This window comes from Pedobacter sp. GQ55 (assembly GCF_059758925.1).
Genome location: NZ_JCAXEI010000002.1, coordinates 172,352 through 230,022, shown reverse-complemented (window position 1 = coordinate 230,022; position 57,671 = coordinate 172,352). Strand labels below are relative to the sequence as shown.

The following is a 57,671-nucleotide window of genomic DNA, read 5'->3' as shown; positions in this document are numbered from 1 at the left end:
CTTGAATTACCAACCAGAATTCTGTCGGTATAATCTCTGGCAAAGATGGTTAATGTACCTGGTGCCTGTTCGAAAACCGCAAAAAATGAAAAGGTTAAGAATGCAAAAAAGGTAACTGCGTATAATTTTTCCTTAGTTACCTTTGAATATTTTGTCAGTCTGTAAAATAATAGGAACAGAAACAAGCCGAGTGCTAATAATATAGTGAAATTGGTTCCTTCCATTCCAGCTATTTTGAAGTTTAGCAGGTTGCTTGCTCCGTGGGATATCTTGGAAATAGGATCGTTAATAACCCAGATTAAGCCTAAAGCGGAACAAAGAACAACGATGATAACCTGCCATAATGTAAATGGAACTCTGTTGTCAACATCACCTTCTTCAATTACGATATCTCTTGTTTTAAGTGGTTTTAAGCCGATGTTTCCAAAGATATTCTGAGTGAAATAGAACTGCAATAAGCCGAAAAGCATGAAAACACCTGCTAATCCGAAACCAATGCTCCAGCCGACCTTTTCGCCTAGGTAACCACATAATAATATTCCAAAAAATGCACCTGCATTTACCCCCATATAGAAAATGGTATATGCACCGTCTTTCTTTTCAGGATGATCTTTGTACATTAAAGATACTATTGAGGTCATGTTTGGTTTGAAAAAACCAGTTCCAAAAACCAATAGACCAAGACCAAGGTAAATGAAAAATGGCGTTTCTACCGCCATGCAACCGTGACCTAAAGTCATCAATAAAGCTCCAACAATTACAGCCCATCTAAATCCAATTAATTTATCTGCAAAGTAACCGCCAAGCATAGTGGATAGATATACCAGGGCGGTATATGATCCGAAAAGCGACATTGCATGTTCCCGTGGCCAGCCCCAGCCCGGATGATCTCCTAAAACGGATGCTGTAAAGAACATGACCAATAGGGCCCGCATACCATAGTAGGAAAATCTTTCCCACATTTCTGTGAAGAATACAACAAACAGTCCAGCGGGATGCCCCAGCACTTTACTTTCAAAAAAGTTATTTGGCGTATCCAAATTTTTTGTCTCCATTTTAGTTTTCTTGTGTGTTATTTATAGTAAGTTTAGTTAGTTCAAGTATTTTAATCTAAAGCCATTTCAGTCTGATATGCGTTTTATATCAGAATTCTGTATTTCGTGTCGGAGTTTTTAATGTTGCTTGATCGTGCTTTTCCCTCTTTTTGTAAAAATAAGCATCGCGCAAGATAGGCACATGAAGGCAAACTCCCAAATTTATAATTTCCATCAAAGGTGTATTAAATACACTTAAAGCTTCTTTATGGCCTTAATTTTCTTGTCTTTCGGATCTGAAAAAAGGTCGTCCATCTCGTTCGGCTCATTCTTTAATTCTATATTTTCCACTAGTTTCAATCGTCCGTTTAATAGCTTATACGCATCAAAACTTAAATCGGATGCATAATATTCAAAATTTCCCGCCATTTCTTCTGAAATGGGGGCCAGGTGGTCAAACACAATCATATTGACGTTCTTGTCGAGCGCTACCGTCATTGTATTTTGTTTGTTGTATTCAAAAACGATCCTGTTCTTCGTCGCCTTACTTTTGGCCTCTTCAAATACAGGCTTGCCAAAAACAGGTTGTTGTTCCTTATTAAAAGAAAGCACATCAATCACCTTTTTAGAAGTTTTTGAACTATTGCCTTTCCAGCCTATTAATACGTAGTAAGGTTGTTGCCCATTCATAATAACAGGTATAATTTCATAATACCGGGCGCCGTACCAGTTTTTATTGCCATTGATACCATTGGTATCTTTGATGTTAGCAGTATCATCAATAAGCGGAAACATTTTTAATTTTCCATCTTTTGTGGCCATTTGAATGGTGCCAAAAAAACGATAAGAACCATCATCAAGGGGTAAATACCATGAGAATATCCTGAACGAATTATCGGGCGACTTAAGAATGGTAATTTTCTTTAATGAATCGAAAGGATAAAGAAATGATCCTTGAGTTTTTAGTGAATTGACCAATATTTTTATAAAAGCTGCATTTTTAGTATACCGCTCAGAATTGCTGGCCGCGTTAAATGTCTCATCACTAAGCCTGCTCAATGAATCCTGGAATTTATGCATTGCAGGACCATTGTTAAAGGCAAAACTATGCTGTGCCTTAAGCCTTGCTGAGGCACAGCATAGTATCATTATGAGTATTAAAGGTATTAACCTCTTTCGCATCTAATTAATATTTTCTATAACTATAGCACTGGCACCACCGCCACCATTACATATTCCGGCTACGCCGATTTTTCCATTGTTTTGTGCCAGAACGGAAAGTAGTGTGACTACAATTCGTGCACCCGAGGCTCCCAGAGGGTGACCTAAGGAAACGGCTCCGCCATTTATGTTCACTTTTTCTTCATTAAGTCCAAGTTCCTTATTGTTTGCAAGTGAAACTACAGAAAATGCCTCGTTAATTTCGAAATAGTCTACATCTGCAATGCTTTTGCCGGCTCTTTTTAGTGCTAAGGGAATAGCCTTTGATGGTGCAGTAGTAAACCATTCAGGTGCCTGCTGTGCATCAGCATAGGCGAGGATTTTAGCTAAAGGCTTTAACCCAAGTTCTTTTGCCTTATCTGCACTCATTAACACAAGGGCTGCAGCGCCATCATTAAGCGTTGAAGCATTGGCTGCAGTAACGGTTCCATCTTTTTTAAATACCGGTTTTAAGCCGGGGATTTTATCGAATTTAACAGCAAAGGGTTCCTCATCTTTAGAAACAAGTGTGATCTCGCCTTTGCGGTCTTTTATTTCTACAGGAATTATTTCTGAATCGAATTTACCTTCAGTTTGTGCCGATTGTGCTCTTTTATAAGAGGTGATTGCGAAAGCATCCTGATCTTCTCTGCTGATTCCACATTCTGAAGCACATAATTCGGCAGCAGAACCCATGTGGTAATCGTTATAAACATCCCACAGGCCATCTTTAAGGAGGCCATCTGTAATCTGACCATGACCTAAACGGTAACCAGTGCGTGCTTTATCCAAATAGTAAGGAACATTGCTCATGCTTTCCATTCCTCCGGCAACAATGATATCAATTTCTCCCAGTGCAATACTTTGAGCAGCAAGCATGATTGCTTTTGTGCCAGATGCACACACTTTATTGATTGTGGTTGCAGGAAGATCGGGCAGACCAGCGAATTTAGCTGCCTGTGTTGCAGGCGCCTGACCAATATTGGCCGATAAAACGTTGCCCATGTAAACTTCCTGAATATCTGAGGGCTTTAGTCCTGCTTTTTCCACTGCCGCTTTGATGGCCAAAGCGCCTAATTGGGTAGCAGAAAAGCTTGATAATGCACCACCAAAGCTGCCAATTGGAGTTCTGATAGCAGACACAATTACTACTTCTCTCATTTACTGTGTTTTAAGTTAGTTGAAAGCAAAGTTATATAATTACTGTCATTCAGTGGTTATAACTGACCACTTTTAACATTATTGATCTGTATCATTTTTGTTTAACCGTTTTCTCCTGTTGGATTTTACGGCCTGATTGAGCAAAAATTCTATCTGTCCATTGGTGCTCCTAAACTCATCTCCGGCCCATTTCTCAATCTCTTTAAGTAGTTCAGGGTTTATTCTGAGAACAAAAGCTTTTTTATCTTTTTCAGACATATCTAATTGTTAATTATATAATGTCCCGGTATTTACAACGGGTTGAACATTACGATCGCCGCATAGCACTACCAGAAGATTACTAACCATGGCTGCTTTGCGTTCCTCATCCAATTCTACGATATTTTTTTCAGAAAGTCTATCCAGGGCCATTTCTACCATTCCAACTGCGCCCTCCACAATAAGTTTCCTTGCAGCAATTACGGCTGTAGCTTGTTGACGCTGTAACATTGCGCTTGCAATTTCCTGGGCATAGGCAAGGTGAGAAATTCTGGCTTCAACAACTTCTATTCCCGCGCGCGACAATCTTTCGCTTAATTCAGCTTCAAGTAATGAACTTACTTTTTCTGCGCCGTCTTTTAAGGTAATTGTGGCCTCTTCATCTTCAAAATTATCATATGGGAAAATGTTGGCCAGATGCCTAACGGCAGCCTCACTTTGTATTGTTACATATTGCAGGTAGTCTTCAACTGCAAATGTTGCCTTTGCTGTTTCCTTTATTTGCCAAACTACAACAGCTGCAATTTCAATTGGATTTCCAAGCTTATCATTTACCTTAATCTGATGCCCGTTTAGGTTTCTCGCTTTTAATGATACCTTTCTTTTAGTGGTTAAAGGGTTAACCCAAAAAAAACCATCGGTTTTAACTGTACCTACATACTCGCCAAAAAGGGTGAGTACTTTAGCCTCATTTGGGTTGTTAATGATAAAGCCGGGCAGTATTAAAATACCACAAACAGCTAAAATAACTTCTACAACTACAAAACTTTGAGCTGCCATTGCCAGTAGTCCGCATAATAATATGAGCACGACAAATACAGCAATCATTCGAATGCCCGCAGGCGGAGTAATAATTTTTTCCTGATACATAATGATATTAATTTGATATCATAAAGTAAGTAATAATTTTTCGTTAAAACAATAGCTAATTGGCAGGTATCCAGGTTGTTTTTTGTATATGAATAGTTGGAGGGTAAAATTCATTATTGCTTTAATGGCAATAAAACAGGCATTCAAATGAAAAATTAATGTTATTTTTGAGTCAAATTCAACATAAATCGCTTTGGCAAAAATCAACAAGAATTCTCACAGGGTACTTTACCGTAAGTATACATCAAACATCAAGTATATCATGATGGTGCTTTCTGTATTGATAATAACTGCTTTTTTACCAAAACAGCCACGTTTCCGGTACGAATTTGAAAGGGGTGAAATATGGAAAAATAAAGACCTTATATCTCCATTTAATTTTGCAATATTAAAGACAAACCCACAGGTAGATACAGATAAAAAGGATGCATTAAATAATGTATTGCCTATTTATACTATAAATAAGTATCTGATTAATGATGTTGAGGAGGCTTATTTAAATGAGTTTGATGTAAAGTGGAGAAGTAATACCCTTCCTGAAAATGAAAAGGAGCCGTATAGGCAGGCCTCATTTAAACTTTTAAAATCGATTTACGATAAGGGGATTATTGCAATTAATGCCAAACATCAAAAAGGAAGTAAGAATTATGATTTCTCTTTGTTGGATAATAATATAAGTAAAGCGGTTAGTAGTCAGGATGTGTTTACAGTGCAAACTGCTCTTGATTACTTTAAAGATAATTTCCAGTCGGTAAATCTGAAAGTTAAAGAAGTGATTGTTAATCTTGTTGAGGATCATTTGCAGCCTAATATTATTTTTAATGAGAAGCTGACGGCTATTGTACAAGAGAATGCAATAAATAGTCTTTCTACAACCAGAGGAATGGTTCAGAAAGGTGAGCTAATCATTGCTAAGAATAATGTGATTGACGACGAGATTTACCAAAAACTGCAGTCATTTAAGGAAATATATGAAGCCCAGTCGAAAACAATTGGTGATAGCAGTTTGGTTTACTTTGGCCAGATTCTGCTGGTAGGCTTTAATGTTTGTTTGTTAATGGTGTTTTTGCACCTGTTTCGAAAGGATATATTTGCTGACAACCGTCAGCTTTCTTTGATATTGCTTGTGACAACGAGTATGCTTTTGGCTTTATCGTGGGCTATAAAGCTTAATCTCCCTAGTTTATATTACATTCCATTTTGTATAGTTCCCATTATTATAAGGATATTATTTGATACCAGGCTGGCACTTTATCTGCATTTATTGGTGATCCTGATCGCGGGTTTCTTTGTGCCAAATAGTTTTGAGTTTGTGTTTTATCAAACAACTGCGGGTATGGTAGCCATCTATAGTATTCGGAATTTGGTTAAAAGAGAACAATTGCTATTGTCGGCTTTATTTATTTTGTCGGCATATTTTATCTCTTTTATCGGGATTGCCTTATTAAGAGAAGGAGCTATTGGGCAGATAGAGTGGATGAATTTTGTTCCATTTATTGTTAGCGTATTACTTTCTTTGCTTGCTTATCCTTTGATTTATGCTTTTGAAAGGCTGTTTGGAATCACATCTGATGTTGCACTCATTGAGCTTACTAACACTAATAATAAACTGCTAAGAGAGCTTGCTTTTAAAGCGCCTGGTACGTTTCAGCACTCTCTACAGGTGGCAAATCTGGCGGAGGCTGCAATATTTAAAATAGGAGGGAACTCATTGCTTGTTCGGGCAGGAGCATTGTACCATGATATTGGCAAAATAGAGAATCCTCAATATTTTATCGAGAACCAAAATACCGGAGTAAGTCCGCATGATAAGCTGCCATATGAGCAAAGCGCTCAGATCATCATTAAACATGTGCATAAAGGCATAGAGATTACGCGGAAGCATCAACTACCTGAAAGTGTAATAGACTTTATCAGAACTCACCATGGTAATACTCGTGTAGATTATTTTTATCAGTCGTTTTTGAAGAATTCTCCTGAAAAGTTTGTTGATGAGAATATCTTCCGTTATCCCGGACCTATACCTTTTTCAAAGGAAACTGGTGTTTTAATGTTGGCAGATTCGGTGGAAGCGGCCTCAAGAAGTCTGAAAAATCCGGACGCCCAGAGCATAAATGACCTGGTTGAGCGCATAATTGACTATAAACTTGAGCAAAATCAACTAGATAATTGCGATATTACATTAAAAGATCTTGAAACTATAAAGCTGATATTCAAGACAATGCTTATGAGTATCTATCATGTTCGAATAGATTATCAACAAACTCTATAAAATTTCTTTTGCAAATATTAATGAATTGCTATATTTGCAACCTCGAAAGGGAGATTTCGAGATACGGAGGGATGCCTGAGTGGCCGAAAGGAACAGTTTGCTAAACTGTCGTACTGGCAACGGTACCGAGGGTTCGAATCCCTCTTCCTCCGCATAGACTGATGTCAAAATTAACTAAAAGCCTGCAAATCAACCGATTGCAGGCTTTTGTGTTTTCCGGATGGAGGCAAAATATACAACTTTTCTCATCATTCTGGTGAGCAATTAGGTGTTGCGCTGTGAAAGCTCGTGAGGTGGGGATTGCAAATGAAACGCCTCTTCATAACCCGTCGGGAATACAGGAGAGCCTCCCGCTTCCATACGAAAAGTGGAAATAAGGATGACCGGAACAGAACCATCCTAGCCTACAGGGTATATATTGCCACCCTGACAGGCACATAAGAAAAGGCAATGTCGAATGGTATCCTGACCGAGGGAAACCGAAGGAATGGAAATGAGCGAAGGCAGTCTTAGCATCTTCATAGTACTGATAGAAAGGTGGGGAATCAGCGCCATGAAAGCCACCGAGTAAGGAAGGGAGATGCCTATATTACGGAGCTGCATTTTAGAAACAATGAGTGTACCAGAGACATGAAACAATTGTTAACAGTAGAAATGCGGATAGCGGAAAGGGCAAGGAAATATCCTGGCGAAGCCTTAACTAACCTGCATGAAATGGTAGATGTAGGGCTATTGGAAGCCTGTTTTGCTTCCTTGAATAAAAAGGGAGCAAGTGGCATAGATGGTCAGACATGGAAGGAATATCATACACAAAAAGAAAAACGAATACCTGAGTTGCTGGCAGCCTTCAAAAGTGGCAAATACAGGGCACCCCATATTCGTAGGGTATATATACCTAAAGGAGACTGGAAATTACGCCCGTTGGGTTTGACTACAGTAGAAGACAAGCTTTTACAAACAGCAATAACCAAGATTCTGACTCCAGTGTATGAACAACTATTCCTCCCCCGCTCTTATGGGTTCAGACCACGAAAATCGCAACATCAAGCCTTGGAATCCTTATTTAAAGAAGTAAGCTTTAAGGGAATGCGCTATGTGATAGATGCAGACCTACAAAATTACTTTGGCAGTATAGATCATCAAAGCCTTAGGAGCTTCCTTGACCGCAGGATAAAAGATGGTGTGATCAGAAAACTGATTGCATATTTCGGAGATAGTAGCGACTTCATTCCGGGCCAAACTGTGCACCCGAACTTCTGCCTTTCATTTCGGGAGGTATGCTAGTCTTTAGTCCAAATATATTCAAATCCAGAAAATCCAACCTTACCCATTTCTTGGACAAGTTTTTTTGTTTTTAGCATTTTGACTGACAACGATTAGCTCCTAAGGCTGTTTTTGTGATCTGAAAGGAGATTATAGCATCGATTTTTCATATATCTGCTTGTCTAAAGAAGTCTTCAAGGATGTGCTTCAGGATTTTGCAATGAAACGCAATTAAAGACGCGCTAATTAGTTTTGATGATCAAAACGGACTATCAGTTCATAGGGCTTTCTCTGAGGCTAAAAGCCGCTTAAAATGAGCCGAGTGGCCATTTCACAGCGAAATCGACTGATCATTTTGGTCCGTAATATGAGGCCACTTTATAATGCAGACAAAATAATTGTTTTAGAGAATGGTCAGGTAACTGAAATCGGAACACACGATCAATTAATTGATCAGCAAGAATCCACCTACTTCAATCTGTGGAAACAACGGGTGTCTTTTTAATTTTTTTTTAAGTTATATTTTCAGAACAAAGTATTTTATTATTAATTAGTTTCACTTTTATTACATCAGTATATCTTTATTCGATATGGCAAATAAAAATGTAAAATTTTACATCTTCTTTCTTAAATGTTTAGGAACATTGATTCTGATCTCCGCTTTGTTTTCTGTTCTTGCCTATTATTTTTCAATAGATATGGGAGGAGGAGCGCTTTATAAAAAGAAAAGTATGATCGGTTTATTTTTTTTAATAGTTATCCTAATTCCACCAATAGAGACTTATTTCCTTCAGGTATTGCCTTATAAGTTGCTAAGGTGGATCAAAGTTAGAAGATTATACCTTAGGCTAATTATCCCCTCTGGTTTGTTTGCAATTCTTCATACTTATAGCCCGCTATACGCAGTGGCTACATTTTTTGGAGCATTGATTATTAATTATCTGTATTTATATTGTATCGCTCATCGAAGGAATGCTTTTCTGACGACTACGCTGTTACATTCGCTTTATAACTTTTTTATATTTTTAATGGTTCTTTTGCTAAAAGACTTTTAAATAAAACGTAAAATTGGAGATGAATTTACCTGAAAACTAATCTAGTAAGCCTAGCTCTTTGGGTTGAAGAGCTCCCTCTACAAATAGCAAAGCATTTACGTAGGATTCTAGTGCGTTGCACCCTGTTGGATATTCCGCCGCATAGTACGCCACGATGGTGGTAACTCAATGAGAATTTCTCCAGCTGAACGAGTACAGTTTATTAGAATACTTCCTCTTTAATTGCCCGTTCCAATGTCAATTCTCAGAGTCAGATAGCTCATCGCTTGCTAAGTCAGTTTTTGTTGAAAAGCATTGCCTAAGCCCCGAGGACATTTGATCCAGCTTCCAGAAAACTCAAAATAATTGTAAGGAGTTAAGCAGTGCTTCGACTAAGATGTTAACAGTACAACCAGATTGCGTTATTTACAACAATTAAAATGGAAAAACGAATTATCAATCCCTGGGGTTACCAGGACATTTCCGACTTCATATCAGCGGTTGAAATGAAAAATCAACAAGAAATAATATCTGGCTCGCAGCAGGTAGAAGTTCAACTCAGTTCAGGAGGTACCCCAGGCCACCTTGCGCAGGTACCCGAAAACCCGAAAAAAGTCATTACTCAATCGGTGTATCGTTGCCAGGAAATTTCTGGATGGTAGTTTCTACATCAGTACCGGGACGGCGCCGGATACAAATGGTTGCCCATAAATTACTCGACTGTTAATACTCAATAGGTTCTAACTGCAAGGTAAAAAACTGACCAGGGTTGCCATCCTTCATGATAGGTGCCAAATAGCGCTGGCTCGAAGTAACTGGTGCATAGATGTTTTTTTAGAAAGCACGATAACATAGATAGAAATGGTAACGAAGAAAATATGTTTTGGAGGAGGGTGCCATTGGTGCACCGAAGCTGTATTTCAATCATTGCTTGGTGTAAGTCATGTCGAGCAAGGCTGGATCGCTTCCAGCCCTCCAAATGACACGTTTTCGGAAGGTGTTATTGTCCACTATAAGGAGGATATAACTCTTGACATATTGATTGAAGTACATCTGCTTACTCACAGTAGTACAAGTTTCCACAGTATGCGTAAAAAATACAGATCAGCTGTTTATTATTTTGAAATAGTTGACAAAGCTGCTGTTGAAGAGATTATTGAGAATTTAACATTGAAGAATAATGCATTTTATGTTACGCAAGTATTGCCGTTCGTCGCTTTCCGGGAAAATACGGAAAGTCAACTCAATTACTATACGAAAAATAAGCGGGGACCATTTTGCCAAAGATACATAGATCCAAAATTGACAGCTATACGCGAAAGATTCGAAGGTCAGGTCAGAAATGATTTTGAAGAGGAAGAATTGCCATAACATCCGTTGAAAGCGGCAAGAGAAAGGAGGTAATCGGAAATAAAATTTGTAATCAAAAAATGTCAGCTTTAACATTAGTGCAACAACCAGATTCTTGAAATCGTTAGCTATGAACCGGAATCAAGTTAACAGAATAATAAACCATTGCAACTTTGAATACCTCATAGGATTGCAAAACCCGGTTAGCAAGGGAAGGAATTTTCGATCTACATATTTACCATAAAACAGAAAATGATGACAGTCAAAAAAAACAATGGATATCAACACCTGGAAGCACTTTTAACGGCTTTCAACCAAGGAACCGATGCGGTTCTGAATTTGTATAATGAGGATGCAATAGTACAGTACCCCTATGCAGCTTCACTTGGGCTGCCTTCCAGCTTTACAATGGATGAATATAAAAAGCATTTAGACCATATGTTGGGCGGTATGTCCGGTATCTCTTGGACCGGATTAAAGGTTTATGAATTAAAGGAAAAGGAAAGCTATTGGGCCGAGGTTCACGGCGAGACCAGGATTTCCAACACGAACGCGCTGTACCAGCAGGATTATGTAATTTATTTTACCCTGGAAAATGGAAAATTCAGTGAATATAAAGAGTACTGGAACATATTGCCGGTTTTGAAATCTCTGCTCGGCAGCGAAGAAGCACAGAAAATAATCAACAATAATTAACAGGAAGAACTTATGAAAATTGCAATTTCAGGTGCCACAGGGAACATTGGCAGCCGTGTAGCCGCGAAGCTCTCCGCTACTGGCGCTATAGCTGTCCTGATCGGACAAAATGAAGATCGTTTAAAGAAGCTGAATATACCAGATTCAATTATAGCAGTCGCCGATCTAGGGAATACAAATGAAATAATCGCTGCTACAAAAGGCGTTGATACATTATTCTGGCTAGTACCTCCGCTGATAACGGTACCAAATTTAAAGGGCTGGTATAACCAGGTAACAGCAGCAGGCATAGCCGCCGTAAGTCAAAATCAAATAAAAAAAGTGGTGCTAGTCTCAAGCTTTTAGATAAAATTTACTACTCTGGTTAGCTAGTGAATTAGTCCGGTAATAGAAATGAATATTATCGGACTATTTTATTAGTGAATCTGCCGAAGGGCAGAAATATAATATAGTTTATTTTTTTCTAGCTTGCCAGAGGCTTATGAAACAGCCTTTGTTTTTTTATGGTAAAAAAATGTAGGAGCTTCAACTTAAAAATATAATCAAAAATGAGACAAATTCGTAAATTAAGAATACACATTTTCCTATTGACTGTGAACACACTTTTAGCCACTATGGACTTAAAAGCACAGACAAGCGAATATTGCCTTCCTCCTCAAACAACGTATCATTACCAATGCGTCACTGGAATAAAAATGTTCTACAGAGAAGCCGGAGACAAAAATAAACCAACTATTGTTTTACTGCACGGCTATCCTTCATCGTCCCATACATATAGAAATCTCATTCCAATACTTGCTACGTATTACCACGTTATTGCACCCGACAATTTGGGGTCAGGATACAGTGGCAAACTAAATCCTGATAAAGTGAAATACACATTTGACACATTAGCAGAATATACAAATGGCTTGTTGGACAGCATTGGAGTAAAAGACTATGTAATGTATATGCAAGACTTTGGAGCACCTGTTGGTTATAGAATCTATTCCAAGAATCCAAAGAGAGTGACACATTTAATAGTTCAAAATGCAAATGCTTATATGGATGGGTTGACAGTCGACAGGCAGCTATTTTTTAAATCAGCACACGAAGACACCTCTCAGAAGAAAATTGATTTCTTGTATAGCTTAACAACAGAGAAAAACATAATAAACAACCAATATCTTTTCGACATTGATTCTACAAAGCAATATATACAATCTCCAGACGCCTGGACTCACGATTTACATTTCCTGCAATCAGACACTGATAGGAAAATTCAAGTGCAGTTATTCCAAGACTACTACAATAACTTATTGAGTTATCCCAACTGGCAAAAACTGCTGAAAGAAAATCAACCCAAGACATTAATCGTTTGGGGCAGGAAAGACTTAAAATTTACGGCTAACGGAGCAAGAGCATATTTAAGAGACCTACCTAATGCCGAACTGCATTTGCTCGATGCAGGACATTTTGTCGTAGAAGAAAAAACAAATGAGATTGCTCTATTCATACTTAAATTTTTAACAGTTGATAACTGAAATTCAAGAAATAGGAATTATAAAAAAATTATCATCCCTCCCTGTGAGAAAGAGGGATTCGAACCTTGTCCGTTTAACCCGCTTAAACACCAAATTTGCGTTTTCCAAAATCATAATTGCCACTATACTGCCATTATGATTTGCTTTTAACAGAAAATGCCACCAAACTGGCAGCATTTCCGTATTGGCGGGGAAGGAGGGAGTCCATTAGAACACCTTAATGGTATTTTCTTGATTTTGAAGTGTATTTACCGAAAATAATAATATTCTAAGTCTTGTAGTGCTACTTCAATAAGTATTCATGGGCGGGAATTACATGAATGATCTTTCCATTCTTTTCGAATTGATCTTTTTGTGAAGTAGTGACTAAAGTCCCTTCCTTAATATTAAATAATTCCAGGGCTTCAATCATACCATTGATTTCTCTATCCAAGTTATCGGGGTTTAATTCATAACATACTTGAATGGCTTGATGAAAAGCCCCATTTTTAAATGTAATAAAATCACATTCTCCTTTTTCCGAAAAATAATAGATTTCTTTATAAGTCCGGCGAAGATGTAAAAAGATGAGATTCTCGAATTTGCGCCCACTATCTTCGGTAAAAGATCCTGAATTGACGTTGATAAGACCTGTATCAATTGCATATACCTTTCTTGGGTTTGCAATTTGTTTTTTTAGAGAATAACTAAACTTAGGGACAAAATGCAATAAATAGGAATATTCCATATGCGATAAATATTCCAATACAGTACTGGTAGCCCCCACTTCAAAAATATTTTTAAGCTTATTGCCTGATACTGGCTTTCCAACGTTTGAAATTAAATACTGAGCTAAACGCTGTAATGTTCTTACGTCTCTGATGTTGTATCGAACTGCAATGTCACGAATCAATATATCTTCGAAAAGATGGTTTAGAATATCGTCAGTTCTTTCTTTTATGTACTCCGGAAAGCCACCGATTTCCAGATAGCTAATTAATGATTCGGAAGAAGGTTTTAATTTATGGTAAGAAATGAACTCATGATAAGAAAATGGAAATAACTCTTTAGTAATGTGTCGCCCTGTAAGTTTTGTTCCTAATTCCCTGCTTAGTAGGGAAGCGTTTGAGCCAGTAACTACGATCTTATAGCCTTCATCTAATTTTTGTCGTACATATCTTTCCCATTCTGGTATAATTTGGATTTCATCAAACATTAGCACTGAAAGGTTCTGCTCTCGAATCAAATTATCTAACCTTAAAAAATCGTTGTTTTCAAATTCATATAATCTGGGATCTTCAAAATTGAGGTATAGTGCACCAGGGTATTTACTGTTTAATAATTGAAATAGCAAAGTGCTTTTTCCACATCTCCTTATGCCTGATACAATTAGGGCATGTGCTGCTAAATTTGGCAACAATGGAAGTGCGTCTCGTTTTAGTCCTATGTCCTTGTTAGCTATGTTCAGGCTTTGCGCCTGGATGATCTGGCTGAGGATGCTTTGAAGTATCATAAAAAAAGAGTTTGATATAAAAATACAATAGTTTTGTTTACTAAACAAAACTATTGTATTTTTATATCAAAACATATCTTTAATGTCATCGGTTTCAAATCAAATTCGAAATAAGAGGAGCCCTGTCCCGTCCTGAAATTACTTTGAGCAGGCCATAAGGAAGTATGACCACGCCACTAATCACTCTGGCAATTGTCGCATAATACATGGCATCGGTTGAAAAAAAAAGCTGTAGTGTAGATTCCATTTAATCGTTATTAGGTTTAAATTCTGTGGGGTTTAAGCCGGAACAATGCTTGAAAAATCTGCCAAAGTGGGAACTGGTGTCAAAACCCAGGTGGTAAGCGATTTGTTTAATGCTAAAGGCTGATGAGGTTAACAGAAACTGAGCCTCTAAATAAATTCGGTTGTGGATAATTTGTAACGGACTATGTCCGGTTTCATCTCGGACTGCTTTGGATAATTGTTTAGATGAAATGTTAAGCTTATCGGAAAATTCTTTTACAGTTCTTACGCTAAGGAAATCTTCATCCACAAGTTTTCGGTATGCAGATACCAGCTGATATTGTCTGCTGAGGTGCCTGGAGGAATGGTTCAGGCATTCTTCACAAGTCCTGTTCATTTCATATAGCATCTGGACAGTCAGTAATTTAAGAAATTGAAAACAGAATGGCTTACCCTGATCGTATTCTAAAGTCATGGCATGCAACAATTTGATAAATACATCATATCGCTCTTCCGACAAGGTAAAGTAGGGAACGATGTCGGGGCTCAATTCAACCAGTTGAGCAAAAATGTCTTCCCGGATATAGCTTTCGGCGATGAAGCTGTTCTTAAAAAGCACCATGCTCCAATCTAGGTCCGATGAAAGCCCAGTATAGGCATGTATCATTCCTGGCGTAACAAAATGAAGTGTTCTCGGCTCGATTAGGAATTCCGATCTGCCGGAAGTTTTAAGACTTGTACCACTGTGTGTGACGATGATTGCATAATGGTCGGTTTTAACCGGAGCAGCACAGGAAAGATCAATTACATTAGGTAACAAAGCAAAACTCTGGTTTGGGAATACACGCTTTTTTGTTGAATCCCGCTCGCCCAGTGTTACCTTTGTAACGATATCATTTATGCTCAAGATAATATTGTTTTTATCTTCCCGGATTACAGTTTCTTTGCTCAAACTCATAGTGTAAATATAGTGCGTTGATCGCAAAATAAAATATTCTGTTCCTAAAATTCTGGTATTGTGCGGGTTAGGTTGTTCATGTTCGTGTTTTTAATCTTTGTATTGATGGTTTGGCTTAATCTTTTTAAAAAAGGAATTCCTGCCATTTAGTGCTACTAAATATGGCAGGAATTTTCAGATTTTGCTGATCGCAAATCAGCAAAACTGTTGGCTGATCTGCTTTGATGTTTGATTTATTCCTGAGAGAATTTCCCTGGAAGCAAATTCAGCGATCATCAGCACAGGTGCCTGTGTATTGGAACTAGTCACTTCCGGCATGATGGAAGCATCGGCTATTCGCAGTCCCTGAAGGCCGTGAACAAGCAGACGGTCAGACACTACACTGTTCTCATCACTTCCCATTCTGCATGTGCCTGCCGGATGAATGTAGCTGGTAAGAGACTCGCGAATAAAATCCAATATTTCAGTCCTGGTTGTCAGTCGTGTTCTGGGCGCAACCCAGCTTTTTATAAATTTTTTGAACTCAGGCTGATCTGCAATGTCCATACAGAGTTCTATTGCGCTAACCATTGCATCAACATCTTGCTGTTCAGAAAGTAGGTTGCCATGGATTTCAGGGGGTGTGTCCGGGTTTGAGTCACGCAGTTTCACATAACCACGGCTTCTGACATTGACCAGCGCAGGTAAGAAACAAAACAAATTTTCGCCCAATGGCCCGTATTTTTCAACAATCTCTGGCATTGGTACAGGGACCTGACAAGCAAATATCATCAGATCGGATGCCTCAAGCTTGGCATTGCTTTTCCACTGAAGGGTGCTTCCTGTGTAGTTACCAGTGAAGGGTGCCAGACTTTCATGAGCTTCAAATATCATAGACTCCAGAATCGGATGATCCTGAAGATTTTTACCAACACCAGGGAGATGATGTTCAGGTTTGATCCCAACTTCTTCCAATTCTTTTGAATCACCTATTCCTGAAAGCATCAGTAGTTTGGGTGTGCCTATCGCACCAGCACAAAGAATAATCTCACTGGAAGCTTCTGCACTGCAAGTTTTTCCGTCATGTTCAAAAATAACACTGGTAGCATTTTTATTTTTAAGGTTCAGTTTCAAAACCTTTGCGTTGGTAATCAGGGTTAGATTGCTAGCGTGCAGCACAGGTTCGAGGTATCCTGTCGCAGGCCCATGTCTGCGTCCCGCCGTTGCGTTCATTACCCCAACTCCAACACCTTCGGGGTTGGGTCCGTTCGTGTCATCAATAAATGGGATGCCATAGCTCACCGACGCCTCTATCATAACTTTGGCCAGTGCATGATCCGGAGCCCGTTCTACGCGGATCGGACCCCCTTTACCATGATAATCAGATTCCCCATCTTCCCAGTCCTCTATTTTTTTGAACAAGGGTAAGACCGATTCATAATCCCAGCCTCTGTTACCCGCAGCAGCCCATTTGTCATAATCATATCGGTTACCCCTTGCCCAAACCATAACATTTATACTTCCGCTGCCGCCGACAACCTTTCCGGCAGGCAACGGAATAATTTTATTATTCGCAAACTGAGTGGGCTCATACTTGTAAGCATAGTCCAACTCAGAGTTTTTATTGAGCGGCCACCGCAATGTGTCAATGGTATTCATTACACCCTGATCACTACCACCAGCTTCCAGGAGCAAGACCGTACTTTCTGTACCATCTATTATTCTCCTGGTAACTACGCAACCTGAAGATCCGGCACCAACAACGATAAAGTCAAAAGTTCCGAAATTGACAAGTTCTCTCTGGCCATTTTCATCGTTTGTCACAAATTGTTTCTCTGTATTTTTCATAATTCATCTTTTAGATTGGTTAATGGTTCAAAGTTATGGCCGGTTAAATCAGCTATAGTACCAATTTATCCCATAATGGAACCAAATTGTCGCTAGTAAGTTATTGATGGTCATGAGCCGTTTTACTAGGCGGTAGTTGCTCGTATCTGTGAAAGTATTATAATAAGCATTCTGACCCTCTCAAACGTGCTGCCTTCCCTGGTTCTGCCATCAACATTGAGGACAGCAATACGAAAAGTCCATGGAAGCTATAAATAAAGAAAGGGAGCTCCACTACGGCGGCAACCGAAATGACCAAAACTGGTGTAGCGCTGGTTAGCAGAGCTCTCGTATGTATGCTCACGCTTATTTGATAAGCCCGTTCATCTTTGCAAAAGGATCACGATGCGGATCATCATTCCACAGGTACTCTGCGCCATTAGCTATTCTAACTGCGGTCTCTTTGCCGAACATGTTTGCAATAAGCCCCAGCGCCATGTCAATACCTGCTGATATTCCCGATGAGGTGAAGAACTTGCCGTCTTCCACCCATCTGGCTTCCGGTACCCAGGTGACTTTATCGCTCTGGCTCGTCGCCCAGGCATATGCCCGTTTGTTTGTTGTTGCTTTATGCCCGTCTAAAAGTCCGGTTTTTGCCAGAACTGCTGAACCGGTACAAATTGTGGCTACTTTAGGCACTGCTTCTGCAAGTGTCTTAAACGCTTTCAAAAATGCCTCATTCTTCACCTCCCGTCGAGTACCGCGGCCGCCGGGAATCATCAAAACATCTATCTTAGGCACATTTGAAAAGGTATAGTCTAATTTCAACACAGGCCCTGCGCTGCTTTTGACGGATTCTCCTTTTTCTCCGATAATAATGATTGACACTTTATCACGTAATGAGCCGAATACATCCAGCGGTCCAAAGACATCCAGCAATTGGAATCCGTCGAACACTACCATACCCAGGATCAATTTGCCCTCCTCCTGCAGTTCCGTATTTAGACCGGCTGAAGTTTTTGCTAACGAAAGCATCGGATATAAAGCGGCGGCTCCAAGTAGTGTTGCTGCCTTTAAAAATGTTCTTCTGTGGTTTGGCGAATTGTATGTTATTTCTTTAGTTTTCATTGTATTTGAACTTTCAAATGTTAATTGATAAATACCCGGTTTAATAACCAGATATTGTTTATTTGTCAACGTTTTAAATTACCGTGCAAGCACAAACGGTACTGTTAGGCGAACTTTCTCCCACTCAAACAGGATTGACCCCTCATTTTTATTTACTTCCGCTACAGTGTAGGTAAGTCTGGGCACTTCGATGATTGGCTGAGGGGTGACCCTAACTCTCAGGATATCCAGTTTTTCATTGTAATTATCAGCCATGTGCTGATTGAAATCATTGTTTAGAATGACTATCCAGTTTTCTCTTCCGGGTATGATAAAGAGCGCATATTCACCTTTGGGAACATGGGCATTGTTTATCGTAACGGCAGAACTGAAACTGATCTTAGTCGGTTGATGTGCTCCTGCCGCCCATACCGCGTCGTAGGCCACTAAACCACCCCATATTGTTCTGCCTTTTACACCTGGAGATTGATAACTGATATGAATGTGTGTCCAGCTTATTAGTGCCATGGCGTCCCGTGGAGGACTTCCTTTCATCGTGTCCGTTTTGATTTGCCCGCTATTTACTTTTTCGGCATAGCGGTTGATCGTATGTTTTGCCATTGAATTATGCTCGTGTACTGCAACGGATGCTAAACCAGTCTGATTTTGAGTGGATGAACAGTAGATTATTATAGCCAGCAATCCGAAAATGAGCGATATATGTTGGTTTTTCATTCTTATAAATTGGGTTGTTAATTAAAATTGTTCAGAAAGGTCTTTACGGTTAATGAATTTCTCGTCATCAAGGGTTTTGAGAAAAGCAGTTAAAGCGGCTCTTTCCGGTTGGTTCATTGGAATGCCCAATTGTCCGTTCTTCATTAAGACCGGATCTAAGTTGCTGGCATTGACTACTCCGGATGTATAATGATTTAGTACCTCATCCAGCTTCTCAAACCGCCCGTCGTGCATGTAAGGAGCGGTGTAACTTAAATTTCTCAGCGAGGGAACCCGAAACCGGAATTTATCATTCGGATCAAGTGTAATGGTCATTCGCCCGCTATCGGTGTTGAATTTATTGTCCAATCCGTTGTACCTGAATGATCCGTCAGTGAATAGAGGCTCAGTGTGACAACTGCTACAGTTTTTTACAAATAAATCATAACCCTTTTTTTCCTGTGGACTAAAGACCGGTCCCTGCTTTCTCATCACACTGTCGTACTTAGATTCGGAACTCACACACATCAGCATAAATTGAGAAAGCGCCTTAAAAACCCGTTCGCCATTGATTTCCTCTGAGCCGTAGGCGGTGTTGAAAAGCGTTTTGTATTTATTCATCAAACTTAACTTATTCAATACATTAGGCATCTTTTCATCCATTTCTACCGGATTGGTAATGGGGACTATGGACTGAAGATCTAGGTGAAAGACGCCGCCATCCCAGAAGAAACTTTTGTTCCAGGCCAGGTTCATTATGGGCGGAGAATTCCTGGTTCCAAGCCTATCCTCAACCCCGTGGCTGAGATCATGCCCATGCTGAGTAAAGGCCGAGGACTGGATATGACAGGATCCACAGGAAATGCTGTTGTCAACCGAAAGTGCGGTTTCATAAAACAGCGACCTTCCCAATTCGAATTTAGCTTTGGTCAGTTGGTTTCTACTGAAGTCATATACTGGTTCAGGGAAATGTTCAGGTTTAGGAAACAATAAAACATCCCAGGAACTAAATGATGAGAAAACAAACACTAAGAGTATAATTCCGATTGTCCATTTACCATTATTCATCCTGATTGACTGATATTAGGCTGAACATTTCTTGATAATTTTCGGCAACCGTTGAACTGAAATTACCGAACATGACGCTTGGATTTTTTGCCAGGTCTATCTGTGTCTTGCCGTCGATTACTTTGAGGATATCTGCTTTAATATTGATGTGGCTGTTACGCTTCAATGTAGTTTTTAACCTGCTAAAATCCAGCGAGACAGTTTTAATGTTGTTCAGGGACGGCTTATTGTATCCGCCGAAACCTCCAATATGAAACCTGAATTTCGGGTGTCCTGTTTTATCAAGTGCTACAGCCGGGGATTCCCCCTCCATTTTGAAAAAAATATACCCGCTGTTCCAGCTCCAGTACATCCCTCCGTTCATCCCTCCGGCCGGGTCCAGCGCACCTTTTCGGTTCGCCAGATCCATAGTGCTGCGTAAACTGTCGACGCCCAGGGTGAACCGGAATGATTTATATTTCCCCTCGGGCACTTTTAATGTAATTGTCCTTGATACCGTATCGCTTTGTTTAATGAGGAAATAACTGGAATCCTGCGGTACAGAAAACTCTTTTCCGTTTGTCATGGTCAAAACAATATTGCTGATAAAATAATTGAACCTGGAGATTTTGAATTTTTGACCAAGGCTATTTTGATATAATGTGGTATCGAGCGCCAATTTCTGCTGACCAACATAATTGTCGACGTTAATGATAAGTGTGGTAAGTTTTGTGCTGTCTGATATGCTGGAGTACGCCTGGTCTGGGATCATGCCAAACAGGACATAAAGCAACATTATCCTGTAAAAAGATTGTAATGCTTTCATATGAATTGAATTTTATACGCAGCCCGACTTTGGTACCGTTGATACGGAGTTTTAGGACGGAATCGCTTGATTTGTTGAAAAATTGAATATAGGGTCCTGGTCCCTTAGCCATAAGCTAAGAATTGAAAAATCAGGGACTCAGGAAACTAAATGGAAACAATTGGGGGATGGAAAATATCTTTGAGGTAGGAAGAAACAAATTTAAAGTCATCGAGGGGAAAATCCTGCCCTCGATAAGTATTATAAAAGAGACCTGTTGAGACCGAATGAACAAGTATAGCCTCATGCTGGGGAGCTTTATACATTTCCTTCGCTTCTTTTTCCTGGGCCGCTTTAAGTTTTTTCGCTAAGACACATTTACCCTGGCATTTCATCCAGGGGCGATTGCGGTTTTCGCACAGCTTTTCGGTAATATATTTCTTGTTCAACTCAAATCCGGTATGCACCAGAATTGCTGAAAAGCTGGAACACATCACTGAGAAAATAAGAATAAAGCTTGTTAACCTTCTTAACATGAACAGGGAATACCAATTTTAATGCAAAAGTATGCTACTTATCCATTGGTTTTACCGTCCAGTTATTAAATTTATACAGGTACCAGTTTATTGCTATTATCTTAACTTGTTGACGGAGGTTCTTAAGATATCCACGGCGTTTTCCAATTGCTGTTCAGTGAGTGATGCAAATCCGAACCTGAACGCATTATATTTCGCATTGGCTCCCTGGTTATATACACTTCCAATAATCTTCAATCCCCTTGTGGCGGCTTCTTCAATAACCTTTGTAAGAGGCAAATCTTCGCGGAATCTCAGCCACAATGCCATACCTCCGCTGGGTCTGCTGAATTCTATTGCTTCACCCAGTTCTGAGCTCAGCAGATCTGCTAAAAAGTTGCAGCGCCCGCGATAAAGTTTGTTTGCCTTTTGAATCAATCTGGTCAGATCCCCGTTCTCGATGATTCCTGAGACGACTTGTTCAGTGAAAACATCACCCCTTAAATCGATAAGCATTCTTTTTTTAGCAGCGGCCTTTATGAACTTTTCCGCGGCGACAAGATAGCCAAGTCGGAAAGGCGTGCCCAGCACTTTTGTCAATGATCCTATGTAAATGATGTTTCCTTCATGATCGCCACTGGCCAGGGGTAGGTAAGGATCATATTGAAACTGAAAATCATAATCATAATCATCTTCTATGACAGCTATTTTATGATCCCTGATGATTTGCAGTAAATCGTTTCTCCTGTCCTTGCTCAGAGTGACTGTGGTAGGATGATGGTGATGCGGAATGACATACAATAATTTTACGTGGTGCTTTTTGATCAATTCTGCAATCAGATCAGTGCGCATGCCATTTTCATCCATGGGAACACGGATCAGTTCCGCTCCCAGACGCTCAAAGATCATATTTGCAAAAAAATAGCTTGGCTCACTTACCATCACTTTATCCCCCGGCTGTATGATCAGACCAGCTGCGACATAGATTGCCATTTGTGCGCCCCTGGTGGTGAGTAGGTTCTCTATACGGATATCAAGTCCCCTTGTTTGGTTCAGAAAGCCGCAGAGTGCATTTCTGAAATCCGGTGACCCTTCAAAATCCCAACCTGAGCTCATTTTTTTTAAGGAGGTGTATTCAAGTGCCCTTTTGTATTGACTGTGCATCGAAGCTCCCGGTAACAGGGTAATATCAGGAAAACCATCATCTATTACCAGCTCAGAGGTGACCGAAAAGGACGAAGGATAAAAGATTTCAGAAAGTTTATCATACGCAAATCCAGGATCGGTCTCATAAGCGGCCAGCCGGTTGCTATTGTATGACCTTGGTTTTACAATAGGCAGATGAGGGGATACCAGATAACTTTTGCGCGGGACGCTGATGATCCAGTCCTCTGAGGCCAAAAGTTCATAGGCAGCGATTGCGGTTTTCCTGTGTAATTCCAGATCAAAAGCCAGTGTGCGCGTGCTGGGCAGTTCGGTTCCCGGGGAAAGCTTTCCTTCCTGGATGAGCCGGATGATCTGAATCGCTATTTGCCTGAAAACAGCGACATGGCTGCTTTTGTCTATAAAAAGAAGATTTTTATACGGAAGCATCGCAAAATTATAGGGAATTAACTTCAACAAATATACAAAAATAGCTGGACTACTATATTGGTTTTATCTGGTGCATATTTGGTTCTTTAGTAGGATATCTTGTTTGTCAACAATTAGCATCAGGATTAAAGAGCTGAAGATAAAATTCCTTTTAGAGCAAGGTCATCTGACGAGCCTGGCCCGCTGTAAAAACCATCTGGACTACCCACTTTGTTGTAGTCTGGTCCGTCATATTAGTTTTTGCGTTGAATATCTTTACATTGTTTGATATCAAAGCAAATGAAGACCTCATTGCAGATATACGGCATTTTGTCCGGATAAGCTTCACTCATTTAATATTGAACCACGTTAAGAGAAGAATAAATTGCAATTAACAAGTATAAAAAAACACAATTATGAAATGGTTTTTCAAGACATTTAGAAGTTCCATTGGGAAAAAATTGACAATGGCATTAACGGGGCTTTTCTTAATCAGTTTTTTAATTGTTCACGCTGGAATCAACGCACTCATTTTTTACAATGATGGAGGGGAGACATTCAATAACGCGGCGCATTTTATGGGAACTAACCCTATAATCAGAACAATTGAGATTGGCTTGGTGATAGGAATACTTTTACACATCATCCAGTCTCTTCTACTTTGGCGTTCCAATAGGGCAGCACGTCCGGTACGCTATGCTATGGTAAAGTCTTCACCGCATGTTTCTTGGTACAGCAAAAGCATGACTTTATTGGGGACATTGATATTAATGTTCCTGATACTACATACCTCAAACTTCTGGATACCGAACCGTACACACCAGTTTCTACATGGTGAGGAGCTGCCATTGTATGTAATGATGTTGGAAAAATTTAGTAATCCAATACAGGTTGTTATTTATCTACTCGGAATATCCTCCTTGTTCTATCACCTGCTGCATGGCTTCTCCAGCGCTTTCCAGAGTCTGGGTTTAAATCACAAAAAGTACAATTCGCTTATAAGGTATTCAGGATGGTTATTTTCTGTTATCATCTGCCTGACATTTGCCATGATGCCACTATCAATCCTTTTGAATTGGATAAAATAGTAAATAAACAAGTTTTTTCATATGGAAATTTTAGAAGAACAGCCTAAAAAAAAGCATATTGTAGTGGTAGGTGGTGGATTTGCCGGACTAAACTTCGCTCAGAAGCTTTCCAATAACAACCATTATGATGTTACAGTATTGGACAGAAACAACTATAATTATTTCACACCGCTGCTTTATCAGGTAGCTACCGGCTTTTTAGATCCGACGGCAATCAGCTATCCATTCCGGATGCTGTTTCGTAATACTGGAATCAAATTTAGAATGGCGGAGCTAATATACGTGGATACAGATCGACAACGCTTAAAGCTGAATACCGGGGAGCTGGCCTATGATTACCTGGTTTTTGCAGCTGATACGAAAACTAATTTCTTTGGAAATTCCAATATGATGGATAAGGTGATACCCCTTAAGGAGATAGATGATGCTATTGATATGCGAAACGTATTAATTAGAACAATGGAAAATGCAACTTTGGAACAGGATCCAGTAGAGAGAAAAAAATTATTAACCATTGTAATCGTAGGAGGCGGTGCCACTGGAGTTGAGGTTGCAGGTGTACTTGCCGAAATGAAAAAGCATATTTTATTGAAAGATTATCCAGAGCTTGAGAATACAGCCGGAGTAATCTATATTGTTGACGGACAGGACAGCTTACTACCGCCAATGAGTGAGAAGTCGCATAAGGCAGCCTATAAAATCCTGACCCGGCTGGGAGTGGAAATTAAATTAAATACAGTGGTTTCAAGTTATGAGAATGATAAGGTTACTTTTTCTGATGGACAATCAGTTGATGCTAGGACGGTAATATGGTGCGCTGGGGTCACGGCAAATTTATTTGACGGCATCCCCAAAAGCAGTCTGGGTTCGGGGAACCGCATGAAGACTGATGCGTTCAATCAAGTCGTAGGGTTAGAGAAAGTATATGCTATTGGAGATATCTGCCTTCAAGAAACCGATTTGGTTTATCCGAAAGGGCATCCTCAGTTAGCCCAGCCTGCCATTCAACATGGAAAGCATCTTGCCAGCAATTTATTAGCACTGGCAACAGGAAAAGCGCTAAAGCCCTTTAAATATTTTGATAAGGGCGATATGGCTATTATAGGGAGGAATTATGCAGTTGCAGATCTTTTCAAACATAAATTCCATCTGAGAGGATTTATAGGTTTATTGAGCTGGTTATTCATCCACGTAGTATCACTTGTTAACTATAACAATAAGATTAAAACGATATACGGTTGGATTGTAGCATATTTAACCAATGATCAGCACCTGAGAATGATTTTCAAAGAGTCTGTCAAACAAACGAAATATGATGAATTATGAACCTGAAAGCTTGATGCAGCTTATATTAAACACTAACTATAATTTTACTTTCACCCTGATCAGAGTTGTTTCAGGGATAATTATTTTTCCATACGGAATGCAAAAACTTTTTGGATGGTGGGATGATTTGGGGGGTGGAGTTGGTATTAAAGAATCACTCGCTTCGTTTGCGACGAAAAAAATCCCGGTATCGATAGCTTGGATGGTCATAATTGGACAATCAATTGGAAGTATTATGTTGATAATCGGTTTATTTGGGAGAATTGCGGCATTATTTAACTTCATAATCTTTGTAGGAGCAATGTTCAAACATTCTTCAGACGGATGGGCGATGAACTGGATGGGAACTAAAAAAGGAGAAGGTATAGAGTATTTCATCATGCTACTGGCCATTTTACTCTTTGTCATCATCAATGGTAGTGGTGCTTTGTCTATTGATTATCTACTTACCCCGGGATTAGATAGGAATTAAATTTAGCTGGACTACTAATATATTTTTATCTGGTACGTTATTTAGCCTTTTTCGTAGGATACCTTTGTATAATCAAAACGACATAGATATGAGAAATCCATTTTTTATTGCCCAATTACTATTGCGGTTTTCCCTAGGGATTGGTTTTTTGTTACCCGTGCTGGACCGCACGGGATATTTCGGCGGACCCGGATCTCCGAACGTAAACTGGGGCGATTGGACCAGCTTTGTCGGTTATACACACCTGCTTATGCCTTACCTGAGTCTCAGCGTAGCTGCTTATTTTGGTTTTGCTGCGACCGTTTTTGAAGTTCTGTTTGCCGTGATGCTTATCACCGGTTATAAGACAAGGTATGCTGCTCTTGGATGTTTCGCGCTGACGCTGATCTTTGCCGGGAGCATGATGCTTTTCCTGCACGTTCGGGCACCCTTCAATTCTTCAGTATTTACCGTGAGTTTTTCAGGTTTACTACTGGCTTCATTCTCCAAATTTCCCTGGAGTGTCGATGCATATTTGAATGGCCCGTCAAAGTTAAACTGAGCATTGCTGTACCGCTTTAGTGTTGCCGAAAATCATTACAGAGGCAATAAATCAAAGATTAGTGATGCGGCAGTATCGACAAGAACGAAGAGATTAAAACTTATTATCAAATTTTAAAATATACTTATGTCATCAAGATTAAATATTAAAGAATTAATTCCCGAGTCTTATCAAATAATCATGCAGTTGTCGCAGTTTTTGGCAAATGCCGGAATAGATAAACTACAGCATGAACTGATCAAGATCCGGGGTTCCCAGATTAACGGTTGTGCATTTTGCATGGATATTCACATTAAGGAAGCCATAAAACATGGCGAAGACCCTAGAAGATTATATGTCTTAAGTGCCTGGCGGGAAGCGAAGGACTGGTTCAGTGCTGAAGACCAGGTTGTCTTGAAGCTTACCGAGGAAATCACCTTGATTGCTGATAATGGGCTGAGCGATGAAACTTATGGTGAGTCGGTGGCGCTTTTCGGAAAGGAAATGACGGCTAAATTAATTATTGCGGTGATCAGTATAAATGTGTTGAACCGTATGGGTGTATCCCAGAAATTGCATCCCTTATCCTAACTTTTAAACAAAATTTCATACTATGAGTAAAGTATTAATTATAAATGCAAGTGCCCGTAAAGAACGTTCAATCAGTAGGTATATGACCAATGTATTTGTCGAGCTATGGGAGCAAAGACATCCCGGTGATACCATCATTTATCGGGGATTGGGACAGGATAATATTCCCCATGTCACTGAGAAGTGGATTGCAGGGGCTTTCAAGCCCTCAGAGCTGCGCAATGCAGAAGATCTGGAGGCTCTGAAAATAAGCGATGAGTTAGTCGCCGAGCTTAAGGATGCTGATGTCATTGTTATTGGCACCCCCATGTACAATTGGTCAGTGCCCAGTGTATTGAAGGCCTATATCGATCAGGTGCTGCGTGTAAATGAAACGGTTCTGGTTAGTAAAGACGACATCAAAAATCCTTACACAGGACTGCTGAAAGACAAAAGTGCGTTCCTGCTGATGGTTCGTGGAAATATGGGGTATGACCCCGGAGACTTTTATGAACACATGGATTTTCAGACGAAATACCTCAAAACAGTATTTGGTATCTTGGGAATTGATGATGTCCGACACGTTGCGCTGAACGGCTCGGCTCTTGGAGAGGATTCCCTGGTCTTGGCAAGAGAGAAGGTTGAACAACTTTTAAACAATTAATAGATCATGAAATTTATATCTGCTGAAACAAGAGCACAGGTAGCGTTTTGCAAAGAGGTACTTTTTGCATTCCGGACCAATCTGAACGAGTCAACTTATATTGATCTGGTCATGAAAATGATCGAAGACGAAAGATTTAAACTGATTTATATTCCTGCAGATGACAATACCAAAGCCGCAGCATTCATCGGTTACCGGGTTATGCATACCCTGAGGACAAGCTGGATGATTTATATTGACGACTTATATACTGACCCGGAATACAGAGGCAGGGGATACGCTGGCGCCTTGCTTGACTATGTCGACCAGGAAGCAGTAGTAGAGGATATACCTTCAGTTCATCTTGATAGCGGATACATGCTGCACGATGCGCACCGGCTTTATTTAAACAAAGGATATGTCCTGGCCTGTAACCATTTTGGAAAAAATACAGGGCTGTCAGGGCAATAAAACCTGCGGCGCACAAAATACCTAGCATAAAAGAATAAGAATTATGAATGCAGAAATGGTTGCAACCTCAGCGAGCGGACTGGCCTGGACTGTGGTATATATTGCACTGACCTACCGCGGGATAAAGGATAAATCTTACGGGATGCCGCTGGTACCGCTGGCACTGAATTTTGCTTGGGAAGTTGTCTTTGCCCTGGTCTATCCTCCGGCGGCAACCGGGGTTGCAGGCGCCATAATAAATGGAATTTGGATGCTCTGTGATATTGGAATTATTGCGACTTATTTTATGTACAGTTATTCCTATTTTTTTCGTCGCTATGGGATTTCAAAGCCGACCTGGCTGATTTTTTCTATAATGGCATTTTTAGTGGCATTTGGGATTATGCTGACAGGCGGCCCTTTCTTCGGACAGTTCAGCAACTATTTCAAGACAGACATTTTTCAGGGTGCCATTTTTATCGCTTATCTGCAAAATCTGATCATTTCCGTTTGTTTTCTTTTGATGATCTGGGAGCGGAAAAGTATCGAAGGACAATCACTCACGATTGGTGTTTTTAAATGTATAGGCACAGGACTTACTGTGGGTATCTATTACTTGTTCATACTTCATAAAGGGGAGGCTCATTTGATGAATATTATTGTCGGGTTTACTTTTGTTCTGGATCTGATTTACATCGGCACCATTTTTCGGCTCTTGAAACAAGAGGGGAAAAATCCCTGGGCCCGCTTATAGCTAGTTTTAAGTGTGACCCTTTTTAACCTCTCAAAAATTGACCAAATTTTATCACACATATGAACACTAACACATGGATGATTATTACGTTAAATTCCCTGAAAAGAGCTAAAAGAATTGTTTCAGGGTTATGTTTGCTACTTGTTATGGGTGCTTGTAAAAGCATGTATTCTAGCAAATCCGGCTCATCATCTAATAATCCTGAAGCCAGGTTAGGCTGGGAACTGGGCTCTCAGGCTTATACCTTTAGGTTGTTTACCTTCGCACAGGCCGTAAAAAAAAATGACAGCTGTAAGCTGAGGTATGTTGAGGCATTTCCAGGGCAACAAATTGGTGGCGGCATAACGGGAACAATGGGTCCTGATATGGATGAGGCAAAAGAAAAGCGGTTTTAGAACTGCTCAAAGCTAATAACGTGAAAGTTGTCGCTTTTGGAGTTACCGGGGCAGACAGCGAGGCTGACTGGACTAAACTGTTTGAGTTTTGCAAAGCGATGGGCATACATACCATCACCTTAGAGCCAAATGAAAGAGACATTCCGCTGCTGTCAAAACCGGCGGATAAGTATGAGATCAATGTGGCCATCCATAACCACCCGAATCCTTTCCCACTATTGGAAACCGGAGGTAGTATTGAATGCGATTAAGGGCAAGAGTCAGCGTATCGGGGCTTGTGCGGAATTGGTCACTGGGTACGCTCGGGATTAGACCCTGTTGAATGCCTCAAAAAACTTGAAGGCCATGTCCTCCACGCACACATGAAAGACCTTCTTGAAAAAAGTAAAGATGGTCATGATGTGCATTAGGGGGACGGGATTTCAAATATTCCGGGTATAATCGCTGAATTGAAAAGACATAATTTTAAAGGTGCAATTTCTGCTGAATACGAGCACAACTGGAAAAGTAACAGTTATGTAATTCTCTGTAAAGGAAGGTCTTATGTCCATTAATGTACCGGATAACCTGGATATGGGCTATAGCCATTTTTATGCCGAAGTGCTGCGTGTAAAAAAAGTAGCCGCAGATAAAAATCTGTTCGTCATATTTGATGATTTGTTTAAAGGCACCAATGTAAAGGATGCATATGATGCCACACTGGCTATCACAGAGGCTTTTTCAGAAAACAGGAATTGTTTTTTTATGATTTCCACGCATATTATTGAGGTTGGTGAAGATTTAAGGAAGAAGTGTGACAATTTTAAATTTGCTTATTTGCCGACGGTGATGCAAGATCAGATACCCAAATATACCTTCGGGATGATCATTATAGAAAATGAAGGTATTCTTGATATGCTGAACAAAGCTTTTTAGGCTGCGATTCAATGGGCTCAGCGGGGTGGCAATGATATAAGGTTACCATTTATAGGTATTGACAATTTAAGGAAAATTTACAAGGCAATATTTTTGCAGAAGAAAGGACTCCTGCTTTAAGATGCCAAGAAGAGCAGAAACCTTAGTTTTTCTGCTCTTCTTCAGCCTGAAATGTTGAGAAGACTTTTACAGTGGCCTCGTTTTTAATGGTCTTCTTTTCAAGCTTAACATAGCCATGACAAATATATTTTTCTTAATATAGATATTTGCGACACTAGTTAGCGCAATTAAAGTCTCCCAGTGAAATCTCTTATGAATGGTTAATGAGAGAGGCTGACAAAGGCGTAATTGTAAAGTTTAATTTTTAAGACAATGGGTAATATTAAAGTAAAGCACGCAAAAGAAAATATTGTGGTCGTGGGCGGAGGTTTCGCTGGGTTAAGGTTTGTGCAGCAAATGTTCAATAACAGGTATTACAATGTGACACTTATTGACAAAAACAATTACAACTTCTTTACACCCTTGCTTTACCAGGTTGCTACCGGGTTCCTTGATGCTTCCAGCATTAGCTATCCTTTTCGAAAACTGTTTAGAGATAAAGGGATCCATTTCAGGCTGGCAGAGGTGATCAGTATAGACACGGAAGATCAGGTTGTTTATTTAGATGAGGGTGAAATAAAATACGATCACTTGGTTTTCGCCGCGGGTGCAAAAGCAAATTTTTTCGGGAACGAGAGCGTTATGGCTAATGCCATTTCACTCAAAGGAATGGAAGATGCGCTGTTTATGAGGAATGAATTGATCAAAACCGTAGAGAAAGCTGCTATTGAAAGTGATCCTGCCGAAAGGAAAAAGCTTTTGACAGTTGTCGTTGCGGGAGGAGGACCAACAGGGGTAGAAGTGGCTGGTATGCTGGCAGAGATGAAAAATCACATCATTGAAAAAGAATATCCTGAGCTAAAAGGGGCGGATGGTCAGTTATTAGTAGTGGACGGTAATCCAGTGCTGCTTGCACCAATGAGTGAAAAATCGCATAAGGAAACCTACGATGCGTTAATTAAGTTGGGTGTAAAAATTAAACTAAATAGCCGTGTGACGAGTTTTACGAATGATCAGGTCAGTTTTTCTGATGGAGAAGTTATCGAGACAAAAACCTTGATCTGGTGTGCAGGAATAATTGCACACACCTTTGCGGGAATCCCTGATAGTAGTCTTGGCATTGGAAATAGAATGAAAACTGACAATTTTAATAGGGTATACGGGCTGGCTAATGTGTATGCTATAGGGGATATTAGTGTCCAGCAGACTGATGATCTTTATCCAAAGGGCCACCCACAATTGGCACAGCCGGCTATTCAGCAAGGCCGTACCTTAGCGAGGAATCTCATTACCATTGCAAAAGGTAAGGTGCCAACACCATTTAAATATTTTGACAGGGGTGATATGGCAATAGTAGGCCGGCATCATGCGGTTGCAGATTTATTTAAGCATAAAGTGCATCTGAGTGGGTTTTTAGCGTTGCTGGGCTGGTTGTTTATTCACTTGATTTCCCTGGTCAATTACGACAATAAAATTAAGACGCTATATGAATGGATTGTTGCTTATTTAACTAAGGATCAGGCTTTGCGAATGATTTTTAAGCATAAGCAAGTGAGTAAGCCGCTAGAAAGCAAGTAAACTAATTTGTCATTGTTTAAATGCACTCGATTCATTGTGAATCACTTAAAAATTAGATTATAAAAATAGATATTATAGATAATAATTATCTTAATTAAAAGTGTTCCAAATAACTTTAATCCAATACTGCAGTTGTTACAAAGGCTAACTGAAGAGGCTTAAGTAGCCGAAACCCCAGACTGGGGTATTAGTCAAAAGCTAAATTATGGTAGTATCAGTTGCTACACGGTTTTATAGTGATACCAAAAACTATAGGCACATGGTTAAGCCAACCCATGGTGAATGCAAATAGCAGGATCAAATAACAGATGTAACAGAATATTGCACGGTCGATCCGCAAATATGTTACTACCTGTATAGGATGTAATGAGGCCGTGGACTGTTGCAAGCCAGTATTAAACTCAGAGCACATCCAGCAGGTTGATGATAATATTTGTATTTCTGATGACAAGAATACAAATTGTTAACTTTTAAAAACTTAATTTTGAAATCAATCCTTTCATTAAATATTTACAGACTTTAAAATATAGGAAATGCCAACTCTAGGAAAAAATGTAGAATACGCGATACACTCTTTAGTGTATTTTGTGGGTAGTCCCAAAGGGAGCACGATAACCATCCGCGATTTATCTAAGTTCCAGAATATTTCTGAGACCTATTTGGCGAAAGCTTTTACTAAACTGAAGAAGTACGGAATAGTTAGATCCAATATTGGAGTCAAAGGGGGATACTCATTGGCCAAATCACCTGATCAGATTACCTTTTTAGATATAGTATTGGCAGTTGAAGGAGAAATATCTTTTTTTCAATGTAACGGGATCAGAGAGCGGTGCATATTGGTGGATCGGGGTGATTTACCTTGGGTAAAAGGGGATTTTTGTACCATCCATCAGGTCATGATAGAAACGGAAAACAAGATAAAGGAGTCACTAAAAGCAAAAAACCTTCAATGGCTATATGAAACCATTAAAAAAGAATCAAATTCTAAATTAATGGAAAGATCTCAAATTTGGTTTGAAAACAATGTTTTCAAAAGCCAGATTGAGTAAGAATCTGTTCAGCTTTTCGGTTTTACCTCGCTTGTATATTCCGTTCATTTTTCTCAATTATCCAATGGAGGGCTTAAATTAGCCGATAGATTCGATTATTGACTCACAAATTCAGATTTCTCACAGGATGATCACGCTTTGTTTTTTCGAAAATAGGGTGATCGTCTCTTTTGTAAATCTTTCCATTTTTACTCAGATCTTTTATCAACGCATGAGGAACTTGGCTCGCCTTTGGTTTTTATTCATCATGAATATAGAATTAAACGCAGGGAGCGTTTCTTTAGGTAGTTGAAGTTTTAGTCATTTTTAACTCCGGAGCTTTGTTGAATTATATAAGCTCATGAAATCAAAGATTATTAAAAAGGATCAGTATCCTATTTAATCTGTTGCCCGCAATCCTGTAAACTCTAAATTTTATGGAAACACTTTTCTACATTTCTTTAGCTATCCGCGCGTTTTGTATCGTAACGATTTTATATGTTAACCTTCCCGAAAAGAGGATTAGAGCTGCTCATAACGGCAGAAAATAACAGTAACCTTTTGTAAGTAATGCGTTTTTATTTTTTGTAATAGCTGGCCCGTTGGTAATACTTATCCGTGTGTTATAAGGAATTGCCATGTCTGGTCTAAAACTGACTGTTTGTGGTTTAATTACCTGTAAATCAGTCATAAGTAGTTTTTTTGCATTGAAAACTCAACGGTGTCAATAAATATGGAATCCTTCCAAAAATGAATTATAACAATTTTAATCTTAAATACAATCCAATGAAATCACTCTTTTATGCTGTTCTTACAGTTGTTATTGCTGGCTGTTCATCTAAGCCAAAACAGGCGGAGACTGCTCCAGCCCCAACCTTACCGATCACCAGCCTTTTTTCGGAAACCCAGACCACCTATCAGGACTATCCCGCGTCCATACAAGGCAAGGTCAATATTGAAATCCGGCCACAAGTTAGCGGAACACTCGACAAAATATTTGTGGATGAGGGTGCTTTTGTGAAAGCCGGGCAAGCCATTTACAAAATTAATGAGCAACCATTCCGCGCTGCACTGAACAATGCATTAGCGAGCCAGCATGCCACAGAAAGTTCTTTGATCAATGCGCGTTTGGAGGTAGAAAAGCTAAAACCGCTGGTCCAGAACAACGTAGTGTCTGACTATCAGCTGAAATCTGCAAATGCTGCCTGTGAAGTAGCTAAAGCAAATGTCGATCAGGCGAAGGCAAATGTGGCTACAGCGCGGATCAACCTGGCCTATACACTGATTAAGGCCCCAACAAGCGGGTATATCAGCCGGCTAAGAAAAAAACAGGGAAGTCTGGTTGGACCAAATGATCAGGAGCCACTTACAGAACTGTCTGATGTTCATGAAGTCCACGTTTATTTCGCTCTGGGGGAAAGGGATTTTGTGAATTTTAAAAATCAATATCCAGGGGAGACTCTTGCCGATAAGCTGTCGAAACTTCCTGAGGTTTCCCTGGTGTTACCCGATAATTCTGAATACCCGAGAAAAGGAAAAATTGATATGATCGATGGTCAGTTTGACAATTCCACGGGTGCAATAACTTTACGTGCAATTTTCCCCAATGTGGAGGGCTTGCTACGCTCTGGTAATACCGGAAAAGTAAGATTAAGTCTTCAACATAAGGATGTCATGATCGTTCCGCAGGAAGCTACAGTCGAAATTCAGGACAAGGTATTTGTGTATTCGGTTGCAGACAGCAATAAAGTGACAATGAAACCCATTACCATTGTTGGTAGAAGCGGTTCTAATTATTTGGTGAAAGAGGGTGTGGAACGCGGTGAAAAAATTGTCTTAAGTGGATTCAGTAATCTGCAGGAAGGGGCAATCATCAATCCCCAGTCTGTAGCAGTAAATACCGCAGTTGCCAAAAAATAATCACCAAATTATCTAAAAATTATGTTAAAGAAATTCATAGAAAGACCGGTCCTGGCCACAGTCATCTCTATTTTATTGGTGGCTCTGGGCTTGATAGGACTGTTTAAATTGCCGCTGCAACAATTCCCGGACATCGCTCCGCCCGCAGTAATGGTAACAGCAAATTATCCCGGAGCGAACGCCGAAACGGTCTTAAGGTCGGTCGCACCATCACTGGAAGAATCCATAAATGGTGTCGAGGGCATGACTTATATGACCTCAACAGCAAGTAATGATGGGTCACTTGCGATCACCATTTATTTTAAATTGGGAACCAGCCCTGACCAGGCTGCGGTAAATGTTCAGAACAGGGTTGCCCAGGCCACCAGTCAGTTACCGGCAGAGGTTGTACAGCAAGGCATAACGACGGTAAAGCAGCAGAATAGTCTGATTATGGTGCTGGGGATGTACACTGAAGACGAAAAGAAATACGATCCGGTATTTATAGCGAATTATGCCAAGATCAATATTCTCCCAGAAATCAAACGGATTCCGGGAGTTGGTTCTGCAACGATTTTTGGAGGAAATAAAGACTACTCGATGCGTGTTTGGCTTAATCCATCGCAGATGGAGAATTATAAGGTTATGCCTAGTGAAGTAATGGCTGCCATCCAGGACAAAAGTCTGGAGTCTGCTCCCGGACGTTTTGGCGAAGGCAATAAAGTAGTATTTGAATATGTAATAAAATATAAGGGTAAATTTACGAACGCTGAGGATTATGAAAATATACCCATCCGCTCGAACGCTGATGGTTCTGTATTGCGTTTAAGGGATGTGGCAAGGGTCGAATTCGGTGCCTATACTTATAACAGCTTGACGCAGTTGAGTGGAAAAAAAGGGGTCGCAATAGGTGTAATTCAGCTTGCCGGGTCGAATGCCAACGACATCCAGATTGCCATAGCTGAGCTTATGGAAAAAGCAGCTAAAGATTTTCCGACAGGTGTGAAACACTCTATATTTTACAATACCAAAGATTCACTTGACCAATCCATTGAACAGGTCATACATACCCTGATTGAGGCATTCATTCTGGTATTCATTGTGGTGTTTATTTTCTTACAGGATTTAAGGTCTACCTTAATCCCTGCCATTGCGGTGCCTGTGGCGATCATTGGTACTTTCTTTTTCATGCACCTGTTTGGATTTTCAATCAACTTACTGACATTGTTTGCCATGATTCTGGCTATTGGGATTGTTGTCGATGATGCCATTGTCGTCGTGGAGGCAGTCCATGCGAAAATGGAACACAAAAAGCTCAATGCAAAGCACGCTACAGTAGAGGCAATGCATGAGATTACAGGCGCCATTATTTCCATAACGCTGGTCATGTCAGCGGTATTCCTGCCGGTCGGTTTTCTGGAAGGATCTACAGGTGTTTTCTACCGCCAGTTCGCATTTACTATGGCAACAGCGATTATTATATCTGCCATCAATGCACTGACCTTAAGCCCGGCGCTGGCCGCCCTATTTCTGAAGAGTGACCATGTCGAGGGTGAAGAACCAAAAAAGGGCTTCACTAAGCGATTCTTCATTGGTTTTAACCACAGCTTTAATGCCATGACTCAGAGGTACGTCGGAGCACTACAATTCCTGATTCGTCATAAGTGGTTAAGTATGGCGGGGCTGCTGCTTGTCGTGTTAAGTACGGTTTGGATGGTCAACAGGACCCCAAGTGGTTTTATTCCTGCCGAGGATCAGGGTTTCATTGCCATTGCGATAAATACACCGTCGGGTACCTCTTTGGATAAAACCATTAATCTGATGCAGGTAGCAGATAAAAAACTGCGTGAACTTCAGGCAGTGGCATTCACCGATGCCATCTCCGGGTACAGCATTTTAACTTCCTCTAATAGCCCCTCCCAGGCGGTATGTTTTGTCATTTTAAAGCCGACAGCAGAAAGAGGAGAAACAAAAGACCTAAACGGGGTTATGGATATCATCCGGGGTACACTTAATGAAATAACAGGAGGTAGCTTTTTCGTTTTTACTTTCCCGACTGTTCCTGGTTTCAGTAATGTTGAAGCTCTGGACGTTGTTTTGCAGGATAAAACCGGGGGCAAGCTGGATAAATTCAGCGGGATTTCAAAGGATTTTATCGGTAAGTTGATGCAACAAAAAGAAATTGCATTTGCCTTCACCTCATTTAAAGCCGACTATCCGCAATTGGAATTGGAAATTGACCACGATAAAGCATCCCAGCTTGGTGTGAACGTAAAGGATGTCCTTCAAACCATGCAGGCTTATTTTGGTACTGCACAGGCCTCGGATTTTAACAGGTTTGGAAAGTATTATCGGGTAGTGGTTCAGGCAGATGCTGCTGACAGGGCCGATCCTTCGGCGATGGACAGGGTTTATGTGAAGAATAAGAGCGGTGATATGGTACCTATAAATACCTTGGCGAAACTTACACGGGTTTATGGCTCTGAAACAGTTTCCCGCTATAACATGTTCAGTTCAATTGGTCTTAATGTGATTCCTAAGCCTGGATTTAGCACGGGTGATGCGATAAAGGCGATTCAGGTATTGGCGGCAAAGGAACTGCCACAGGGTTATTCTTTTGAGTTCTCGGGCCAAACCAGAGAAGAGCTTTCCTCTGGAGGGCAGTCCACGATTATCTTTATCATGAGCCTCATATTTGTTTATTTTATCCTCTCCGCTCAGTATGAAAGTTACATCCTTCCTTTAGCTGTAATACTTTCCATTCCAGTAGGTGTGTTTGGAGTGTTTCTGGTGCTCGGGATTACTGGAATTGAAAATAACATATACGTTCAGGTCTCCCTGATCATGCTGATAGGATTACTGGCCAAAAATGCTATCCTGATTGTCGAGTTTGCCCTTCAGCGCAGAAAAAGGGGCCAATCTATTCTCGCTGCCGCACTGGAGGCTTCAAAGCTGCGTCTGCGACCGATTTTAATGACCTCTCTGGCGTTTGTGGTTGGATTGTTTCCTATGAGCATTGCAACAGGTCCTTCCGCCCAGGGAAATCATTCCATCAGTATTTCAGCTGCCGGCGGAATGCTCTCGGGAGTATTGCTTGGAGTGTTTATCATTCCAGTGCTGTTTGTCATATTTCAGAGCCTGCATGAAAAAATTGTAGGTACAAACATAGTTGACCTAGAGGAGGATAAGCATAAAAAACATCAAGAAGAAGATCTTGCGCTGGTAACTGAGTAAAAGGTCAAAAAAACTTCAAATCGGAGCTGCTTCAGGCAGCTCATTAACTTCAGAAAAATGAATAATAATAAGATAAGATTTAGTGTGCTGCTGCTGATTTTCTTAAGTGGCTGTAGGGTTTCTAAAGACATGCAAAAACCCCCGCTTATAGTTCCGGATCAGTTCAGGAATGCCGCGTTACAGCGTGATTCTACCGGCATTGGTGAAATACTGTGGAAGGATTTTTATACTGATGAAACGCTGCGGGATTTGATTGATACGGCCTTGATCAACAATTATGACATACAGATCGCGTTAAATAAAATAGAATCGGCCCAGGTATTGCTCAGGCAGCTGAAATGGAACAATGTTCCCGAAATTGCCTTTAATGGTACGGCCAGTTCCAGTCGTCCTTCCGACAACAGTGTCACGGGTTTGAGTATCAGGCAATTTGGACTTGGCGCCCGTCACGTTGAGGATTATTCTGCAAATCTTTCACTTTCATGGGAAACAGATCTCTGGGGAAAGATTCGGAATCAGAAAAAGAGCGCACTAGCCGCGTATTTGCAAACTGAGGAGGCAAGAAAGCTGATACAGACCGATTTGATTGCCGGAATTTCACAGGGTTATTACAATCTGTTGATGATGGATGCTCAGTTGAACATTGCCCGGAGAAACGTCAGGTTAAATGACAGCACTTTAAATATCGTTAAGCTACAGTTTCAGGCCGGGCAGGTAACTTCTCTTGCAGTACAGCAAACTGAGGCACAACGACAGGCTGCAGCTCAGCTGGTGCCTCTGTTTGAACAGAATATTACAATACAGGAAAATGCATTAAAAATCCTTACCGGTCGGCTGCCTGATATGATTGAAAGAAATGCAACACTTCTGAAAATCAATACAGATACCAATTTGTCAACGGGTATACCCTCAGTAATCGTGGGTCGCAGACCGGATGTCAAAGCAGCGGAACTGACATTGACCATTGCTAATGCTAACGTAGGTATAAGTAAGGCCAATTTATACCCTGCCTTACGGATCACCGCATCAGGGGGGATTAATGCTTTTAAGGCCAGTGACTGGTTTAATGTGCCGGCATCATTGTTTGGCATAGTTTCAGGCAGTATTGCTCAGCCCATATTAAACCGCAGACGCCTCAGCTCACAGTACGAGCTTGCCCAAATCGAAAGGACACAATCTATTCTGGTTTTCAGACAGTCGGTATTGAATGCAGTGGGAGAGATTTCAGATGCTTTGGTAAGCATTGAAAAATTAAAGCTGCAAAGTAACATCGCCGCCGAGCGGGTGAATATGCTAAAAAGCGCAACCGCTAATGCATCGCTGCTATTTAAAAACGGATTAGCCAATTATCTGGAGGTGATCACGGCGCAAGGCAACGTTTTACAGGGTGAACTGGAAATGGCCGCATTGAAAAGGGCAGAACTTAACGCTGTATCTAATTTATACAGATCTCTTGGAGGAGGTTGGAAATAGCACGCTGGAGGATAACTCAGGGAGGGATTTCTGTCCCTGAGTTTGTTCGTATAAATGATTACCTCAAATGCTTTTGGAGCGAAAACAACTTCGTGGAAAATGCTGGCTCTGACAGGCTTGATGACCCAAACTTGGTTTATGAAAGCAGTCAGAAAAACCAGGTATGTTTCAATTTAGCACTACCTATTTTATTTATTTAATATTTCACTATGATGACTATTGAAGCGGTTACTGGTCGTTTAGATTCGGAATCTTACACCATGAAACTTGTAAAGGGCATAAAATTTCTCGCTCCGAAATCTATTAAGTTTAAGATTTTAGACATCAGTAACTTATCTTTTGTAGTTGGGAATTTTGAATATGCTTTATCCTCAAGCTTGAATGAGCTATATCATGAAATCGAAGCCGCAAATGCTTTAACCATTGTAACGGCTGAGTACGAGGGTATTTATTCTCGGGCTTTAAGAAATGCACATGATCCAGATGCAGATGGCAAAGTTGAATGGGCGGGAAAGCCAGTGTCCATAGTCGGATGCACACCTTACAGTTTAAAAGCCTCCGGAGGTACTTGGATGCTTAAACGTGCACTCGAAGCACTGCTTATGGAAGTCTATTATAAACCAGATTTCTATTTTTGCCATGCCACGGGCAAATCCGGCAAGGATGGGATGTCAACTGATCAGGTTACGAGTAATGTGCTAAAAGGTTTTTGGGACAATTTTGTGAAAAGCATTACCCTTCAGTGCATTGAAAGGAAAATAAATCAATAAGAATTTAAACGAATCAAACAGATTCGTCCACTGGAGACCGATCATTCGAGCTCCTTACCAGATTAATTAATCAAAATTTTAAACTTTCATTTTACTGACCAGTATGGGACATAGAGTAAATATCCAAAAAATTATCCCCGGCATTTACCGGCTCCTGTATCAGCTTGACCGAATGGTAGCTGAAAGTGGCATTGACAATGTTCATCTGCTCCTTATAAAAATAAGGGCCTCACAGATCAATGGGTGTGATTACCTAAATCCGAAAATGGAGGGTCTACAGCAATATGGTAAGGATGCCGGTCAGGTTGAAGATGTCCTAAGCGCCTGGATAGAGGCGAGAAATTGGTTCAGCAAAGAAGATCAGGTGGTACTGGCACTTACTGACGCGATTACGCTAATCGCTGGCAATGGTCTTTGCGATGAATTGTACAATGAGTCTGTTGGCTTGTTTGGAGAAGAGATGACGGTAAAGCTGATCGCCGCAATCATCAGTGTAAATGCCTGGAACAGGCTAATCATTTCAATGGATATGGATGATGCTAATTTTTAACAGCGGATTTCCGTTGGATAGCCTGTAGAGATTAAATACATAGAGTGGAGATTCTGTTGAAGTTGGTTCTTCCCCAATTTTGGTGGTTTTTAAAAATGAAGTGAGTAATGTAAAATCAATGGATTAAGTGTTCATTAAGGCTTGCTGGTGATTAAAGCCGTAGGATCCACTAATAGATAGACGAGAATCATGATCAATGTTAGTTCTAGCAAAAAAAATAAAGGAACTACCGATACAATAAGCTTGTATCAATTTAAAATACAGCTGTTTACAAAAAGTAATTACTTGTCTGTTGTATTTTTTACCACCAAAATTGGGGAAGAACCTGAAGTTGACCACCTGATTCCGTTTTAAGGTGTATGGACTGAATTCAAAATTGTGATGTAATTAGGGGCTGACCTAAGAAATTCAATCCCCTAATCATTCCCCTTAGTGATGTAAAACAACAAAACACACTGATAATCAGCAGGTTTTGTTGTTAATGTGCGGAGAGTGGGGGATTCGAACCACCCGCTTTAATGCCGCTTAAAGGCATATTTTCATGTATCTTACAAGTGACTCACTGAGAAATCACTGCACATACCATGTTGATCTCTTATTTAAGGATACAAAATTCCGCTAAATCATCCAAACTCCGGGGTGGATTTTTTCATGAATTTTCATAAAACTATCCCAATAAATGCCCCTGTTGGGACTGCTCGAAATTGCATCCGGTGACTTTTGCTTCTATCTATTTTTTGGTTTGGTATCAAACCATATTAAAGAATCATGCAAAAAAAGGAGCCTATGACAATATTAGATTTAATAACCAGGGAAGACCTGCTACAATTCAAAGCAGAATTGTTTGCCGCAGAAGGCTAATGCATTTTTCACGTATCAAATCGAAATCTACCTATCATAAGTGTCTGGAGCAGCTGGTTGAATTTGGTTACTTACAAACCATCATTTGACCCCTTTAAAGCGAGTATAGTGAGCATCATTGGTGACTTAAATAGCAACAGGACAGCTTAAAACCAAACCTCTAATTTTTGCGTTTAATAGTCTCGGTAAAAAGTCCCATGGAAGATCGGTACGGCCCAGACAAAGCCGCATACCATCTAAATATGCCCAAAATTTGAGAAATTGAGCATCGCGGATTGTTGATTAATTTGGCTTTAGGGCAGTGCCAACGATGTTCACATCTACCAATTCCAGTGATTTGACCATGTTCTGCACGGTCTCCTTATATTTTTTAAAATGTGGTGTCAGGATGTGTTTTTCATAGGCAACTGAATCAGCGTAAATCTCCAGGATGGTAATACTTGTGGGATTTTTCTTTTCAGCCACGGCGTAATACGTCAATACTCCCGGCTCCAATTTTACAGCTGTTGTCATCTGCTCTTTGAGCGCAGCGTTGTATTTTTCTAGCTGAGCAGGATCAACCTGTATTTTTGCGATTCTCACCATTTGATTTTTATCCTGGGCCATAGTTACTGTTGAAAAGCGTGTCATCAAACAAATGACTAAAAGTAGAAAAGTAAAAGGTTTAGTGCTGAAATTGTTGCTGGTGTTTTTCATAACTGCTTTCATAGATCATTCATTTAACGTCAAAGGTAGTGATCTGTTGTGATTAGCGTTCTAATAGGTCTGCTCCTTTTAACAAACATCTTGTTTACTTAACTCAAAGATCCTAGCTTAACTAAAGGGATGAAGCGAGCCTGAAGCCGATGTAGCGGTAGCCTATCTTCTCGCGGGAGCGATACGCGACACGGCTGATAGCGGGTTCGCGGCTCCAATTACCGCCGCGGATTACACGATGTGGACCGTTTGTAGCGCCCTTCGGGTCAATTTTCGGACTTTTCCAATAATAATTTCCATCATACCAGTCGTAGCACCATTCCCAAACATTGCCCGACATGTCATATAACCCCAGTTCATTGGCCTGTTTTTTTCCGACAGGATGAGTATTTGACCCACTGTTGCCAGATGTCCAGGCTATCGCGTTGATATCATTACTTCCTGCATATTCAAATTTCTTGCTCTTTGTACCGCCTCTTGCAGCATACTCCCACTCTGCTTCTGTGGGCAAACGATAGTTTTTGCCGGATAGGGTATTCAATTTCTTAATAAAGGTCTGCACATCATCCCAGCCTACACCTTCTACCGGGCAATTCAAACATTCTTTATGACTGGCAGGATTGCTGCCCATAACCCGTTGCCATTGTGCTTGCGTAACTTCATACTTGGCTATCTTAAAACTCTTTAGTATAACCTGATGTACAGGCTTTTCATCATTGTTGGTATTGCCGCCCATGGCAAACCTGCCGCCTTGCACCGTTACCATATCCGGGTCATCGATATTTTCAGATGCACCGGTAGGCGGGTAGGGATCGAAACTAAACGCGGATATATTTTCTGATATTTTCGTGTTGCTTTGCCTCCACCAGGTACAAATACCGATAAGCAGAACTGCTATTAAAATGTATTTCGCTAGGGGATTTTTTATCTGTCTTTCCAGAATCTCTGCTTCATAAATAGTTCTTCTATTTTCCATATCCTATCAATATTGAATCAGTGAATTTACTTGATATCCTTCGGCTAGAGCGATCTGGATTGTAAATAAAATTGTAAATTTTGTAAATAAAAAAAATGACTCTATGCTTGATAGCCGAAATCTCAGAGAAACACAAGTACTTCTATAGATTGATACTGATTTTATTTATCTCTGTGATCTGTGCAGCTTTCAGTATAACTGATAACGACGACTTTGCTATCGCAAGAAGGGAATTATTGCTCCGCAGGATTGGACATAAACTACTTTTATAATCGGGCGACAATATATCAAGGGTGCTTCTGCTTTTTAATGGCTGAAAAATTAACAACCAAATATGATTCGAAGCATTGTTTAGAGAATATAATTCTACCCAGTTTTATTGACCTACACGATTACAATTACACGAAGGCATTCACGTAATCAATTATCATTATTTCACCGTTATATTAGAAAGTGGCGTTTATTGTTGCTTTTAAATTATAGAAAGTTATTCATATTCATAAAACCAATAACTCCCAAAGCCATTGTTGAAGTCATATTTATCCATTATGATTTTCTTAATTAGTTTATCAATGAAAGACATATCCTGAAAATCAAGTTGCATCATTCTTAAAGCTGTCTCATGCTGAAAGTCTATAGAATCTTGTTTAACTAAATGTGTAAAAAAGCCTCCCTGTCTCTGTAAACTTGCAAATACCAAAGTTCCACTCCAAGAACGGGATTTGATCTTAATAAAATTTTAAATTTAATTTCATCGAATATATCACGATAATTAATACTATGTACAGAAACACAGGTCATTGTATTGTATTCGCCGGATGACCATAATTGGGGATTATTCCGTTTGTGGCCACCTTTTTCGCGGAACGTGGTTCTTCGTCACTTTTGGTGAACTATGCTGACTTAGGGCCAGCATTGTTGAATGTGAGATTTTATAGTATATTAGGAAGACAAATTAATGACTCTTATGCCTAAAACTAGCCTGCTCATTGTTCTTGTCTTGCTGTCTGCAATAGCCAAAGCACAAAAACCTATACTTTTTAAGATCAAATACTTGCCTGCGCATACCTACGAAATTGTCTCTAAGGACTCTATGGATTTGAAAGTCATCTTAATTGACCAGAGTGTCGGTGCAGATAAAAAAGCAGACATGACAGGCCATCCCTTAATTATGGTGGTGACCACTGAATAGGGTACCACCCTAAAAGCGGATGCAATGACTGCCGGTAGATTTCCGGTCGCGCTGATCGGGCGTAAATTTTCAACAAAAACCACATTAAATGGAGCTGAGGCTCCAATGCCTCCAATGCCTCCAGTTGAAGGGATGAGGGTTAATGGAAAAATTGACGCAGCAGGTAAAATGTCTTTGGATACAGCCACGGCCGCCGATGATGTCAAAAATGCAGTTAGTCAGTTAACAGGAGGAATGCCAAAACATTTAAATTTTCCAGATCGGCCGATGAAAGTAGGTGATACGTTTAGTCAGGATGAGGATGTGAATGCCATGAATATGCCTGATTTTGGTATTGATATGAATTATCCGACGAAAGTGACCTATAAACTTATCGCAATAAAGGGTAACCTGGCCTATTTTGATATTACATCAGCATTTAGTTTGAACGTTGAAAAAGAAGCTCAGGGTAAAATGGTTAAGCTAATCGGGACAGGTACCGGAACCGGCAAAATGGAATACTTTATCGATAAGAGCTACCAGAAGTCGACAGTAAACGCTACAGAATATATGCTTGAAATCACAGGTCCGAACACCAAAGGCAACCTTAAATGGATTATATCTAAGGAGGCCAAGTATGTAGTGACCAAGGGCGGGCTTTAGTTTCGATTACCTGAATTGATATTTAGGTTATTAGCTAGTTTTCCGGCTGGCATGGCATCTATTTAATTCAGCAGCAACGTCCAAGGTGCACATTTCACTGAATGTGGTTCTTCGTCACTTTTGGTAAAAGTATATTAAAAAACTACACTTTACTTGTTAGGCCAATTTTCCTTTCAAATACTTTAAGTAATGGACAAGTTGAAGGCCAGGTCAATCGAATTAAAAACATTAAACGAAAAATGTACGGCAAGCCTGGTTTTCAGTTGCTGAGAAAAATGGTACTCGCGAAGTCAGCATAGTTCACCAAAAGTGACGAAGAACCAGTTTGCAGCGAAATGGGGTGTCAGTTTAAATGCGGAACGAGCGGCCATTTTCGATGAAATACCCACATCCTTTAATAACCCCTAAATTGTATTGATCGTCTAGGATCAATTTCCATTCACAGCTCCCAGTGTTTATCTTTGCAAAGAGATGATTAAACAGCACATTCAGGAAATCTTCGGGAACATTGATATCTATTTATTTGACCAGCTGGCCAAAGGCACCTACGATAACTGTAAAACTGTTTTAGATGCTGGATGCGGAACGGGAAGAAACCTGCTTTACTTTTTAAAAAGTGGCGTAAATGTATTCGGTGTAGATCAAAACCCTGAAGCTGTTGCACAGCTTAAAAACCTTGCCAGTGCCTTTCCTCATATCAATCCCGAAGAAAACTTCAAGGTAGCACCGGTAGAAAAAATGCCTTTTGAAAATGAAAGTTTTGATCTGGTCATTAGCTCCGCGGTCCTACATTTTGCGGAGAACCAAGAGCATTTTGATGCCATGTTAAGCTCCATGTGGAATGCCTTAAAACCCGGAGGATACTTTTTCTGCCGCCTCGCCTCAGAAATCGGAATCGAAACTTCAGTCAGGTTTATTGGGAATGGCCGATACATCCTTCCTGACGGATCAGAAAGATTCCTGGTCAACCAAGAAATGCTCCAACGGCTCACCAAACGACTTGACGGAAACATTTACGAACCCATCAAAACCACCAACGTACAAAACATCAGAGCCATGACCACCTGGTGCGTGCGGAAATAGAATGAAAGCCTACTAATTCCGAATAAAAAAATTAACGTAAAACACACCACCGGATGATAAAGCTCGAATACTTTAAAACATTATTGAACAACCGATACATTCTTATAGTTACCTCTACCAGCGTTGAGAAAAATGCTGTGAATGCAATACTTCATGCTAAAAGGTCAGCCAAAATTATACCAGAAAATCTAGGGTGTTATATCGGGCTGTCTTTCCCATGAGGTGAACCCGCTGGAATTCGAGCCTAGTCCAGAAATCAGCGTTTATTCATTGTCAGGGAGGTTTTTGATTTGTTACTAACCGAATCGCTCACCTTTCTATCCTCCAGATTGCTTTTTTATTTAAAGCAATAAAGGGCTTGATGGTCTTTGTTGTTTACGGAAAGCTTAAATGTTGTCTTCTTCAAGTTATTGATAATTCCCCATCCTATCGGGCGCTGTAATCGGCGGGTGGGATATAAGTAAATTTATCCAAAGCCCGTAGCCGTTAACTGAAAACCCTGTTTGATCAAGTGGCATAAACACGGGATGCTAATGAATCTACTTTTGTTTTCATCATTCATTAATGTTTAAAAAAAATAAAACAATGAAAACAACAACAACAAAACTTATTCTATTTGCCGGATTAGCGCTAACAATGGGGTCTGTCATCACATCATGTAAGAAAGGTCTCCCGATCAAATCCAATGACAAAGTTTTTAAAGTAGACCTGTTCAAACAGGGTCTTAAACAGCAGCTGTCCGCTGCCAGGGGTTATCAGTTTATCATCAACAAGAATGGACAGTGGGCTGACAGTGCTGTGGCTGGTATTGGTGGGTTTAACAGGTCCAATGTGACTTTTCCTGCATCCGTAAATTCTGAAGTAAACATAGCCAGTGTGACCAAACACTTTACCGCTGTCGCTGTACTCAAATTGCTGCCGCTAAGAAAACTTAACATCGAAAGCAAGATAGGTCAATGGTTGCCGGCCAGCTGGTCAAAGAACAGTACGGTTGCTAACCTGAAGTTTAAGGAGCTGCTTACGCATACCTCAGGAATACGTGCGTCAGGTACTGGATGGGGAACGCTGAAAAATGTAGTAGCGACCATTCCTCCTGGAACAAAGGATGGAAGTTATGCCAATGCGAATTTTGCGCTGTTCAGGGCTATGATTCCAAAACTTGTCAACAGCAGCTTGTTTAATTCGAAAGAAGCTGAACTTTCAGACGCGGAATTTGATATCTGGATGGGCGAGGAGTATGTGAAGCAGATGAATCTCCTTGTTTTTAAGCCGGCGGGTGTAACTTCGGTTTGTATGCCTACACTGGGAAGAACGACCAACATGATGTTAAACGAAGCTCCCGCGCCCCTTGAAGGAGAATCTTTGGGGGACTGGACACAAACCAGTGGTGCTGGCGGTTTCTACCTGACTACTGTTCAAATGGCGCGCATGATTGCTTATTTGGTTCATTCTGATGCGGTGATCGATACTGACATCAGGGACATTATGGATTCTGAGCGGATAGGTTACAACAGGGTATTCGCGGTTTCAGATGGTATAGCTCTGGGTCACGGTGGCTTGCTGTACGCCGGGGGTGGCAAGAAGACGCCTGGTCTGCGTACGCTGATTATGAAGTTTCCAAATAAAGTTGAGTTGGCACTGGCGATAAACTCTACAGATGAAGGAGCCAAAAGAGACATCAATACCATTGTTAAGACGGCATATAACAATGCCTGGGTTAACGATTAACTGATATTCATATCATCTGAAACTAACGCCAGCTTTATTTCAACGGAGGTTCCTGTCCCTAATCCATTTTTATCTGTAAGGTCATGAATGGTGAGGGGTAGGGATTGTCCATGTATCCTGTTGAATAATTCTATTCTCTTGCAGGTAATGGACATTCCCATTGAGCGTTTGGCAGTGAATGTTTCTGCAGGGGATTGATCGGGTTTTTTCCGTCCCACTCCATCGTCAGTTACCGAACAGGACAGGATATGGGGTTCAGGTGTGGTAATGTGGATTTTGATGTTTCCTTTGTGTTGCTTTGGAAGGACGCCATGCAGGATTGCATTTTCGAGAAAGGGCTGAATAAAGAAGGGCAGGACCTGAATGCTCTCGGTTGGCAATTGTTCTTCAACTGATATTTTAATGTCAATATCCGACCCAAAGCGAAGCTGTTCCAGTTTGATGTAATTTGTTACGGCATCGAGTTCCTGGGCCAGGGTTATTTTAGACTGGTCAGAGTATTCGAGAGTCTTGCGCATCAGCCGGGATAGGCAGGTGAGGTAGTTGGAAGCCGTTTCCTTATCCAGCTTGTGGATAAATGAGTTGATGTTGTTCAGGCAGTTGTTGAGAAAGTGGGGGTTCATTTGAGCGCGCCAGGCAATGTCTTTCAGATCTGCGACCTGTTGTTCATAGTGTTGTACCTGCTGCCTGTTTTTGATCCTGAAGTACAGGAAACAGATGAATATGGTGATCAGGATGGTGATAATCGTGGTGATGATTGAGGGAGTCATTGATGAGATGAAAATTTTTAATTGTTTGATTTAATGCAATATAGATAAATTTACATATGAAACACATAGGAATTATTGGCGCCGGCATAAGCGGTCTGGTTACTGCTAAAATTTTCCTCCAGAAAGGTTATCTGGTGACGATTTTGGAGAAGTCTGATCAGGTTGGAGGCGTGTGGGACAAAAAACGGTCTTATGCGGGAGTTACTACGCAGACAACAAGGGATGAGTATGCTTTTTCGGATTTCCCGATGCCGGCTGATTATCCGATGTGGCCCTCGGGGACACAGGTTCAGGAATACCTTGAAAATTATGCTAAGCACTTTGGGTTGCTGCCTTACAATATCCGTTTTGGGGCTACTGTTAAAAGAATGAACTATGATGGTTTTCTCTGGCAGGTAAAGCTGGACAGCGGCGAGCTGCTTTCTTTTTCTTACATGGTAGTCTGTACAGGAACTTTTCATGAGCTATATATGCCTGAGCTGTCCGGAATGCAGTCTTTTAAAGATGCCGGAGGTATTGTTTTACATTCTTCTGAAGTGGCTTCAGAAGATCAGCTCCGGGATAAGGATGTGGCAGTTGTCGGTTTTGCCAAATCTGCAACGGATATCGCTACTATGGCTTCGGATGTGAGTAAAAGCTGTTCACTGATCTACCGCCGGGCCCAGTGGAAGATTCCAAGATATTTTGGTAATCTCATCAACATGAAATATTTGCTCTTCTCCCGTTTTTCTGAAGCTTTCTTTGATGCGCACAAGAAAACAGGGTTCCAGAAGGTTTTGCATTCGGTAGGTAAACCGATGGTATGGCTGCAGTGGCGGGGGCTGGAATTGCTGTTGAGCAAGCAGTTTAAGCTTAAGCAGTGTGGCATGCTGCCTGCGCATAGAATTGAGGACCAGATCAGCTGCAGCCTTGGGGTAGAGCCGGTTGGCTTTTTTGAGCGGGTAGCCAGTAAAAAGATCAAAGCTTTTTGTACAGAGATCGAGCGTTTTGAGGGGCGTGATGTCGTGCTGAAAAACGGGGAGTCTATCAGGCCTGATCTGGTTGTATTTGGAACTGGTTTCAGACAGCGGTTGCCTTTTCTAAGTTTGCAGTATCAGCAGAGGATCACAAATTCAAAAGGAATGTTTTCTCTTTACAGGAATATTTTGCATCCTGATTTGCCCCAAATGGGATTTGTAGGATTTAATTCAAGTTTGTTTACGACGGTTACTTCTGAGGTGGCAGCGAGCTGGCTTGCGGCGACAGTGGCGGATGATCTTATACTTCCGCCTGCAGAAGAGATGTTTGCAGAGATGGCCCGTATGGAAAAATGGAGAAGTGATGAGCGGCCGATTGCTTCTGAGTTTAGTGGTCTTTGTGTTGCTCCGTTCAATTTTCAGCATCTGGACGAACTAATGAGGGATATGGGACTTAGCACGAGGGCATCAAATAACAGGGTACGCGAGTTTTTTAAACCGATTGATCCGAAGGACTATAAAAAAATGCTGTCCGGCAGACCCAAAGTATTTTAACCCCTTTTTTCCTATCTTAGCTGATATAATCACCCGGATGATACGTTTTAAACTGTGTGTCTTTTTTCTTTTTCTTTCATTTACCTTTTGTACGCTTGAGGCTGCCGCTCAATCGACGGATAGCTGGCAGCAGGTCCGGCAGAACAAAGGGGGTACGATCACTGCTTTGTGGTACGATATCGACCCGTTTATTTTTGAGGACAAGAACGGCAATCTGCAGGGGGTGGAATACGAGCTGATGGAATCCTTTGTAAAGTGGATCAGGGTAAAATATGGGTACGAGGTTTCGCTGAAATGGAAGAACGCTAGCAGCTTTGAAAATATTTACGCAGAAGTAAGGCAGGCGAAGGTTAGCGGATTGTTCGGCTGGTCCTTTTTTTCTATTACACCGGCGCGGCAGAAGGAGGTGCGTTTTACGCCGCCGTATATGCCGGATATGAATGTTCTGGTCACTAATGACGCCATGCCGCTGTTTAATAATAAGGCACGTTTTCTGGATACAATTTCTTCTTTGGAGGGCTATACCATGCGCCATACCGCAATGGAGGAGGACCTGGGGATGCTTACAAAGGGGATAGATATTCCGATATCCAGGCAGTACGATGATTATGAGATCCTAAAAAGGATCTCTGAGGAGAAAAATGCTTTTGGGTATGTGCCGCTTACGGTTTATGTGGTGAGTTTACAGAAAGGAATTAAGGTAAAGCGGCAGCATTTGTTTGCGACAGAACGTGAAGGGCTTTCGGGAATATTTCCGCTCAACAGTGACTGGCAACCGGTGGTGGATGAATTTTTTCATGGTTTCGAGTGTAAGCGGATTGCATCGAGGTTATTGTCTAAATACCTGGGTGCTGAGATCGGCAAAATCATCATGGAAGATCCGGGGACGAGTCCGGATGATCAGCGATCAGCTGAGCTGGAACTGCTAATGAAAGAGCGTGAAATAGTTTCTCAGCGACTGGTCAATACATTGCTGACGGCTGAACAGGATAAGATGCTTCGTAACATCAGTATTTTGGTCGTTGTCATTGTGATCATCATAGCAGCTCTGTTGTATAATCGGTATCGTATAAAGACGGAGCTAAGTAAATTATTGCTGCAGCGAAATGCGCTGATCAGAAAGCAAAACCGGGATATCGAACTGATCAACAGAAAGCTACACATGCGTGTCCTGCAGGCACAGATTAACCCGCATTTTGTGTTTAATTCGCTTAATGATCTTCAATATTTTATTAATAAGGGTGATACAAGCGTTTCTCTTTCTTATGTTTCCCGGTTTTCGAGGTTCATGCGTGAGCTTTTGTCTCAGGCGAATGATCCGGAGATTAGTTTGATGCAGGAGGAAAAGTTTCTGAAGCTCTATTTGGATCTCGAGAAAATGCGGTTTACAGGCAAGTTTGATTATGTGATCGAAACTGATCCGGATCTGCCTTCAGGTTTATCTGGTATACCTCCGCTGATTCTATATCATTTTGCAGAGAATGCTTTGTATCATGGCATTCTGAATAATAATAAGGCCGGGGAAATTAGAATAATATTCAGTTATGAAAATCCGCATCTGGTATGTGTAATTGAGGACAATGGATGCGGAAGGGCAAAAGCGAAGGTGCTGAATGATAACCGGACATTGAATGAAAGTACTCCTTATAAAAAGCTGCTTGAGGAAAGGATCGGTGTTTTAAATGAGGAGACGCCGGGACGGATAACTGTAAATGTGGAGGACCTGGTGGGAGCAGATGATGACCCTGAGGGCACCAGGGTAGTTGTGCGCTTCCTGGTGAGTTCCAGTATGCAAAATTCTGCTGTATTTGAATATTAAACTGTGATATGCAAAAAGCAATTATAATTGAAGATGAGGTCCGAAGCGGAGAATTACTTCAGGATCTGATTGAAGCCAACTGCGAGGGGGTGAAGATTGTTGCACTTGCGGGTAACGTGGAGGAGGCAGTAAGGCTGACCCGGAAACATGAGCCTGATCTGCTTTTTCTGGATATTGAACTGCAGACAGGAACTGGTTTTGAGGTGCTCCAGCAGTTGGGTGACCTGAGCCCCGCGGTAATATTTACTACGGCGTACGATCATTATGCAATCAAAGCCATTAAGTTTAGTGCAGTAGATTATCTGCTTAAACCGATTGATGTAGAAGAACTTAAAGAAGCTGTGACTAAAGTGTTGAGCCGGGGGAAGGAGACGCAGCAACACCTGCTAAGTTCATTGATCCATAATCTGGGGCATTTGCAAAATAGCAATCCAATTCTTACTTTGTCGCTCGCTAATGAGCTTGAGTTCGTTCCCGTGCAGGAAATCATCAGGATAGAGGCAGCGGGCGCTTATTCGGTTTTTTATCTTGCTGATGACCGTAAGATCATGGTGAGCAAGAACCTGAAAGAGTATGAGATATTGTTGACTGGACACAGTTTTATGCGTGTTCATAATTCTCATATCATCAATCTGAATAAGATAAAACGAATGCTTAAAACAGATGGGGGATATGCAGTGATGAGTGATGATTTTCCTGTGATTATCTCGCCGAAAAAGAAAGATGAGTTTGTGAAAGTGATGACCAACAGGAATCTGTAGTTAATTAATGCGATTTCCAGGCGCATTTATCTTTTCCATCGTTTATGCGTCCATAACCAACCGTATGGTTCTTCATTGATATTTTCTGTTAATAGGTCAATGTACTTTTGCGTTATTTCGCCATCGCTCATAGATTCTGCTTTAGAACATACAGGTAAGCAGACTATTTTATAGCTTCCTTTTGATAGCTGTGTAATATGCAGATAGATAACTGCTGTTCGGCATGTTCGAGCCAATTTTTCCATTCCTGAAATAATATATTACCCTTACGATATGGTATATGGTGACGCACCGGAAGACCCGATTGATCCTGCGCCCGCACCAGAACCAGCGCCGCCTGTCCGCAAGAAAAGCTGGTGGCATTTTTGGTAGTGATAGCCACGAGATTTAAACTAATATGTTAACCACCAGCGGGTGATTTTTTTGTAAAAGACATGCTGAAGGCCGGTCAACTGAAGCAACTGTGGAAGAACAGCAAACCCGCCAGCAATACGATCTATCTCGCCTATCACCGCCATCATGCCACTACAGCCTAGATTGAAATGATGCGCAGCTTCCTGAAAGGATTGTAATTAACCCGCCACCCCCATCCGTCAGTTCAAAACCGGTTTCCGTTAAACGGGCGCACGGAAAGAACGAACGCTGCTGTAGGTTTGTGACCGTAATCAAAAAACAATTTAAAACCCCCAATTAAAAAATTAAAAACTGTTATGAAAAATAACCTCAAAACTGTTGCATTCGGCTTGTTAACCTTTGCGGCATTATGCACCGTAAGCTGTAAAAAAGAGAACCAGCTTGCAGAACCGTTATCATCTGCCGATCTTAAAAAAGCTTCCGGTCTTGGCGACCTGGCCATTCTCGAGTTCGACGCGATGAAGTTCGCCCAGAATATCGAGGATTACATGAAAGGGAAGGTTGCCGGCTACGGTTATGCCATTTACCACGAAGGCATACCTTATTACATTGAGAACGGTGGCGGCGGTTATTCCCGCAAACCGCAAGACGCTCCGGCCACGGCGCATGGCGCCCAGGTGCGCCAGGGCATTGCCAGCAGTACCAAATTCGTTACCGCCCTGGCTACCATTTCCATGCTGGAACAATGCGGCATCGGGCTGAATGAAAAGCTTTACCATTACCTTCCTTCCAACTGGAAGCCTACAGCAGAATTCAAGCAGCTGGACTTTGAACGCCTGCTTTCCCACAGCTGCGGCCTCATTGGTTACACCGGCGGTGATTATGCCGGCCTGAAGCGTACTGTGGAAGACGGCGTTGATATGACACGCTTCCTTGCGAAGACCAGGCTTTACGACAACACGAACTTCACTCTGGCAGCTTTTATATTGCCATATGTGTATGCCAAAAAGAAATCCCCGGCGGACTACTTGGCCCTGAAATCCCTGGAAGGCAATCCTACCGCACTGTACAACGGCCTCGGCCAGCGTTTTATCGGTATAGCGAGGGTGAACGTGTTTAAAAAGGCGGGCCTGCTCCATTATAGCGTTATGGACTGGACCACCTGGAATAACAACGGTCCTATTCCTTCCTCTACAGGCACACTCGGCTACACTACCGTTAGCGGTCCGGAAAATGGCACGAGGAAAGGAGACAGCAGGCCGAACGGCGGTGCGGGTGGCCTGTACATCAGCGCTTCGGAATTTGCAAGAGTCCAGACGGCCGCTTCAGAAGGCAAGATCGTAAGCACGGCGGGTTATAAGGCCATGCGCGATAAGCTCCTGGGCTTCGACGGTTTCCGCATCGGCGCACATGGCCGCTATACCTTCAAGAACGGCGGCGCCAACAACCACGAGACCATGATCTTCGATTTCGGGAAAACGCAGGTGGCTGTATTCGCCAACTCCGGCACCAGCGAAATAGGGAACGAGCCAATGATACTGGTAAATGCCTACGAAAAAGCATGGGTACCTAAATAATACAAAACAGGATATCTACCACTGTTATTCAGATGGTCCCGGGTTGTTCATGCAGCCAGGGGCCTTTTTCGTTAAGTGAAACCCGGCATCCGTTAATTCATTCCCATTCGGGTAATAATTGGCTGCCAGCCGGCTGGCAAAACTAAGCCAACCGGGATCATGACCATACGAGATCGGCAGAACCTACTGCTTAATTAATTCCCATTTATCTTTTTTTACTAAGTTCGCATGACGGATTTCGGGCTTGGTCAAATCCTTCGTGACCAACACATGGAAAGGCGTAATGTTCTCATAGGTGACCGTGTATTATTCTACCTGCGTTTGGTCTGTGCCGTCATTCGAGATGTTATTGATCGTGCTGATTTTCATATCAGTTACTTTTACCATTCGAACTTTGCCACTTTGGTCTTCCTCAGGCATTCCAAGAAGGTATTTCTGTCCCTTTCCGGTAAATGCGATTACCGGACTGCCGATGTCCGCCATGCTTTTGATTTCAGAAGTCGTTACTAAACCGGAATCTACCAGGCCGGCGGCTTCTACGCGCTCCCGCATTTCCTCAACCCAGCTACGTATCAAAATTTTCTTAATATTAACGGAGGGAGCAGTTACTGGGGATATAACGTATCCATCGGCTCGGATAATAGCTCCAGCTTTGTTAATGGACCTGGGGGAAGCGACCGATATACGATCAATTCCAATCTAAATATTAAACCTGTCTCGGCTTTAGAGATTAGTGCGTATTTCAGTGAAACTGGTTCTTCCCCACTTTGGTATATAGTAGCGACTACATTTCGGTCCAAACTGTTCACCCGAACTTCTGCCTTTAATTTCAGGCGGCATCTTAGCCTTAAGGTCAAATATATTCAAATTTTGAAAATTCAACCTTTCCCATAAGAATCTCATTTGCCTCATGATTTGGATGATTTTGGAGTAATGCGTTTCTTAAATCGGTGATTCTTTCCATTTTTGCTTTCTTGTTTCTGTTGTTGGAAATCCAATTACTATATTATTGGCCTGGCAAATGTGCTGTTGGTGTTCCTTTTAAGCCTTGATGAACCAATTGAGCTAGAAATTTTGCAAACATGGTGATATCCTGTTCGGCACTGGCAAGCTCTAAGGCTTTCATATATTCTTCTCTTGATTCAACAGGTATTACGGTCCATGGGTAGCCACCTGAAGCTAACATCACATTCATTAAGAATCTGCCTATCCGGCCGTTACCATCCATGTATGGGTGAATGAAGACAAAAATAAAATGACCCAATACTGCTCTGACGGAAGCTTCTTCCTCTTGTCCCAGGAGTTCAAAAAGTACCGGCATTGCATCTCTCATCGCATCAACATTTAATGGAACATGTTTGGATCCTCCAATATAGACTTGGTGATTCCTGTAGCCAGCGAGATCCTGCGCCTTTATGAGTTCAGCCTCAACACTAGGTGCGAATAATTGCTGGTACCATGTGCTGTGATCCCTGTCAGCTGTAACTCCGGAATTGCCTCCTTTCAAGATGGTTTCGATACTCTGTTTGACACTTTGAAAGGCCAACCAGTATCCCCTTGCAGCCATTGCATCCCTATGTCTTTTGTCTTCTTCATTTCCTTTTTTATCCCATTGCCCACTGCGTACACGTTGGATTAATTCCGGGGTTACTCTATAGCGCTCTATGGATAGGGAATGATAAGCATCTGTAACATAAATTTCTTCAACTTTTGAAAGGTAGGTCTGGTGATCTGCAGATATACCAGGCATTGCTGGGAATAAAGAAACGACAATAGGCCTCATATTCTCCCACATCATTCTTAGCCTTACAACATATGGAGATCGTTCTCTAGGGAAATCTACATCCAGTTTGTCCTTGAATGGATCGATTTCCCGAACATCATATTGAGCAGTTTTCATTGCTTTTAGGATGTCATCGGCAATTCTTTCCCTGCCGACATTTCTAAAAGCCCCCGCTAAACGTCCCGCAATAGAACTGTGTCCATTTTCCAATGTTATGGCTAAAATTTCTGAAGCATCTCTTATCATTAGTAATGCTGTGCGTACATCAATAGCATTATGTTTAAATAATCCCGGCGAACAAGAAACTAAACTGGCAGCAAGGTTATACATTCTTATGCCTCTCTCTTCTGTTAATAAGGTCGATGGCGGTAGTTCCCCCTTTAAATTGAATAATGAAGTATTATGGGGTAGTGATAATAAGGAATTCTTAGCTTCTGGTGATTTGACAATGAGTTGGGAAGGGACCGTCCAATTCCCTGAATGTCTAAGGACGGATTGATCCGCAGATATACACCATTGATTTCCATATTTTTCCTGTAGATATCCGGCACAGTACTCCCAGTAGGATATGTACCACGGGGTGTCCCCAGGTCTTTGGTCTGGCATCGTTGGAATATACCAACCCCGGGATACCTCGGTTATAAATCCGTTTCTGATTAAAGTTTCCCTGATCTGCCTGGTGGGGATTTCCTGGCTTTTTATTGCGATTGTCCCATTTTCCTGTAGCTTGTGTAGTACTTCAAGTGCTGTCGCAAGCTTTTCTCGTGGTGTTGCCATAGCTTTTGTTTTGCGCGATTGCAATAACTTGATGTTGTGCAGTCGCAATAAATTAACGCCGTGAAATTGCAATAAATTAGTGTTGTGCAATTGCAATAAATTAATGCAATATATGGAGTTTTTTTCTGATCTAAGGTAATGTGGTACAATTTTATGCCACGAATTCTATGATTTGTCCCAATTATGCTGCCCGATTTCAGGCAATCTTTTTAAACAGACAGCTGAAACGACAGGTACGGGAAATCCGGAGCGTTTCCATGATGGTTTTATGTTCGTGTTGGCACCAAAAGAATACGAAGGTGCCTATTTGGCACCTTGAAGCAAGGTGAGAACCTCAAGTATGCACAAATGGTGTTTACCGAGCAGGAAGTTGCAATGCTGAGTAGTGTTTTTAATAGCCCCATGGCTATTAACGTCAACATTCGGATCTTGTTTAATGTGTTCAGTACGATTTTCTTTGAAAAAAACAGCTGCG

56 protein-coding genes and 1 tRNA gene (1 of these 57 cut by a window edge) are annotated in these 57,671 nt (G+C 41.0%); 35 read left to right on the top strand and 22 right to left on the bottom strand.

The window, feature by feature from the left end; genetic code table 11:
• The 5 genes from AC6CH7_RS05690 to AC6CH7_RS05670 form a co-directional block, all read right to left on the bottom strand.
• Positions 1 to 1,055, bottom strand: partial view of a peptide MFS transporter gene (locus tag AC6CH7_RS05690; RefSeq protein ID WP_498261775.1) — the 5' portion only. 772 nt of this gene lie to the left of the window's left edge; 1,055 of the gene's 1,827 nt are visible here — the first part of the coding sequence; its start codon is at positions 1,053 to 1,055; the stop codon falls past the left edge of the window.
• A gap of 234 nt (positions 1,056 to 1,289) precedes the next feature.
• Positions 1,290 to 2,183, bottom strand: coding sequence for a hypothetical protein (locus AC6CH7_RS05685; RefSeq protein ID WP_498261774.1), 894 nt, complete (start codon positions 2,181 to 2,183; stop codon positions 1,290 to 1,292).
• A gap of 33 nt (positions 2,184 to 2,216) precedes the next feature.
• Positions 2,217 to 3,395 (bottom strand): acetyl-CoA C-acyltransferase, encoded by a 1,179-nt coding sequence (locus AC6CH7_RS05680; protein WP_498261773.1) that lies wholly within the window; start codon positions 3,393 to 3,395, stop codon positions 2,217 to 2,219.
• Positions 3,396 to 3,473: 78 nt separating this feature from the next.
• Positions 3,474 to 3,653 (bottom strand): type II toxin-antitoxin system antitoxin, encoded by a 180-nt coding sequence (locus tag AC6CH7_RS05675; protein ID WP_048906559.1) that lies wholly within the window; start codon positions 3,651 to 3,653, stop codon positions 3,474 to 3,476.
• Positions 3,654 to 3,662: 9 nt separating this feature from the next.
• The gene (locus AC6CH7_RS05670; protein ID WP_498261772.1) at positions 3,663 to 4,523 is read right to left on the bottom strand and encodes an SPFH domain-containing protein; all 861 of its coding nucleotides are present in this window, start codon (positions 4,521 to 4,523) and stop codon (positions 3,663 to 3,665) included.
• A 193-nt stretch (positions 4,524 to 4,716) separates the two neighbouring features.
• Here AC6CH7_RS05670 and AC6CH7_RS05665 point away from each other — a divergent pair, with 193 nt between their 5' ends.
• The 9 genes from AC6CH7_RS05665 (at position 4,717) to AC6CH7_RS05625 (ending at position 12,661) form a co-directional block, all read left to right on the top strand.
• Positions 4,717 to 6,795 (top strand): HD family phosphohydrolase, encoded by a 2,079-nt coding sequence (locus AC6CH7_RS05665; protein WP_498261771.1) that lies wholly within the window; start codon positions 4,717 to 4,719, stop codon positions 6,793 to 6,795.
• A 65-nt stretch (positions 6,796 to 6,860) separates the two neighbouring features.
• Positions 6,861 to 6,947, top strand: a tRNA-Ser gene (locus AC6CH7_RS05660).
• Between the two features lie 478 nt (positions 6,948 to 7,425).
• Positions 7,426 to 8,079, top strand: coding sequence for a reverse transcriptase domain-containing protein (locus AC6CH7_RS05655; protein ID WP_498261770.1), 654 nt, complete (start codon positions 7,426 to 7,428; stop codon positions 8,077 to 8,079).
• Between the two features lie 569 nt (positions 8,080 to 8,648).
• Positions 8,649 to 9,113: a CPBP family glutamic-type intramembrane protease gene (locus tag AC6CH7_RS05650; protein ID WP_498261769.1), complete on the top strand. Its 465-nt coding sequence runs from the start codon at positions 8,649 to 8,651 to the stop codon at positions 9,111 to 9,113.
• A 419-nt stretch (positions 9,114 to 9,532) separates the two neighbouring features.
• Positions 9,533 to 9,754, top strand: coding sequence for a hypothetical protein (locus AC6CH7_RS05645; RefSeq protein WP_498261768.1), 222 nt, complete (start codon positions 9,533 to 9,535; stop codon positions 9,752 to 9,754).
• Between the two features lie 199 nt (positions 9,755 to 9,953).
• A complete protein-coding gene (locus AC6CH7_RS05640; protein ID WP_498261767.1) occupies positions 9,954 to 10,463 on the top strand; it encodes a peptide-methionine (S)-S-oxide reductase in 510 nt (169 codons plus the stop codon).
• Positions 10,464 to 10,694: 231 nt separating this feature from the next.
• The gene (locus AC6CH7_RS05635) at positions 10,695 to 11,138 is read left to right on the top strand and encodes a nuclear transport factor 2 family protein (protein WP_498261766.1); all 444 of its coding nucleotides are present in this window, start codon (positions 10,695 to 10,697) and stop codon (positions 11,136 to 11,138) included.
• A 12-nt stretch (positions 11,139 to 11,150) separates the two neighbouring features.
• Complete coding sequence (locus AC6CH7_RS05630) at positions 11,151 to 11,483, top strand: NAD(P)H-binding protein (protein WP_498261765.1); 333 nt, start codon at positions 11,151 to 11,153, stop codon at positions 11,481 to 11,483.
• A gap of 350 nt (positions 11,484 to 11,833) precedes the next feature.
• On the top strand, positions 11,834 to 12,661 hold the full coding sequence (locus tag AC6CH7_RS05625; RefSeq protein WP_498261764.1) for an alpha/beta fold hydrolase: 828 nt from the start codon (positions 11,834 to 11,836) through the stop codon (positions 12,659 to 12,661).
• 283 nt (positions 12,662 to 12,944) lie between these two features.
• On the opposite strand, the gene AC6CH7_RS05620 is transcribed toward AC6CH7_RS05625, so the two are convergent.
• From AC6CH7_RS05620 to AC6CH7_RS05575, 10 genes are all read right to left on the bottom strand, one after another.
• Positions 12,945 to 14,153 carry an ATP-binding protein gene (locus AC6CH7_RS05620; protein WP_498261763.1) on the bottom strand — a complete coding sequence of 403 codons (1,209 nt, stop codon included), beginning with the start codon at positions 14,151 to 14,153 and terminating at the stop codon, positions 12,945 to 12,947.
• A gap of 94 nt (positions 14,154 to 14,247) precedes the next feature.
• Complete coding sequence (locus AC6CH7_RS05615; protein ID WP_498261762.1) at positions 14,248 to 14,400, bottom strand: hypothetical protein; 153 nt, start codon at positions 14,398 to 14,400, stop codon at positions 14,248 to 14,250.
• Positions 14,401 to 15,330, bottom strand: a complete 930-nt coding sequence (locus tag AC6CH7_RS05610) for a helix-turn-helix domain-containing protein (RefSeq protein WP_498261761.1) — start codon at positions 15,328 to 15,330, stop codon at positions 14,401 to 14,403.
• Positions 15,331 to 15,531: 201 nt separating this feature from the next.
• Positions 15,532 to 17,163 carry a GMC family oxidoreductase gene (locus tag AC6CH7_RS05605; protein ID WP_498261760.1) on the bottom strand — a complete coding sequence of 544 codons (1,632 nt, stop codon included), beginning with the start codon at positions 17,161 to 17,163 and terminating at the stop codon, positions 15,532 to 15,534.
• A gap of 345 nt (positions 17,164 to 17,508) precedes the next feature.
• Positions 17,509 to 18,339, bottom strand: coding sequence for a DJ-1/PfpI family protein (locus AC6CH7_RS05600; RefSeq protein WP_498261759.1), 831 nt, complete (start codon positions 18,337 to 18,339; stop codon positions 17,509 to 17,511).
• A gap of 9 nt (positions 18,340 to 18,348) precedes the next feature.
• Complete coding sequence (locus AC6CH7_RS05595; protein ID WP_498261758.1) at positions 18,349 to 18,984, bottom strand: DUF2911 domain-containing protein; 636 nt, start codon at positions 18,982 to 18,984, stop codon at positions 18,349 to 18,351.
• A 21-nt stretch (positions 18,985 to 19,005) separates the two neighbouring features.
• Entirely contained in the window at positions 19,006 to 20,031 is a 1,026-nt protein-coding gene (locus AC6CH7_RS05590) for a cytochrome-c peroxidase (protein WP_498261757.1), read from the bottom strand.
• Positions 20,024 to 20,836, bottom strand: a complete 813-nt coding sequence (locus tag AC6CH7_RS05585) for an MbnP family protein (RefSeq protein ID WP_498261756.1) — start codon at positions 20,834 to 20,836, stop codon at positions 20,024 to 20,026. Before AC6CH7_RS05585 ends, AC6CH7_RS05590 begins: the two co-directional genes overlap by 8 nt.
• 146 nt (positions 20,837 to 20,982) lie before the next feature.
• A complete protein-coding gene (locus tag AC6CH7_RS05580) occupies positions 20,983 to 21,351 on the bottom strand; it encodes a hypothetical protein (RefSeq protein ID WP_498261755.1) in 369 nt (122 codons plus the stop codon).
• Positions 21,352 to 21,447: 96 nt separating this feature from the next.
• Entirely contained in the window at positions 21,448 to 22,923 is a 1,476-nt protein-coding gene (locus AC6CH7_RS05575; RefSeq protein WP_498261754.1) for an aminotransferase-like domain-containing protein, read from the bottom strand.
• 395 nt (positions 22,924 to 23,318) lie between these two features.
• Here AC6CH7_RS05575 and AC6CH7_RS05570 point away from each other — a divergent pair, with 395 nt between their 5' ends.
• The 18 genes from AC6CH7_RS05570 to AC6CH7_RS05485 all read left to right on the top strand — a co-directional run bounded on the left by AC6CH7_RS05570 (position 23,319) and on the right by AC6CH7_RS05485 (position 40,666).
• Positions 23,319 to 23,990, top strand: a complete 672-nt coding sequence (locus AC6CH7_RS05570; RefSeq protein ID WP_498261753.1) for a succinate dehydrogenase cytochrome b subunit — start codon at positions 23,319 to 23,321, stop codon at positions 23,988 to 23,990.
• Between the two features lie 21 nt (positions 23,991 to 24,011).
• Positions 24,012 to 25,316, top strand: coding sequence for an NAD(P)/FAD-dependent oxidoreductase (locus tag AC6CH7_RS05565; protein ID WP_498261752.1), 1,305 nt, complete (start codon positions 24,012 to 24,014; stop codon positions 25,314 to 25,316).
• The gene (locus AC6CH7_RS05560; protein ID WP_498261751.1) at positions 25,303 to 25,788 is read left to right on the top strand and encodes a DoxX family protein; all 486 of its coding nucleotides are present in this window, start codon (positions 25,303 to 25,305) and stop codon (positions 25,786 to 25,788) included. Before AC6CH7_RS05565 ends, AC6CH7_RS05560 begins: the two co-directional genes overlap by 14 nt.
• A gap of 88 nt (positions 25,789 to 25,876) precedes the next feature.
• The gene (locus AC6CH7_RS05555) at positions 25,877 to 26,329 is read left to right on the top strand and encodes a hypothetical protein (RefSeq protein ID WP_498261750.1); all 453 of its coding nucleotides are present in this window, start codon (positions 25,877 to 25,879) and stop codon (positions 26,327 to 26,329) included.
• Positions 26,330 to 26,455: 126 nt separating this feature from the next.
• Positions 26,456 to 26,899 (top strand): carboxymuconolactone decarboxylase family protein, encoded by a 444-nt coding sequence (locus AC6CH7_RS05550; RefSeq protein ID WP_498261749.1) that lies wholly within the window; start codon positions 26,456 to 26,458, stop codon positions 26,897 to 26,899.
• A gap of 22 nt (positions 26,900 to 26,921) precedes the next feature.
• Complete coding sequence (locus AC6CH7_RS05545) at positions 26,922 to 27,542, top strand: FMN-dependent NADH-azoreductase (RefSeq protein WP_498261748.1); 621 nt, start codon at positions 26,922 to 26,924, stop codon at positions 27,540 to 27,542.
• 6 nt (positions 27,543 to 27,548) lie between these two features.
• Positions 27,549 to 27,992, top strand: a complete 444-nt coding sequence (locus tag AC6CH7_RS05540) for a GNAT family N-acetyltransferase (RefSeq protein ID WP_498261747.1) — start codon at positions 27,549 to 27,551, stop codon at positions 27,990 to 27,992.
• A 43-nt stretch (positions 27,993 to 28,035) separates the two neighbouring features.
• A complete protein-coding gene (locus AC6CH7_RS05535; RefSeq protein WP_498261746.1) occupies positions 28,036 to 28,725 on the top strand; it encodes a transmembrane-type terpene cyclase in 690 nt (229 codons plus the stop codon).
• Between the two features lie 59 nt (positions 28,726 to 28,784).
• Positions 28,785 to 29,120 (top strand): hypothetical protein, encoded by a 336-nt coding sequence (locus tag AC6CH7_RS05530; protein WP_498261745.1) that lies wholly within the window; start codon positions 28,785 to 28,787, stop codon positions 29,118 to 29,120.
• A 20-nt stretch (positions 29,121 to 29,140) separates the two neighbouring features.
• The gene (locus tag AC6CH7_RS05525; protein ID WP_498261744.1) at positions 29,141 to 29,371 is read left to right on the top strand and encodes a hypothetical protein; all 231 of its coding nucleotides are present in this window, start codon (positions 29,141 to 29,143) and stop codon (positions 29,369 to 29,371) included.
• Positions 29,372 to 29,663: 292 nt separating this feature from the next.
• A complete protein-coding gene (locus tag AC6CH7_RS05520; RefSeq protein WP_498261743.1) occupies positions 29,664 to 30,035 on the top strand; it encodes a MutS-related protein in 372 nt (123 codons plus the stop codon).
• Positions 30,036 to 30,407: 372 nt separating this feature from the next.
• Entirely contained in the window at positions 30,408 to 31,712 is a 1,305-nt protein-coding gene (locus AC6CH7_RS05515; RefSeq protein ID WP_498261742.1) for an NAD(P)/FAD-dependent oxidoreductase, read from the top strand.
• A 533-nt stretch (positions 31,713 to 32,245) separates the two neighbouring features.
• The gene (locus AC6CH7_RS05510; protein ID WP_498261741.1) at positions 32,246 to 32,761 is read left to right on the top strand and encodes an RrF2 family transcriptional regulator; all 516 of its coding nucleotides are present in this window, start codon (positions 32,246 to 32,248) and stop codon (positions 32,759 to 32,761) included.
• Positions 32,762 to 33,526: 765 nt separating this feature from the next.
• Entirely contained in the window at positions 33,527 to 34,660 is a 1,134-nt protein-coding gene (locus AC6CH7_RS05505; protein WP_498261740.1) for an efflux RND transporter periplasmic adaptor subunit, read from the top strand.
• Positions 34,661 to 34,681: 21 nt separating this feature from the next.
• Positions 34,682 to 37,873, top strand: coding sequence for an efflux RND transporter permease subunit (locus tag AC6CH7_RS05500; RefSeq protein ID WP_498261739.1), 3,192 nt, complete (start codon positions 34,682 to 34,684; stop codon positions 37,871 to 37,873).
• Positions 37,874 to 37,930: 57 nt separating this feature from the next.
• Positions 37,931 to 39,346 (top strand): efflux transporter outer membrane subunit, encoded by a 1,416-nt coding sequence (locus AC6CH7_RS05495; protein ID WP_498261738.1) that lies wholly within the window; start codon positions 37,931 to 37,933, stop codon positions 39,344 to 39,346.
• A gap of 209 nt (positions 39,347 to 39,555) precedes the next feature.
• Entirely contained in the window at positions 39,556 to 40,116 is a 561-nt protein-coding gene (locus tag AC6CH7_RS05490; RefSeq protein ID WP_498261737.1) for an NAD(P)H-dependent oxidoreductase, read from the top strand.
• Positions 40,117 to 40,219: 103 nt separating this feature from the next.
• Entirely contained in the window at positions 40,220 to 40,666 is a 447-nt protein-coding gene (locus AC6CH7_RS05485; protein ID WP_498261736.1) for a carboxymuconolactone decarboxylase family protein, read from the top strand.
• Between the two features lie 1,143 nt (positions 40,667 to 41,809).
• On the opposite strand, the gene AC6CH7_RS05480 is transcribed toward AC6CH7_RS05485, so the two are convergent.
• Together AC6CH7_RS05480 and AC6CH7_RS05475 are read right to left on the bottom strand one after the other, a co-directional pair.
• A complete protein-coding gene (locus AC6CH7_RS05480) occupies positions 41,810 to 42,235 on the bottom strand; it encodes a putative quinol monooxygenase (protein WP_498261735.1) in 426 nt (141 codons plus the stop codon).
• A 109-nt stretch (positions 42,236 to 42,344) separates the two neighbouring features.
• Positions 42,345 to 43,199: a formylglycine-generating enzyme family protein gene (locus tag AC6CH7_RS05475; protein WP_498261734.1), complete on the bottom strand. Its 855-nt coding sequence runs from the start codon at positions 43,197 to 43,199 to the stop codon at positions 42,345 to 42,347.
• Between the two features lie 967 nt (positions 43,200 to 44,166).
• On the opposite strand from AC6CH7_RS05475, the gene AC6CH7_RS05470 reads away from it, so the two are divergent.
• The 4 genes from AC6CH7_RS05470 to AC6CH7_RS05455 all read left to right on the top strand — a co-directional run bounded on the left by AC6CH7_RS05470 (position 44,167) and on the right by AC6CH7_RS05455 (position 47,844).
• Positions 44,167 to 44,391, top strand: a complete 225-nt coding sequence (locus AC6CH7_RS05470; RefSeq protein ID WP_498261733.1) for a hypothetical protein — start codon at positions 44,167 to 44,169, stop codon at positions 44,389 to 44,391.
• Between the two features lie 24 nt (positions 44,392 to 44,415).
• Entirely contained in the window at positions 44,416 to 45,033 is a 618-nt protein-coding gene (locus AC6CH7_RS05465) for a hypothetical protein (protein ID WP_498261732.1), read from the top strand.
• 471 nt (positions 45,034 to 45,504) lie between these two features.
• On the top strand, positions 45,505 to 46,116 hold the full coding sequence (locus AC6CH7_RS05460; protein ID WP_498261731.1) for a class I SAM-dependent methyltransferase: 612 nt from the start codon (positions 45,505 to 45,507) through the stop codon (positions 46,114 to 46,116).
• A 585-nt stretch (positions 46,117 to 46,701) separates the two neighbouring features.
• A complete protein-coding gene (locus AC6CH7_RS05455; RefSeq protein ID WP_498261730.1) occupies positions 46,702 to 47,844 on the top strand; it encodes a serine hydrolase domain-containing protein in 1,143 nt (380 codons plus the stop codon).
• Here the strand turns inward: AC6CH7_RS05455 and AC6CH7_RS05450 are convergent.
• Positions 47,841 to 48,614, bottom strand: a complete 774-nt coding sequence (locus tag AC6CH7_RS05450; protein ID WP_498261729.1) for a sensor histidine kinase — start codon at positions 48,612 to 48,614, stop codon at positions 47,841 to 47,843. The two genes, AC6CH7_RS05455 and AC6CH7_RS05450, sit on opposite strands and share 4 nt — an antisense overlap.
• A gap of 56 nt (positions 48,615 to 48,670) precedes the next feature.
• Here AC6CH7_RS05450 and AC6CH7_RS05445 point away from each other — a divergent pair, with 56 nt between their 5' ends.
• From AC6CH7_RS05445 to AC6CH7_RS05435, 3 genes are read left to right on the top strand one after another with little or no spacing between them, the layout of a single operon-like run.
• Positions 48,671 to 50,125, top strand: coding sequence for a flavin-containing monooxygenase (locus tag AC6CH7_RS05445; protein WP_498261728.1), 1,455 nt, complete (start codon positions 48,671 to 48,673; stop codon positions 50,123 to 50,125).
• Between the two features lie 37 nt (positions 50,126 to 50,162).
• Positions 50,163 to 51,944: a histidine kinase gene (locus AC6CH7_RS05440; RefSeq protein ID WP_498261727.1), complete on the top strand. Its 1,782-nt coding sequence runs from the start codon at positions 50,163 to 50,165 to the stop codon at positions 51,942 to 51,944.
• Positions 51,945 to 51,952: 8 nt separating this feature from the next.
• Positions 51,953 to 52,705 carry a LytR/AlgR family response regulator transcription factor gene (locus AC6CH7_RS05435; RefSeq protein ID WP_498261726.1) on the top strand — a complete coding sequence of 251 codons (753 nt, stop codon included), beginning with the start codon at positions 51,953 to 51,955 and terminating at the stop codon, positions 52,703 to 52,705.
• 26 nt (positions 52,706 to 52,731) lie between these two features.
• Here the strand turns inward: AC6CH7_RS05435 and AC6CH7_RS05430 are convergent, their stop codons facing one another.
• A complete protein-coding gene (locus tag AC6CH7_RS05430; RefSeq protein WP_498261725.1) occupies positions 52,732 to 52,950 on the bottom strand; it encodes an LpxL/LpxP family acyltransferase in 219 nt (72 codons plus the stop codon).
• Complete coding sequence (locus AC6CH7_RS05425) at positions 52,869 to 53,087, bottom strand: hypothetical protein (protein ID WP_498262356.1); 219 nt, start codon at positions 53,085 to 53,087, stop codon at positions 52,869 to 52,871. Before AC6CH7_RS05425 ends, AC6CH7_RS05430 begins: the two co-directional genes overlap by 82 nt.
• Before the next feature lie 328 nt (positions 53,088 to 53,415).
• Here AC6CH7_RS05425 and AC6CH7_RS05420 point away from each other — a divergent pair, with 328 nt between their 5' ends.
• Positions 53,416 to 54,636, top strand: coding sequence for a serine hydrolase domain-containing protein (locus tag AC6CH7_RS05420; protein ID WP_498261724.1), 1,221 nt, complete (start codon positions 53,416 to 53,418; stop codon positions 54,634 to 54,636).
• A gap of 306 nt (positions 54,637 to 54,942) precedes the next feature.
• Here AC6CH7_RS05420 and AC6CH7_RS05415 read toward each other — a convergent pair whose 3' ends face one another.
• Both AC6CH7_RS05415 and AC6CH7_RS05410 read right to left on the bottom strand, forming a co-directional pair.
• A complete protein-coding gene (locus AC6CH7_RS05415; protein ID WP_498261723.1) occupies positions 54,943 to 55,212 on the bottom strand; it encodes a hypothetical protein in 270 nt (89 codons plus the stop codon).
• A gap of 430 nt (positions 55,213 to 55,642) precedes the next feature.
• Positions 55,643 to 57,196, bottom strand: a complete 1,554-nt coding sequence (locus tag AC6CH7_RS05410; RefSeq protein WP_498261722.1) for a Fic family protein — start codon at positions 57,194 to 57,196, stop codon at positions 55,643 to 55,645.
• Positions 57,197 to 57,671: the final 475 nt, after the last annotated feature.

What these genes read in the sequence shown, in the direction of transcription:
- AC6CH7_RS05625 (WP_498261764.1), top strand. Translation starts at nt 11,834, where the DNA reads ATGTTCTACAGAGAAGCCGGAGACAAAAATAAACCAACTATTGTTTTA.
- AC6CH7_RS05645 (WP_498261768.1), top strand. Translation starts at nt 9,533, where the DNA reads ATGGAAAAACGAATTATCAATCCCTGGGGTTACCAGGACATTTCCGAC.
- AC6CH7_RS05590 (WP_498261757.1), bottom strand. Translation starts at nt 20,031, where the DNA reads ATGAATAATGGTAAATGGACAATCGGAATTATACTCTTAGTGTTTGTT.
- AC6CH7_RS05615 (WP_498261762.1), bottom strand. Translation starts at nt 14,400, where the DNA reads ATGGAATCTACACTACAGCTTTTTTTTTCAACCGATGCCATGTATTAT.
- AC6CH7_RS05440 (WP_498261727.1), top strand. Translation starts at nt 50,163, where the DNA reads ATGATACGTTTTAAACTGTGTGTCTTTTTTCTTTTTCTTTCATTTACC.
- AC6CH7_RS05635 (WP_498261766.1), top strand. Translation starts at nt 10,695, where the DNA reads ATGATGACAGTCAAAAAAAACAATGGATATCAACACCTGGAAGCACTT.
- AC6CH7_RS05545 (WP_498261748.1), top strand. Translation starts at nt 26,922, where the DNA reads ATGAGTAAAGTATTAATTATAAATGCAAGTGCCCGTAAAGAACGTTCA.
- AC6CH7_RS05630 (WP_498261765.1), top strand. Translation starts at nt 11,151, where the DNA reads ATGAAAATTGCAATTTCAGGTGCCACAGGGAACATTGGCAGCCGTGTA.
- AC6CH7_RS05670 (WP_498261772.1), bottom strand. Translation starts at nt 4,523, where the DNA reads ATGTATCAGGAAAAAATTATTACTCCGCCTGCGGGCATTCGAATGATT.
- AC6CH7_RS05560 (WP_498261751.1), top strand. Translation starts at nt 25,303, where the DNA reads ATGATGAATTATGAACCTGAAAGCTTGATGCAGCTTATATTAAACACT.
- AC6CH7_RS05585 (WP_498261756.1), bottom strand. Translation starts at nt 20,836, where the DNA reads ATGAAAGCATTACAATCTTTTTACAGGATAATGTTGCTTTATGTCCTG.
- AC6CH7_RS05480 (WP_498261735.1), bottom strand. Translation starts at nt 42,235, where the DNA reads ATGAAAGCAGTTATGAAAAACACCAGCAACAATTTCAGCACTAAACCT.
- AC6CH7_RS05675 (WP_048906559.1), bottom strand. Translation starts at nt 3,653, where the DNA reads ATGTCTGAAAAAGATAAAAAAGCTTTTGTTCTCAGAATAAACCCTGAA.
- AC6CH7_RS05530 (WP_498261745.1), top strand. Translation starts at nt 28,785, where the DNA reads ATGAACACTAACACATGGATGATTATTACGTTAAATTCCCTGAAAAGA.
- AC6CH7_RS05570 (WP_498261753.1), top strand. Translation starts at nt 23,319, where the DNA reads ATGAAATGGTTTTTCAAGACATTTAGAAGTTCCATTGGGAAAAAATTG.
- AC6CH7_RS05485 (WP_498261736.1), top strand. Translation starts at nt 40,220, where the DNA reads ATGGGACATAGAGTAAATATCCAAAAAATTATCCCCGGCATTTACCGG.
- AC6CH7_RS05465 (WP_498261732.1), top strand. Translation starts at nt 44,416, where the DNA reads ATGACTGCCGGTAGATTTCCGGTCGCGCTGATCGGGCGTAAATTTTCA.
- AC6CH7_RS05515 (WP_498261742.1), top strand. Translation starts at nt 30,408, where the DNA reads ATGGGTAATATTAAAGTAAAGCACGCAAAAGAAAATATTGTGGTCGTG.
- AC6CH7_RS05650 (WP_498261769.1), top strand. Translation starts at nt 8,649, where the DNA reads ATGGCAAATAAAAATGTAAAATTTTACATCTTCTTTCTTAAATGTTTA.
- AC6CH7_RS05500 (WP_498261739.1), top strand. Translation starts at nt 34,682, where the DNA reads ATGTTAAAGAAATTCATAGAAAGACCGGTCCTGGCCACAGTCATCTCT.
- AC6CH7_RS05450 (WP_498261729.1), bottom strand. Translation starts at nt 48,614, where the DNA reads ATGACTCCCTCAATCATCACCACGATTATCACCATCCTGATCACCATA.
- AC6CH7_RS05430 (WP_498261725.1), bottom strand. Translation starts at nt 52,950, where the DNA reads ATGGAAAAATTGGCTCGAACATGCCGAACAGCAGTTATCTATCTGCAT.
- AC6CH7_RS05555 (WP_498261750.1), top strand. Translation starts at nt 25,877, where the DNA reads ATGAGAAATCCATTTTTTATTGCCCAATTACTATTGCGGTTTTCCCTA.
- AC6CH7_RS05520 (WP_498261743.1), top strand. Translation starts at nt 29,664, where the DNA reads ATGTCCATTAATGTACCGGATAACCTGGATATGGGCTATAGCCATTTT.
- AC6CH7_RS05540 (WP_498261747.1), top strand. Translation starts at nt 27,549, where the DNA reads ATGAAATTTATATCTGCTGAAACAAGAGCACAGGTAGCGTTTTGCAAA.
- AC6CH7_RS05565 (WP_498261752.1), top strand. Translation starts at nt 24,012, where the DNA reads ATGGAAATTTTAGAAGAACAGCCTAAAAAAAAGCATATTGTAGTGGTA.
- AC6CH7_RS05605 (WP_498261760.1), bottom strand. Translation starts at nt 17,163, where the DNA reads ATGAAAAATACAGAGAAACAATTTGTGACAAACGATGAAAATGGCCAG.
- AC6CH7_RS05460 (WP_498261731.1), top strand. Translation starts at nt 45,505, where the DNA reads ATGATTAAACAGCACATTCAGGAAATCTTCGGGAACATTGATATCTAT.
- AC6CH7_RS05445 (WP_498261728.1), top strand. Translation starts at nt 48,671, where the DNA reads ATGAAACACATAGGAATTATTGGCGCCGGCATAAGCGGTCTGGTTACT.
- AC6CH7_RS05655 (WP_498261770.1), top strand. Translation starts at nt 7,426, where the DNA reads ATGAAACAATTGTTAACAGTAGAAATGCGGATAGCGGAAAGGGCAAGG.
- AC6CH7_RS05680 (WP_498261773.1), bottom strand. Translation starts at nt 3,395, where the DNA reads ATGAGAGAAGTAGTAATTGTGTCTGCTATCAGAACTCCAATTGGCAGC.
- AC6CH7_RS05640 (WP_498261767.1), top strand. Translation starts at nt 9,954, where the DNA reads ATGGTAACGAAGAAAATATGTTTTGGAGGAGGGTGCCATTGGTGCACC.
- AC6CH7_RS05620 (WP_498261763.1), bottom strand. Translation starts at nt 14,153, where the DNA reads ATGATACTTCAAAGCATCCTCAGCCAGATCATCCAGGCGCAAAGCCTG.
- AC6CH7_RS05495 (WP_498261738.1), top strand. Translation starts at nt 37,931, where the DNA reads ATGAATAATAATAAGATAAGATTTAGTGTGCTGCTGCTGATTTTCTTA.
- AC6CH7_RS05505 (WP_498261740.1), top strand. Translation starts at nt 33,527, where the DNA reads ATGAAATCACTCTTTTATGCTGTTCTTACAGTTGTTATTGCTGGCTGT.
- AC6CH7_RS05420 (WP_498261724.1), top strand. Translation starts at nt 53,416, where the DNA reads ATGAAAAATAACCTCAAAACTGTTGCATTCGGCTTGTTAACCTTTGCG.
- AC6CH7_RS05490 (WP_498261737.1), top strand. Translation starts at nt 39,556, where the DNA reads ATGATGACTATTGAAGCGGTTACTGGTCGTTTAGATTCGGAATCTTAC.
- AC6CH7_RS05410 (WP_498261722.1), bottom strand. Translation starts at nt 57,196, where the DNA reads ATGGCAACACCACGAGAAAAGCTTGCGACAGCACTTGAAGTACTACAC.
- AC6CH7_RS05550 (WP_498261749.1), top strand. Translation starts at nt 26,456, where the DNA reads ATGTCATCAAGATTAAATATTAAAGAATTAATTCCCGAGTCTTATCAA.
- AC6CH7_RS05455 (WP_498261730.1), top strand. Translation starts at nt 46,702, where the DNA reads ATGAAAACAACAACAACAAAACTTATTCTATTTGCCGGATTAGCGCTA.
- AC6CH7_RS05595 (WP_498261758.1), bottom strand. Translation starts at nt 18,984, where the DNA reads ATGAAAAACCAACATATATCGCTCATTTTCGGATTGCTGGCTATAATA.
- AC6CH7_RS05475 (WP_498261734.1), bottom strand. Translation starts at nt 43,199, where the DNA reads ATGGAAAATAGAAGAACTATTTATGAAGCAGAGATTCTGGAAAGACAG.
- AC6CH7_RS05575 (WP_498261754.1), bottom strand. Translation starts at nt 22,923, where the DNA reads ATGCTTCCGTATAAAAATCTTCTTTTTATAGACAAAAGCAGCCATGTC.
- AC6CH7_RS05685 (WP_498261774.1), bottom strand. Translation starts at nt 2,183, where the DNA reads ATGATACTATGCTGTGCCTCAGCAAGGCTTAAGGCACAGCATAGTTTT.
- AC6CH7_RS05510 (WP_498261741.1), top strand. Translation starts at nt 32,246, where the DNA reads ATGCCAACTCTAGGAAAAAATGTAGAATACGCGATACACTCTTTAGTG.
- AC6CH7_RS05580 (WP_498261755.1), bottom strand. Translation starts at nt 21,351, where the DNA reads ATGTTAAGAAGGTTAACAAGCTTTATTCTTATTTTCTCAGTGATGTGT.
- AC6CH7_RS05435 (WP_498261726.1), top strand. Translation starts at nt 51,953, where the DNA reads ATGCAAAAAGCAATTATAATTGAAGATGAGGTCCGAAGCGGAGAATTA.
- AC6CH7_RS05535 (WP_498261746.1), top strand. Translation starts at nt 28,036, where the DNA reads ATGAATGCAGAAATGGTTGCAACCTCAGCGAGCGGACTGGCCTGGACT.
- AC6CH7_RS05470 (WP_498261733.1), top strand. Translation starts at nt 44,167, where the DNA reads ATGCCTAAAACTAGCCTGCTCATTGTTCTTGTCTTGCTGTCTGCAATA.